Source organism: Stenotrophomonas sp. 93052_Sma (assembly GCF_056481145.1).
Genome location: NZ_CM151134.1, coordinates 2,343,743 through 2,401,413, shown reverse-complemented (window position 1 = coordinate 2,401,413; position 57,671 = coordinate 2,343,743). Strand labels below are relative to the sequence as shown.

Below are 57,671 nucleotides of genomic sequence, written 5' to 3'. Positions count from 1 at the left end.
TGTACACGGGACACCCGCCACCGGCACCCCAAGGCCGCTGGCGGGTTCCCTTGGGGGCTTGGGGCAGGGGAAGAGGGATGATCGATCCGTTCATTGCTTTCGTGCTGCTGGCGGCCATCGTGGCCGTTTCGATTGGCAGCGCCAAACTCGTTTCGTGGTGCCTCGACCGGCGCGGGGAGTCTGCCCGTCGTAGTGCACGCGAAGCGGCCTTGGTAGCCCGGGCACGCGCCGAACTGGCCGTCACAGGCTGGAGCGATGAAGACGAAGCCGCGTTCCAAGCCATCCGCGCACAGCAGGGCGTTTCCCTGAAGTACATGCGGGAGTCGATCCATGGCCGCTGAGTGCTTCGTCATCACCAAGGCGGATTGGGATCAGCTGATGCAGCTGTTCGCCGGAATGTTCCTGCTGCTCGCCTTCTGCGCCGTGTTCTCGCCGTTTGATCTGCATTTGTGGGAGTGCCGCGTGCGCCGCTATCTGCGTCGCCGTCGCATTGCTCGTATTCGGGAGGCTGCTCATGGCCGTTGATCGCGCTCGCTTCAGGATGGCCGTAGAGGGCGGGGCAGGGGGCTTTTCCCCGCTTTCGCCCGGTGAAAAGGGGCAGCGGGCGGCGGCGGAGATTGGCCCGGGGAGTAACACGGGCCAAAAGGGTCAGCAAGATGCAATCATCGACTACCTGACCATTGTGGTCCCGCTCTCCGCCCTTGAAGAAGTGAACTGCAAGAAGCTGGACCTCTTGCTGTTCCGCATCTTCGGCTTCCGTGGCGAAGTCGTTGCCGGTGCGATCCGCGAGAAGAACTGGAACTTCTACGAGCAGTCGGCGGTGCTGATCGACCGGGAAAATGAGGTTGTTGGCCGTGTCGGTATCGGGGGCAAGAAAAGCACCGTGTGCCTGAGCCTGACCGGCATGGGCTGCAAGTGGATTCGTGACTGGGCGCGCGTCTTCAAGCAGTGCGCCATGCTCGACGCCAAGATCACTCGCATTGACTGCGCGCACGACGACTACGAAGGCGAACGCCTGGACGTGCATGCGCTCCGCGAGGTTGCCGCGCAGGGTGGATTTACCGAGGGCGGATGCCCTCCGCGTCACCGCTTCATTTCCGATGAAGGCCATAACACCGGCTGCACGCTGTACGTCGGTGGCAAAGGCCACAAGGAACTGTGCGTGTATGAAAAGGGCAAGGCCGAAGGCCTCCCGTCCTCGCGCTGGGTGCGCGCGGAAGTGCGCCTGTACGGCAAGCACATGGAAATCCCGCTTGATGTGCTGTTGAACCCCGGCGCATACCTGCGCGGTTCGTACAGCGCTTTGCAGGACCTCATCAAGGGCGTGTGCACTCGACTGCGCACGATCCGCAAGCACGTCGAAGTTTCTGCCGAGGCAATGGTGCTCTGGATGGAGCGCCAAGTAGGCCCGGCCCTCAGTGTTCTGCATGGAGCGTTCGGTGATTCGTTCACCGACTTCCTGCTGGCTCGCGTCGTCCGTGACGGTCACCCCGGACGTTTTCGCGGCATTTCCAAGGGTGAACCACTCCATCGCTATGTGAGAGAAGAACTATGCCTATCTGCCGCGTAAAGTCCGCTGCCGTCGAAGAACGGCACAACAGCAAGACCAACACCATCAACCGCTCGCAGACCGTTGGCCTCGACCTGGGCAACGGCTTCGAACTGCCGTTCCGTGTCGGCCTCGGCTCGCGCCCGCCGTACACCCCGGGCGAGTACGACATCGACCCGCAGTCCTTCGCACTGAGCCAGTACGGCGATCTGGTGCTGAAGCGTTACGTGGACCTCGTTCCGCTGCAGGCGAAGGCCGCAGCCGCACCGGCGAAGCCGTAAGCCATGGCCGTGCTGATCCCCGCTTGCCGCGAAGCCGACCTGGACACGGCTACGGGGACTTGCACGGCTGTGATCTGGATTCCTCAGCCGGCACTGCTGCCGGAACTGCCGATTGAGGATGCACAGGCCATCGGCGCGAAGATCGCGCTTCTGTGGGCTGTTGCGTACGTGTTCCGGCTCATTCGCAAAAAAATCGAACAGTCCTAGGAGGACACATGCAGAAGATGTTGAAGGCCCTGAAGGGCAAGGGTTCCGCGCTGGCTGCTGTCGGTACCGCTGCGGTTGCATCCGCCCCGGCGTTTGCCTCGGGTGGTACCGGCGTGGACGTGGGCGCGGTGGTTTCGGCCATCAACGCGGCGCTTGGCCCCATCGGTCAGATCGGCGCTGCTGTGCTGTTGGTGCTGGTCGGCATCAAGGTCTACAAGTGGGTGCGCCGCGCGATGTAACGGCAACCGGGGGGCAGGGCCGACTCCCTCCCCCCGGTCTTCTAACGCCCTGGACAGGGCAGGGGGCTTGGGATGGAAGGGTGGATCTGGCTGTGCGCATGGCTGGTGGCCTGCGCAATCATCTTTGTGGACTTCAACTGATGTTTCGCGCTATTGCGATGCTCAGCTTGCTGCTCGTTGCAGGTGCTGCGAGCGCCGTCGATCAGGGGCAGGCAACACAGATCGCGGTTAATCAGGTGCATGAGTCATGCAAGGCGTCAGCGCCAGCGTATGGCCCGCATATTCGAGGCGAAATCAAGTTGATTGTGGGACCCGGAAGTGTTAACGCATCCGGTCAGTGCTACTTTAGTGACGGCCGCTATCAGGGGTATCACTCAAAGACCGTTGCTTACGATACCGCTTGTAAAGATCGCAAGGAGTACAACGGCCCATTCCCCGGTGGACAATACAAGCCTAAAAGCGGCTCGCTTTCCTGCGATCTCGGCTGTGAGGTCATTTGGACGCATAATGCCGATGGCACCGTTAACGGCAGTACCGCGCTCAATCGCTCGTGCACAGGCGATGACATGGACGACGATGACAAGTGCAAGGCTAAGCTCGCTTCGCCAAATGCCTTCTACAACAGACAGGTCGGCGTATGCGAACTCATTGAGCCTGAGTGCCAAGGCGGCAAGGCTCCAAATTCACTTGGGCAATGTGCCCCAGAGCCGTGCCCTAATGGTATGGCGCAGCAGCCAGATGGCACTTGCAAGAAGAAGGATAACGAGTGTCCTGCAGGCCAGGTGCGCTCCCCCGATGGCAAGTGTCTTCCCGGTGATGGGCAGTGCGCCAAGGGTGAGGTGCGAGGTCCAGATGGCACTTGCAAGAAGGATGCAGATGAGGATGGAAACCCCGATCCCGTCAATGAGGATTCGTTCAGTGGCGGCGATGATTGCAGCGCTCCGCCTTCGTGTAGCGGCTCGCCGATCATGTGCGGTCAGGCACGCATTCAATGGCGAATCGACTGCAACACGCGCAGGAATCGGAATATCGCCGGTGGGGCGTGCAGCGCGATGCCGGTGTGCACAGGTGAAAAGTGCGATGCGATGGAATATGCCGGTCTGCTGATGCAGTGGCGGTCTACCTGTGCACTTGAAAAGATGGCGCAAGGTAACGGTAATGGCGGCGGTGAGAACGGGGACGTTAAAGCAATTCGTGACGCCCTGACCGGTACCGGTGGTGCAGTCACAACGGCGCCTGATCGGCCTAGCTCCGACGTATGGGCACCGCGCAGCGGCACGCCGGTCAAGCCTGATACCGGCGGATACGGCTGGGGGCGCACCTGCCCGCAGCCGCCGAGCTTTGAAGTCTTCGGAAATGTCATCCAGATCAACACAGCGCCGCTCTGCAACTGGCTGATTCTCGGTAGCTACTTCGTGATGGGGCTCGCCGCCCTAGCTTCGCTTCGCATCATCGCATCTAGGGACGCTTGATCATGCCAATGCTGATTAGCACGCTGCTGACGGCGCTTGCCGCGCTTTTTCGGTCCAAGTGGGGGCCGTGGGTTGCCGAGGCCATGGTGTGGCTGGGGCTCTCCTGGGCGACCAACGAGTTCTTGGTTCAGCCTTGGATTGATCAGATGGAACAGGCGATGCGCGCAGGTGCGCCCGGCGGTGAGTTCGGCGCGCTGGTCGTTGCTTACGCGGGACTCATGAAGTTCGACGTGGCCTGCACCATGATCGCCTCGGCGGCGACCGCAAAGTTCGCCGTAGGTGCCGCAAAAACGTTCTTGACGAAACGGGCCTAAGATGCCTATCGAACTGTTCACCGGTCAGCCCGGCAACGGCAAAACGGCATTGATGATGGAGCGCCTTGTCGCCGAAGCAAAGGCGGCGAGCCGGCCGATATTCGCTGCTGGCATCGACGGACTTGATCCCGGCCTTGCTATGGTGCTGGATGATCCGCGCCACTGGAATAACAAGGACGCCGAGGGGAACTACATCGTCCCAGATGGGTCGCTGATCTTTGTCGATGAGGCGTGGAAGTGGTTTGGGCACCTTCATGACGCGACCCGGCAGCAGACGCCTCGCCACGTACTTGAACTGGCTGAGCATCGCCATCGTGGTCTGGACTTCGTATGGACTACGCAGCAGCCGAACCAGCTCTATCCGTTCGTGCGTGGCCTGATCGGTTCGCATGCACATGTGGTTCGTCGCTTCGGCACAAAGATGCTCGACGTCTATCGCTGGGGTGAGTTGAACGAAGAAATCAAGTCGCTGGCGAAACGCGACATGGCGCAGCGCACGACCCGGTTGCTGCCCTCGCAGGTCTTCGGTCAGTACAAGTCCGCTGAGGTACACACGATCAAGGCCCGCATTCCCTTCAAGGTGATGCTGCTGCCGGTGCTGGCGGTTGCAGCCATCGTTTTCGCCTATCTGGCATACACGTCGCTTCGTCCCTCCAGCTTCGCCGGTGGCGAGGGGAAAGAGGGGACGCAATCGGCGTCAGCCGATGCGGCCCCTTCGCCCTTCCGTCCAGCGGGAGCCAAGGAAGATGCGCCGCGTTGGCCGACTGCCGCTGCATATGCCAAGGATCACCTGCCGCGCATCAGTACTATGCCCTGGACAGCGCCGGTCTTTGATGAGCGGCAGGCGCGTTCGGATCCGCAGTTGGTTTGCATGTCGTCGTTGGAGGGGCTGGACGCTCAGGGGGTTCGTCAGGAGGCTAGTTGTCGGTGCTTGACGGAGCAGGGGACTGCATACGAACTCAGCCAGCCAGAATGCCGCACGCTGGCTCGAAACGGGCCGGTCTATAACCCCTATCGAGAGCGTTCAGAAGAGCGCAGCACCCAGCGTGTTGAGGATCTCGATCGATCTCGGCCGGGTGCAGCAACGGGACGTGTCGGGGGTGTTGCCCAGCACGTTGAACGTTCTATGGGTACGTTTCCAGAGTCGCCATCCTATCGATCTGATTCCTACATGACCACGGCGCCGGGGCCGAACAAGCTGTGACCAGTAGCGCGTGAACTGTTGAAGTGGCTGGCCGTGATCCTTATGACTGGGGATCACGTTGCCAAGGTGATCTATGGCGGGTACGTGCCTGGACTCAGCGAAGCGGGGCGGGTGGCCTTCCCGCTGTTCGCACTGGTGATGGCGTACAACCTCGCCCAGCCCGGCGCAGGCGTGGGCAAGTCCGTTCGCAGGTTGGCGATGTGGGGTGTCATCGCGCAGCCCGTGCACGCGCTGACGTTCGGCTACTGGTTGCCGCTGAACATCCTGCTGACCTTCGCGCTGTCTGCCTTGGTGATCTATGCGGTTGAACGGCGGGAAAGCTCGGTGGTTGTGATGGCCGCGGGGGTGCTGCCGTTGGTCGTGGACTACCAGTGGGCCGGGGTAGGGTTCGTCCTTCTGGCATGGCTGGGATTCCGCACAAGGCGGCTGCTGTTGACCTTGGTGGCATTCGCGCCCCTATGCGCATTCAATGGCAACCTGTGGGCGCTGGTGGCTATTCCCGTGGCCGTGGGTCTGTCTCATGCGACGTTGGCGGTGCCGCGTGGCCGATGGGCCTTCTACGGCTACTACGTCGCGCACCTTGCATGCATAGGGCTGCTGGCGCCTATACTGCGGCCATGAGCCTGCGCCGATTCCTCGACATTCACTACTGGATTGCCCGATGGATGGACCGGGCGTTCGACCGTCAGCACAAGCGCGAGCGGTCCTAACTCTGCGTCAGCATGGGTCGTTGGGACGATCTCGCCATCCACCCTCAATGCGCTGGAATCTGCGCCCTTGAATGCAGCGTTCCCCAGGTCTAAGCGGCTGCGGAGCGGGATCTTCGACGGGCAGGGTGATCACGCGTGGTTGCGGCGCTGCTTGCTGCATGGCCGCCCTGAACTCTTGATCAAACTTCTGCATGTCCGCCTTGAATTGCGCCTCTTCTTTGGCAGTCATCGGACGCGTTAGTTCGCGCGTCATAGCGGCGGCCTGTCGGCGGGCATTCCATTCGATAAGGCCCATCGCGATTGCGATCAGCAGGGCAGCGCCAACGCCCATGTAAATCCACGGTGATGTCGGCTCGGTTTGCCGGATCGTCCGTGAGCGGTCATGGCGAAAATGCACGTCGTGCAGGTCAGGTTTTCCGAAGGTCGGTTCGTGTCGTTCGCGTTCCATACGGCCCCCAAGGCGTCCTGTGCGCATTGTAGCCGGGGTGTAGGGGCGGCGCCCCTACGGAAACGCCTCATACGCGCTGGCGAGGCCTCGGCCCCGATAGCGGCAGGATTGCTGCTGGCGGCTCGGCGTCAGGGCCAGCCATCGCCACCGCCGAACGCTGTTTGCGCTGGCTTACAACGTCCCGCAGATTGACGACAGTGGCAGGACGATCCCGCGCTACTGCAGGAAGATTGCCACCACGCTTGGAACTGTCGATCGACGGTGCCGAGCGGGCAGCTTCCATCATCCGGCGCCATTCCTGCGCTTGGCAGGCGGTGAGCGACAGCCAGGCTAGATCCTCGGGCAGCAGCTCGCGGCCTTCGGGCGTAATCAGGCGGTCGCCCAGGAAAGAAAAACCGGCCCAAGGGCCGGTCAAGTCAATACGGTGGTGCGGGTCGAACTCAATCATGCCGCGATCTCATCCTTGGCCGGGGTGCCAGGTCGCAGGCAAGAGCCGAGCCAGAGGCCCAGCCATTGCCACGCGGAGCCGACGAAGCCAACGGCCGACCGATACAGCATTTCGCATAATGTATATTATGTTCACCCTCCTGCAGCGGTGGCTGGCACGGGTCTTGCCCAGCCCCCGGCTCTGTTGAGCGCTGCGAATTTGGGGCAGCTTGCGCGGCAACTTGTAGCAATTGATGCGCTGAGCTACGTGCAGTCCCAATGACTCGCTGTGATCTTGGTGCATCACCAATGGTGCGTCGCGAATCTGTTGCATCTCCAATGATGTTGCCAAGGCGTTGCAGCCACGCGCTTTCGAGAGCATCTAATTTGGGAGACGGCTATGACCGTCGGCTTCATTTCTGAGCTAGCTCAGCGGCTTGGACCCTCCAATTTTGAAGAGTCCAAGCGAACAATTCACTTGCTGGCTCCGGTGTCGCGGTCCCCGAGCCCCAACCACGTCAGAACCCCTTGGACTTCGGCGGTGTCAGTCAAGGCGCTGACTGATCCATTCCCATGTCGCCTTGCTGAGGTAGCCTTGGTACTCGCCACGGACAAGCTGGGATACAAAAATCCCGTCATTCTTATCGAGCTTCTGTTGAAGATCGGCAGATAGATCGTGAGCGCTCATATCCCCGGACACCCAGCGGACCGACTCCAGATCAGGATCTGCTACGTTCTGGTAGCGCTCCAGGTGCTTGAGGAACGCAGTCCTCTTTGCGTCGTAGTTGGCTTCTCGGTTCAAATTCCAGGTGACAACATAGACGGCCATTTCGATCCTTCGAGACTGACACCGAACGTGTCTCCGTGATCTTAGTAAGTGCGACATATACGGTTCCGATAAGATATATTTATCGGAACTCAGGCTATTTTTAATCCCTACTTTCAACCACTTATGAGCGACCTTCTTCCAGCTCTGACCACCGCGGCTCCTGCCAATCCGACTGTGGCGCAGCTCTCGCAGTCCTCGGCGGACGCGGTGCGCGAAGTCTTCGCCGAAGCGGCCTCGGCCAACACCACGCGCAGTTACGCCACCGCCTTGCGCTACTGGGCGGCCTGGTACCAAGGCCGCTACGGAGCGGTCATCGCCATGCCGGTCGACGCGTCTTGCGTGATCCAGTTCATCATCGATCATCTGGCCCGGCGCTCAGGCGATGCCCTGACCTGGGAGCTGCCGCCGACACTGGATGCGCTTTTGGTGGAAGGCAAATTCAAGCAGCGCCAAGGACCGCTCAAGCTGTCGACCATCGTCCACCGCGTTGCGGTGCTCTCCAGCGCCCATCAATTGCTCAAGCTGGCCAATCCCTGCGAAAGCAGCGAGGTTCGGCAGCTGCTGGCCAAGGGCCGTCGCGCCGCACATAAGCGCGGCGAGCGGCCGAGCAAGAAGACGGCGATCACTGCGACCGAATTGATGGCGATGATTGCGACCTGTGAGGACGATCTTGTTGGGAAACGTGATCGTGCCCTGCTCTACTTCGCCTTCGCCAGTGGTGGGCGCCGTCGGAGCGAGACGGCCCATGCCGTCTTGAGCAAGCTTGCGCCGATCGACGGCGGCTACCTCTACCACCTGGACGTCGGCAAAACGCTTCAGGAGGGCGTCAAAGCAGGCGGCTCGCCGGACAAGCCCTTGTTAGGTCCACCGGCCGAAGCGCTTCGCACCTGGATCGAAGCGGCTGGACTGCAGGAGGGTGCCCTCTTCCGCCAATTGACACGCGGGAAAGTTGGGGCCGGCTTGTCACCCAAGTCGGTGGCCACCATCATCCAGAATCGCGCCCGCGCTGCCGGATTGGTGGGGAGCTTTGGCGGTCACAGCCTACGATCGGGTTTCGTAACGGAAGGTGCTAGGCAAGGAATTGCCCTGCCAGCCATTATGGCAATGACCGATCACCGATCGGTGGTCAGTGTCATCGGCTACTATCAGGCCGGTGCGGCCGAAACGAATCCGGCGGCTCGAATGCTGGAAGCTGCCGCAAGGTCAAGTGCCGAGCGCCCCATAGGGCGGTATGGAGACACGACGAGCGCTGAGTCCTAGGCAATCGTGCGGTCAAACTAGTAGAAGTATCCTTTGATCGTCGCGGCTTCGCTGCGATCTATCACTGTCGGTCTCTGATGATCTCCCGTCGCAGTCGGCCCTCACGTCACGGAGATCGGGTGATCTGTGCCCGATGCTTGAGTCGGCCGTCTCCAGTAAATCGCGCGGCTACACCAAAGATCCTGCGATGCTTGGCGGTGCGAAAGGCAATGGCCACTCGACCCTGCCGTCCGATTTGCCGCTCTCGCATGGCAAGAAGAATCCCGTTTATGCGGTCATGGTCGAAGGTCCGGACGGCACCAGATTGCAAGCAGAAGCGGAGCTTCGTCTCGACCACTTTCGACCTGGCGGCTACAAACTGATTGCCTATCTCCCTAGACTCGATAAAGCTGATGTGCCCGTGATTAGCAAAGTCTGGAAGGTGTAAGTCGAGCCTCCGTTTCGGGCCGACAGCTGCCATGCTTCACCCCCGATAATTCCCCCTGCCCCCCCCTTTGTTCCGTTGATGTCCGCCTGCGGCCACATGCGTCCGATCAGCTCCTACGGACAAATGTCAGCCATGGGCTGAACAGCCGTTCTCGCGTCCGTGCGAGTGACCGATGTGATCGACGACGGATATACTTCGATTCACAATGCCGCTCGATGCGGCGACGGCATACCCGCTGGTGCTCGACGCCCCCGGGTTATGCTGGAGCGGCTCCCTTTTCTCAGGTTCGCACCCACTACCCAATCCATATTTATGGCCTCGAAAGCGCCCAAAAATTCGCAGCCATCCGCTGCTACAGCTCCCGCAACGGCACCGGCGGAGGGCGAACGCCGAGCGCTTCGTGGATACGTCGGCCAGTACGAGCGCGCGGGCGCTGCCATCTATGCCGCGCTTGAGCGCGACGAGCTGCTTTGGATTGGCGTCGCTGACCGCAACGCGGGCATTGCGGACGACCTGGTACTAGGATTCGATGGATTGGTGGTCGGTCACCAGTTCAAGACGTCCAAGTTCCCAGGCACTTTCACTGTTGAGACGCTGTTTACTGGTGCCAATGGTCTCTTGAAGCCCCTAGTTCAAGCTTGGCAGTGCCTGTCCAAGGACAACCCAGGAAGTCGCGTCGAGATTCACTTGGTCGTCAACGACTTTCCATCGGTTACCGACAAGCCAGGCGACGGCAGGCTACGGCACAGCGCTGCATTTCTCGAGGAGTTCCAACAGCATCCAAATCGGTCGCTGTCGGATTGGTCCGCGCGAGGATGGAGCCGACTGATCGACCACCTGCGCCGCGAAGCCGGCTTAAATGATGACGACTTCGAACAGTTCATGCATGCCCTGCGCGTGGTGTGCGGAGCTGCAGCGAACTTCATCCAGTCGCACAAGCTGAATGCGGAGCAGGCGAGACAGGCATGCGAGATTGCCAGCGTGCTGCCCAAGCTAGTCGCCGATGAACGCGACAAGGACAGGTGGACGCGTGACGAGCTGCTTCATGAGCTTGGATGGCGCGATCCCGCCAAGACTTTGCTCATCCATCGGTTCCCGGTCGGCGCCTATGTCCAGCGCAATCGGGACACTGAGGTCAAGCTACTAGCAGCGCTTCATGCCTCCAATCACGGCTACGTCTCACTCATAGGACCACCTGGCTCCGGAAAATCCACTCTCCTGCAGGTTGCGCTGGCCACTGAAGCAAGTGTCCGGCTCGTTCGTTACTTAGCGTACGTGCCGGGCGCGGCTCAAGGCGTGGGTCGTGGGGAGGCCGACAACTTCCTGACCGACGTAGGTACGCAGCTGCGGAACAGCGGTTTAGTTGGGCTTCGTCTTCGCGATGACTCGCTATCTGAGCGCCGCGAACAGTTCGGCGTCCTGCTACGGCAGGCTGGTGAGCGCTTCACTCGCGAAGGGATCCGTACAATCATCGTTGTCGACGGGCTAGACCATGTGCCACGCGAAGAACGGCCGACCAATTCGTTTCTGGGAGAGCTGCCTCTTCCCGCGGCAATCCCAAATGGGGTCGTGTTCGTGCTCGGCACGCAACGGTTGGATCTCGCTAATCTGAAGCCCGCCGTAAGAGCGCAAGCGGAGAAGAGCGAGCGACAGGTTCTCATGGGGCCTCTCGGTCGCGAGGAACTCACCTGGATGGCGGATGCGCTAGGCTTGCCTGCCGAGATTCCAAGATTGGATCTCAGCAATCTCACGCATGGCCACCCGCTGGCAACGCGCTACTTGATTCAGGCACTGCTGCACGCTGACGAAGCTGGTCGCAAGCACCTTCTTAGCGGCGGGATGCCGTTCGACGGCGATATTGAGACTGTATATTCAGCTGCTTGGCGCGAGATCGCAAACGATGTCGATGCCATGGATGTGCTGGGCTTCATCGCTCGGGCTGAGGCACCCATGGACCTGCGACTGCTGGCCACGATGGTCAAGGAGTCCTCGATTGAACGCGCCCTGGTCATTGCGCAGCACCTGCTCCGCAGTTCATCCCGGGGATGGAGCGTCTTCCACAACAGCTTTAGGCTGTTCGTCATCGCTCAACCGCGAACCCGCCTCGGGAGCGTCGACGCTGAATACTCGCAGCGCGTATACCGCAACCTTGCCCAGTTGGCGAAGAGCGCGCCACCTGAATCGGCACAGTACTGGCTTGAGCTGCGCTACCGCGCGCGTGCCGGCGACGGTGCCGATGTACTGGCATTGGCGATGCCCGCTCGCTTCAGGCAGCAGCTGGCTGACGGGCGTTCTATCGCCGAGATTCACGCCGACATCCGCCTCGCCCTGCTGGCAGTGCGTGAAACGCACGACGCGACCGCCTTTACACGACTGCTGCTGTGTCGTGACGAAGTGGATCGGCGCAAATCAGCCCTTGAGTACGCCAACCAACTCCCGCTGGCTATGCTGGCGGTGGGGAACATTGAAGCAGCTGTCTCCCTCGTGCAGGACTTCCCCAGCCAGGGCTACGAGGTCGTCGACGCCCTACTAGCGCGAGGCGACTTCGACCGCGCGAAGGAGCTGTTTGAAAGCCTCGAACCACTATCGCAGCTCCATACGCCCAAGTTCAGAAACTACGGGCACCAGCACAACATCAAGGAATTCGAAAGATGGGCAATGCGCGCCGTCCACTTCCGAGACACCGAGCAGATCCAGATAGCGATTGATCATCTCGCCGCAGAGGGTCTAAGGGAGCCGGAAACGGTGGATCCGCAATCTGCCGTAGCGCTGCGGCTGCATCTTAGGAGGGAAGCCGCAAAGGCGATGCTAGGTCAGAAGGTTGGCTCCGATCCTCAAGAACTATGTAGCAAGCTCGGAGTAGCCAACGAAGATAAGCCGTCGGTGATGGTTCACGCAGGGCTTGCGGCCAGTCGACGTGGCGACGTTGGGCAAGCGCTTGCGCTGTTTGATAGTGCCGTCGCTCTTCCCCGGTTCGGGGAGGTACCAAACGGCTACCGTCAACGGATGGCGCTGATCGCATTCGAAGCTGGCCGTCGTGACCTAGCCGAGGCCCTGTTCGACAAGCTGGTCGCACCGATGATCTCCATGTGCGACGACAAGACGGACCTGGCTGGGCTGGGCAATCTGGTCGGCGCAGTGATGCATCACGCGAGGCTTTGCACGCTGCTCAAGAGGCCACTGCCAAGCGTGACACCGTCGAAGCACACCTTCCTTCATCCACTCCAACAGCACGCTTCGACGATAGGTGTGCTTCTAGCTCGCGCTGCCGGCGTCAACGGGTCCTTATCGGCAGGCGGCATCCAAGGCATAGCCCGCACGTCCCTTGGGTATGTCCTACGTCTCGCATCAGAAGGCGGCAGCGAGTCATACCGTATCCAGCAGTCTTTGAAAGCGATCCCCACGCTCGTGCAAGCGCTGCTGAGGCTCGGCGCCGAGCGCGGTGAGACTGAGTATCGCGCGGTACTTCGGGAGGTTGACTCAGCCATCGCTTCATCGGCGTCGAAGGGAACTGCTTACCTGCGACGCAGATTGGCTGTCGATGCATATCGCGTTGACGGTGATCGTGCGGCGGCGGCGGATCGGCTTAATGCCCTCGTGGCGGAGCTTAAAGAAAGTACACCAAGCGAGCAGATCGACGGGCTAGCGAATCTAGCCATCGGGTTGGCTGCGGTCGGGGAGTTAGAGCGGGCGAATCAGTTGCTGGCGACGGTTCCTGAGCAATGCCTTGGCTATGCCTTGGCTCCCAAGAAAGACCCGCAGTACGCGATCTGGCGAAACACTCTAGCTCTCGCGAACGCGGCTGACCCGGAAAACCGTGTCAAGCGGGTCTCAGACCTGATGCGTCAGGTCGGTGGCATGACCAAAACGGAAGGGTCGTCGGCCGCGCGTCGCCTTACCATGGCACTGATTAAGGAAGCGATGCAGGTTGGACCTCGCTTCGGCTTCGAGGTGTCAAAGACACTGGCGGATTGGCATCTAATCGGCTGGCCGAATCGTGTCGACCTGCTCATGACGGGGATGGTCAGGCGAAACCCTGAACTCGTCTTGGCATGCGCGACCGTCTGGTGCGGTCTCTGCCTGCCATTCTATATGGAACCGCACTACCGGGATCCGTCCCATGTTGGTGACTTCATCGACGCCTCCGCGGACGCAGCCGGCCCTGACCAGATTGAACCGCTCGCTCTGATGCTGCTTGGGGCGGTCGAGGTAGCCAGCAGAGCGCACGAGAGAATCACGCTGCTCCAGCGCATTCACAAGGCTTCCGGAAAGCATGGATTCTCGTCGCCTGAGCTCGAAGCCGCCATCGCCCGGTGGACGCCAGAAGCGCCGGAGCCTCGACACTCGTATACGTCTAACAAGTACGCCTCGGAAGCTACTCTCGCGGATCTTGAACTCGCGTTTGAAGCAGATAGCGACGAGCTGAACCACAACGCCCCGGACCGTTTCGAAGAGCTGGCAGACACAGCTCCGATTCATCTGGCGCGAAGGGTCTTTGAGCGCTGGCAGGTATTGCAGGACAACGCACGCTGCCGTTTCCTGATGGTGAAGCGGTTTGCTGCAGCCGATGAGGTCGATTACGCCAAGAAGCTTATGCAAGGCTACGAGACAAGCAACGACCCCTGGAGTTCCTGGAGCCAAGGGATGGGTGGCGGCAAGTTCTTCTACTTTAAGGCGAAGAAGCTTCTGCACGGATCATCCACATGCCCTGCGGCCTTCGAGAACATAGTCGATTCAGTGACAACGGGCCAGGAGAATACCCAGGCACTGCTCACAGAGCTGGATTCGATACTGCCGGTCATCAGCTTGACGCCAGATTGGCCGGCTATCTGGTCGCTGATTGAGGAGCAGATGACCTGCACTCGCGAGTTCCAGTTGGGGCGACCCTTCCAGTCGAGCGAGCTACCACTCAGCGACACGGACCTTTTGGAGGAGTTGCTGCACTTTGCCTATCGACTTCCCATTGCAGAGGTTCAGCGGCACGCGCGCAATTGCGCCCTGAGCTTGGCAAGGCAAGTCGGACAGGGTCAATCTTTGTTCACATCCCTTATCCGGCGACTTATGGACGGTGACTTGGACGCCCCCTTGCAGGCACTCGGAACGCTGCTCGCTGCCGACAGCGCGAACCTCGAGCCCGTATTGGGCCGCGCCGTAGCTGCAATGGTCAGTCACCGTGACATTGCAGTAGCCGAGTCAGCCACGCTCTTGTCGCATCGGTGGGGGCTGGCTGTCTCTTTTGACGCGACGCCACTGCCGCTCTTCTATCTCCTCGAATTCAGTGACCTGCCAGAGAGCGACCAGGCATTCACGGACGAGAGAACTGGTGCAATGCGCGTCGAATCGCCGCTTGGCTGGACTCGTATGTTGCGCTCGACGGCACGTCACATTGCAAAGGCGGCAGACATCGAGGAGATGACAGTTCGCCGTCGCGCGGCGATGTTCATCCAGGATTGGGGTGGACTTGAGGCCTTCGGGCCCTCTGGTGTCAAAGAGCTTGAGGCTCAGCTTCGTGTCCTTGATATGCAGATCACTTACATGAAGCCACACGCCTACATCGCCATTGCTGCCCTTCGCCACGTCGCAGGGGAGCTGCGCCTGGCCGGCAAGTTGGAGAGCCGGGACAGTCCGATGCTGTTGGAGAGATTGGGCTACCCGCTTCCGCCTCGGCCATTGATGCTCCCGCGAGTTCGTCCCGAGTGGATTCGAAGGCCGCTGATTGACCGAAGTGCCGGTTGGTCCGAGCGAGAGCAGAAGTGGATTGACGAGGTTGACGGCGATGTTGCCCCTTTCCTGGCGCACTGCGACGGCCAAGTCGTGGCCGAGGTGTCTCGCTTCCATATCCACAAGGCACGACTGTCAGAGCACCGCTTCTACCGCTTTAGAGCACCTTGGGCAGAGACTGATAGTGAAGAGTTCGACGATTGTTACGCCAAGCTGCCCATCGCTGTTTGGCTAGGCCAGTACGTCCCACTCGACAATGATCTGGCACCAACGCTGGTAAGGCGAGTTGTCTGCTCCGTGGACATGGGCTTTGACACAGCGGCCAATCCGTTTGCATTATGCCCAAACTGGGTTGAGGGGCTTCGCTGGCGCGCTCATGACGAGACACCGAGCGTATTCTTCGATGCGAGCGGAACGGTGGTCGCAGAGCTTCACTGGTGGCGTGACGCTGGCCCGGTTGGAATCGATGCGGATTCTCTGTGGGGCGAGGGTTGCTACCTCGTTGTGACGCCGGCTGGCCTGGAACAACTCACCGCCGCTTATGGGAAAGAGTCCTTAGCCGTTAATGTGTTCGCAAGCAGGCATATAGAGCAGCCGAGTAATTGCGGGCAAACTCTCCTAAGAACGGCGAAGGGCGGATACTCGGTCTAAGGCCATCCATACTCCGCTTCGATCCTAGACGCTAAACTACAGGCTGTTATCGCTGACGCAGCCCTTCTGGCGTAAGAACTGGAACGACCGCTATGCGTCGGAAGCAGCCATTGCCCTACCACGATAGACACCCCGAATCCATGTTTGGCCTTGAGCCTGCTTCGGTCCATCGCTGTTGGAGCCAAGGCTGAACCTAAAGCCCATCCTTCCTGGGCGCATCGGATAAATCGGGAGAGACTTCAATATCTTCTAGCCGGTCACTCCCAGGATTCGCGCGGAGCCTGGAAAAGAGGCAGAGTCGAATCTTGGCGCTAGTCGAAGTGACACCATTGGTCCAGATCTCTCCTAGATCTTTGAGCGCAGCCTGCACCCACGCTGCCCCGCTGCCCGTTGAGGTAGCCGGCCTGCATACGCCCACGGCCCAGCAGATCCGACTGGGCCATGTTAGGCGTCACAACCTGGAGCGGCTCACCTGGCGATGCCAGCTGGCCCCATATCGGCTGGACCACGCAAAGCGCCGTCTGTCACCACAGGGATACGCCGAAGAACAGCGTTCATCCGGCGGTTCTTCGGCGACCTGCTACCAAGGACTTACTGGGTCCCAAGCTGCTTGAGTGACAGTCCCGCCTGAGTTGCCGCCCTGTTGCTGTTCGGCCACAGCTGATTGTGCCCGCGTAGAACCAATCAGTGTGCACAGGGTCCTTTCATCTATGTACATCGAATTCACAATGAGCCAACAGGACCGAGTATCTATGCGGGGCGCAACACCAAGATGACTAGCCGGCTCCATCTCACCCATACGCATCATTCAAAGCGCTGTTCCCGTCGACTGTGATCTTCCGCCTCCCTCTGTCGCTCTCTTCGCACTGTGAGCTCGATCCGTTCAAGCCTCTCCGCCACAAGATTCCTAACTTCGGCCAATGGATGCTCCAGCAGCTCAGCAAAAGCTTTGGCCCGAATTTCTATGATGTCAGCCAACGAGCTAGACCAACTCATGGGCTGGATTCCGGCAAACATCACATCGACGATGCATTGCTTGTCCACTGCGGCTTCCAGCAAGCCTTTGATGGACGCACTGAGGACAACGCGTTTGGGATGTTCTAGTGGTATATCGGTTGCCTCTACAGTTGAGTAGGCGCAGGTCGCTGCGGCAACACCCACGATCCGATCTTGATCACCTCGACACCAGGTAATCAACCGATCCACCGGCATACTATTGAGTGACGGCGAAGCACCTCCGAAACGACACTTGAAAACGCGATCAATCAAACGACGCTCCCTATCGTCGCCCGTGAAGATCTCTCCAAGGACAATCTCCGGGAAGTTGCGGAATAGCGTTGTCATGAGGACTTCGAAATCAGAGCTGCGAATTCTAAGATCATCCAACCCTTCGCAAAGCAACCTCACGATCTCCTCGACTTCCTGTTCTGGAGCAGACTCAGATAGGCACTGCTGGGCGATCCGCTTGGTCCCTCGGATGCGATTCAATTCAGTCTGTCCGCGCTTCCCCCCGAGTAGAGCGCGAATGGCGTCGCGCCCTGTCGAAAGGAGATCTTCACTCGGCACGTAGTTTCCGCCCCTCCCCGCGAAGAATCGCATTTCTAGCACACTAAGCGTGGTGTAGAAGCCATCATGGCGCTGGTTCAATATGGTGAACAGTTCCGCGAGCTCGCTGTCGGTAAGGGACTCGTGCATGCGGCCATAGGCAAGCTGTCCAAACCGCCACGCTTCGAACTCTTCCCCTCGAGCCAACTCAATCAGCATATTGAACCCCCATGGGCCAATCTTGATGGCGCTGAGCAGGTAGATGAAGAAGGTCCGCAACAAGGGATGATCTAGCACCCGCTCCAACATCACCATGGCCAAGCGGGGGTCGATATCGTTTGCAGCGCTGATATAGCCTTGAAGCACCTGTGGATTGAGCTTCGCAGGCGCCTGCAGTTGCACCAGGCTCAAAAGACGCTCATAAGTGGCAATTAGGTCGACGCTGCCTTGCGCCAGCCCAATGCCGAAAGGATGCAGTGCATCGAACTCGCCCGACCAAAGCCCTGGACCCAATCGCTCTAAGCAACCTAGCTCTGCTGCGGCCATCTCACCAAGAGAGATGACCTTCTCTTTGATCATCTCGTCACTGAAGGCTACTTGCCCCCCCCTACTCTCGATGTGATCCCAAGTATTGGACAGCACATAGGCCTCGATCTCAGAATAGAGGTCGGATGGTGCCGCAACGCGCGAAAGTGACTCCAGCCGAGCCAGTAGATCAGGATGAGCTGAGTCGCCATCGAAGCCAAGCGTCTTCTTTACCGAGACCCACATCTGCGGCCATTCCCCTTTCGAAGCATGACTTCTGACTATCTCCTCGAGATCATCAAAACAGCCCGCAAACGTCCATAGTTCCCGGAAATGACCTGCCAGAAGTGAGCGCGCCCAGTCGCGAAGAGTCAAGTCATCACATGTCAGCACCGGTCGCAGCAAGTTCAAGAAGCCGATATACCACTCGAGCTCTTCGGCACGCGTTCGCGGCTGCCAGCCAGCATCACGTCTACGTGCACCGAAGTCGAACGCAGAGAAAGACGTCCAGTGCGTCGCTTCGAACGCAGCATGGAACAGCTCGGCTGCGATCTCGCGATGCCTCTCGGTGCCCGACTCGAGTAGCTTGCTGACAAACGCACACCGCCGTTCTGGTCGCGCCAGCGTACCTGACAGGTGCAACGAGAACAGATGCCGCATCTGTCCAACTATGCTGTCCCTGTTCTCACCTGACTTCTCGCCCTCGGAGAACTTCAGCATGACCGTCGCAGCACGATCAAACTTATCGTCGTCGTAAGCTAGCTGGTGCAGCAGGCGCACGAACAACCTGAAGTTTCGGTTCTCGCGCGAGGCAAAGCCTGGCTTGGTTGCGGCGTTCTCGATCAGCTGCAGCACGGTCTCCGGGAATACCGGCGCTATGTATAGCAATGCAGACAGCGTGCCTTCGTTACACGATCCAATATCATGCAGCGGTCCGCCGGGGCTCACCCAACTATTTGCCATCCGAACCGCAGGCTCGAAATCGTGCAGGTATCCCAGTCGATGCGCACATGAGACGAAAAGTCGGAGGTTCTCTGGCTTTAGCAGCTCGGCATTGATTGCATCGACAGGGATGTTCTCCAGCGCACGCTTCGCCAAACGATTGGCAAGTGCATGAGGAAGAACTGCTCTCCACTCACCACGACTCTGCGCGAGCTGACGACGCATCAACTCAGCCTGAGCCCGATGCAGACCACGACGATCGAGGCCAACGATGGCACTTAGGACGCCAAGCTCATCATTGAACTCGGACGAGGAGACATTGAAGGAATAGACGAGCGATAGCGCTTCAGCGCATTCCAGAAGTTCATTGGACGCTCCTTTTCGTTGACTGAACAACCTATGGAAAAGGTCCTCGTCGGAGAAGTTTGTCAACGTCTCATCTGCATCTACCCGGCTGGCCAGCGCGATCGCGATGCGCGAATTGCCGCCGGAAAATTCGGCGATTTTGCCCGCGTTCAACTTCCCGATGTCTGGGTGCCGCCGCTGGATCAGCATCGAGACCGTCTCCTCGCTGCACGGCTCGAGGTGGATCACTTCGGTTTCCTCAGGACGATCGTCCGAGATGTCGTACTCGATTGTCAGAAGGCTGAGCATCGCGCTACTTGCGGAGACCTGCTTCTGCAACTGCCGATGCACGTCTGGCGGGCAGTTGTCCAGCACCAATTGAACCGCATGATCGTTAGCAACGATGTATGAAACTAGCTCGGATGCCGTCGGTGTCAAGTTCTCACCCAGGTCGGCGTAGATTGCGCTAGCTGGTGACAAGGCCTCCTCACCAACGTTCGCCTCAAACAGGGCCTGCGCGAATCGCGTCTTCCCCACTCCGGAGAGGCCGGTGATGCGCACCGCACTACCGCGGCGGCGCAACCGTTCTCGAGCTAGATGTATACCCTCAGAAACAGGCATAGGAGTCTTTGCGCTCGAGTTCGCGTCAATCACGCAGGGGTGGTCATCAACAAGGAATGCGTCGTTCTGGGCTGGGGGAGTAGCTGCCCACCTCCCGAAAGGCCTCCAGCCGGACAAGGGGCGGCCGAGGCGCGCACGAACCCACAGCGCAACGCTTGGATGCCGCCGTAGCCAAGTCGCCAATCGATCTCGACCATAAAAGTCAACGCGCAGAGACGCTTTTCCAGGAAGGGTCTCCGCGACCGCCTCCATCGCCCGCACTCGACTCGCCAACATGCTGTCTGAACAATCGTCCTTGCCACTAACGATAATGTAGGCACCATTTCGATCGGCAAGATCTGCAAGTACGAGCTTTGGGGTGCCACCCTCCAACATCTCGTCCCTGCATGCCGCCGCACCCATAGCATGCTTCTTGACCTGGAAACCGCAGATCCCACGAGGAACAAAGCCGTCGTTGGACGGCAAGTCCATAGCCTCAATACGGACATCCAAACCGCCATCAGGTGCCTCCTGCGCACCTCCCCACATAACGCTCTTCGGCCGACGCCCCTGCTGGATTACCTCCGCTTCGCAAAGACGGGCAACCAATTCACGCAGATCGCCAGCACTGAGCGCTGTGATATCTACAGCATCAAGTTCAAAAAATCTCATGATTCCCTTCCCGCAATGATCGGGGCACGCGCATCAAGGCATTAAAGACGGCGCAAAGCAATTTGTCGCCTAGGTCAGACTGCCCAGAATTCTAGGAGCCTGGAAACTGTGGAAGGAGAACCTCCTGCTCCAGCGTCCCCGGATGCGTTTCCACATGAATGGCCAAGTCATTCCACCCGATGGATCGACAAGTTCGAGATATTGCGCTAGACACCGATTCAGCCGTTGGCTTGAGAGCGTAACCGAGACCAATGAGCTCCCTGGGATCCATCAACCACGGCTTCAGGGTGAACCCCGCCTCGGCGGCAGATCCTGCGATGACGGCGCCAATTCTCATCCCCCCTCATCCAAGTCGCCGAAATGAAACGCCTGAGTTGTCTGGCAAGGAAGTGATTTCAAGATCAGCATGTAGACCTGTCTCCAGGATGGGGACGGCATACCACCGGTATAGAGCAGCACGAGGCCGACTTGATCAGATGCAGCTTCAGCAAACTCATGGAATGTCTGTCGATTCTCTATGGTGAGAACACGCCAACTCAACACGGCTGGATTCGGCACGAATCCAGTGATGTGGGCAGGAGCGAAGCCGAGATATGGATGAACCACTCCCACCACCGTAGTCGACGTAACAACCGTAAGCGGACCTGAGATCAGTACGGGCAATGGTTCCTTGTGCAGGCCTATGGCCGAGAAGACCTCGCTACTATCAAGTCCAGATGGTGCAATAGAGTTGAACCAAAGCAAATCGATCCATTTCACGATGCCCTCCACTCGCTTGCTGTCACCAAACATCATGGCCGAAACCCGGCGCAACAGTTCGTCCCTGACGACACCTCGCCTTGCTGAAATGAGTCTGATTGCATCCAGTATTTGCGCTACAGAAGCATCGGTAGCCTCTTGCCCGCGAACCTTATGGCCCAGCGACCAGCGCTCAATGACCTCGGTCAGTACGGGGAAAAGGCCGGTGTGAGTGTCCAGCATGGAACGGGCCTCTGATACGGAATCACGACGAAGTCGTGCGCCCAAGAAGTTCGCCAGCTTTGCGAGGTTCAGTACGGCAACGCCCGCAACATCTAGAGGCGGCTGCACCATCACCTTGGCCTTGATTTCGATGGCTCCAGAGCGCTCAGCCAGTTCAAGTTCGGAACGAAACGCTCTTGCATCCTCGATGCTGCGCAGGCTGAAGAACTCTGGGCATGATGACTCCGTCAGCCTGAGAGCTATTCGCTCATCCTTGCCACGACTCACTGCATTCTGGGAGCGATTGAAAATTGACGTAAGGAAGGCCCGGGCTATAGTCATGCAACGACCCCTTCCCCATGGGGCATTCGACTTGCTTCAACACGCTTGAGCTCCTCCTCGAAAAGCTCGGGATGCTTGCGCCAGTTATCGGAATCCAGAATTACATGACCATCGTCATCAATGCGTACGTGTTTGATGGAGATAAGATCGTCGTCACGGTACATCTCGATGTAGGTATCCACCGATTCGTTGATCTTACCCAAGGCATCGTCCGGTGCCGCGACGATGGGCTGAAGGCCCAATGCCTTCAGGTACTCAAAGACGGCACGGGTATTCACTGAGTCAATCTTGTCACCCAACTCATCGAAAATTATCAGCGACATGCCGCCTTGATCACCGCGCAACTTTCCCAATGCGCGCGCCATCGACGCTGCAGCAACGATGAAAAGAGGCGCGCGGTGCTCGCCCCCGGAACCCTTGTCCATGCGCTTTGAGAAGTCGGTCACCGTCACACCATTGCTGCGAACGTCAATCTCGAAGTTGAAGAAATTGCGATAGTCCTCCAGAAGCCTGTTGGCCTCTGCATCCTTTCCCTCAAGCATCGCCCTGAACTCAGGAGGAGCATCCACCTGTCCAGAGAAGATATCCCCCTCCGGTCCCGCACCAGCCACCTTCAGTATGAATTTGTACAGCGACTCATGATCTTTATTGAGATTGGTGACGAAGTGATACTTCTCGTTGTTCGAGAATGGCGGCAAGCGCTCCATCGTACTGTTCAGCTCATTGAGCGTGCTGCGCATGCTGGCGAAGTGGTCGCTCAGGCGGGCGGCGATCTGCACCTTGAACGTTTGCTCTGCCGCTTCTGCAGCTTCCGCGGAAAGCACTTGGTAGTGATGGAGCTCGGATTCCTCTAGCCGTTGCTTCTCCTGAGCCATCGTCTCGCACATGGCACCCAAGTCGCCCACCGCGATATCCATCTGCGGATCGAATTGGTTTGCGTATGTAGACATGTCACTTGCCAAGGCCTGCACCTGGGAAGACAGCTGATTGCCACTTCTAACCGTAGCGTCACTAATCTTCGCCACAATCGTATGCAGCGATAGGCCGGAACCATCAAACTCATCGCGTTTTGTTTCGAACCACTCATCACCCACGTATTCATTGCGGCGACTGAGAGCCGCCTTTGAGCAGATTCCGTTGGTTCTATCCGCAAGCTCGTCTAGCCGTCTCTGTGCTTGCCGGAAAGCCTCACCATGAGTTCCGACGTCTCTGCTGCTTTCTTCCAGCTTCGACTGTGCTGCCAGGGCAGCTCGCCTTGCCTCTGTGATGAGCAGCTGACGAGCAAGGAGATCAGGTGCGCTTGCGATCTCTTGCATCGCCGCCTTTGCATCAAGCGCGGATTGCTCCTGAATGTGCGAGTTCAGCCATCTTTCAATGTCCTGGATACGTCCTTCAAGTCCCACCAACTTCTCAAGGGCTTCAACCAACTGGCGCGACCGGTTCGCCTCCTGCTCGCATTCGGCTGCGTTCTGCCCCAAAGTGCTGCGCTGCTGCCGAAGCACCGCCAGGCGATGGCTCGCATCTTGGCGTCCCAACACCAGTTCCGTTGCAGACAAGGGGCGTCGACGGCCGAAATCAGCACGTCCAGCCTGCTCGCCAGTACGGGTGAAGCCCTCTGGGCTATCCGTGGTGACGCGCTCCAATCGCTCCAGCCGGCCGAGTCGAAGACGGATATAGTCCACCGCCACTTGATTGTCACCCGCGATCAGGTGCGCGAGACCCATTGGCGGAACCACACCCATATCCGCCTTCGACTTCACCGGGTTCACCAACAGTACTGAATCCGGCTTTGTATCCCACGGAATCTTGTTGAAAACGGACAAGGCATCCTCAAACTTGCCGCTACGGACAACCAGGGCAGTGCGCGAACGACCAAGGAATCCCTCGATTACGGGTGCCCAGTCGGCATCTGTGACTGTAACCAAATCGCAGACGGGCGTGCACAGAAGTCCTTTGTCTCCAAGTATGTTCACAACTGCTTGGACGGCCGGCGGGAGTTCCGCTTTGCCTTCCTGGATGCGTTTGATCTGCTCGTTAGCGATCCTAAGTTCATTTCCAAGCTTGGACAGCCTCTGCTCGTCATGGTCTAGCTGACGCCGTGCCGACTGGATGATCGGAGCAACCCGCATGCTGGACTCGCGCAATGCTGCCGAGGCCTGCGAAACGTCAAGCACAAGCGCATCGGATACGGATGTACTGGAAACCGCATCAAGAAGCTCAACCCACGGCATCGCCAGATGCTGCCAGCCTCCGAGATCGGGTTTCACGCGGTTGGCCTTCTCGAAGCCCGCCACCACCTCGCGAATGGCCTGGGCCACGTTGGTTTTGATAGGTCTAAGTGATCTCTCTCGTTCGCTGGCCAGGTCACGGGCGGCACTGATCGCCGGATCTGCTGCTGATTGAAGCTCTAGTTCGATGTACACGCCGTTGAGTCGATCATGCTCCGCCTTGGCGCTGTCGACTGCATTCTGCGCTGCCTGATGCCTGTCCCGCGCTTCATGCAGCGTAGTTTGTGCCGCATCAACAGCATCCATGTGTTGTTCACGCTCATAGTCATCCAACAGCGCCCTATAGGTCGCTGCGTGCATCCGAGTCTGAGTAGCCTTATGACCGGCTGCGATCAAGCTTTTGACGTTCTCAAGCCTGTCCAGTGTTTCCAGAACCTTGGCTTGAAGCGAGCGCAGATTGTCGAGCTGGGAGCGGAAGTTCTTGAGCTCGATAGGATAGGCATCGACAATGTAATTTCGAACAAAGCTGCTGGTGTCAGGAACTTTCTGCAGATTAAGCGCATTCTTCATCGCTCGCCGAAAAGCTCTCGGGTCGATGCTGCCCCCTCCTTTGGGGCGCAAGGCGAACAACATTGCTTCAACCTGCTTCTCCGCCGACGGAGGCACTGCGAGCCTACCATTCACGCGACTGACTGCGTCCTCCATCAGCTTATTGAACGTTCCCCAGGCCAACGGCAAAAGTTCCGCCTCGGCGTTCGCTTCAAGATGATCATCTAACGCGAGCGCAACCCCTTGGACCACATAGCGCCCGTAGACGTGCAGCTTTGGGTCGCCCACTGACGCGCCCAGGGCCAGGCCAACCGAAACCGGCGGCAATTCGCCCTCAGTGTCGCGAAACACCATGGTCAAATAGGACGTCGCATTCTCACGAATATGCTCGTCACCGCGATAGTAGCCGAGGCAGTATTCGCGCACTGAACGCCCTCGAGTGCCTGATACCCCCCCTGACTGCGCATTGAGATCGATTTGATTCTGATCCCCTCCGTACAAGACGATCTGCATCGCATCCAGAATCGCAGATTTTCCAGATCCGTTAGGCGCCACAATGCCTGTTGCAGGGCTAAAGCTCAGGGTTTCGGCACGGAATAGGAAAAACTGTACCAAGTGAAATTTCTCAAGCAGATACATCGCCATCCTCCGTGACTTCATTCATTGCGTCGAAAGTAGCCGCATCCCCCTCACCTGCCACTTCCTTACGGAAGGATTCCAGATGGCTCAAGTATTCCTTCCGCAGCAGATCTCCGATCGCGGGATGGATGCGAACCTTCGCGAGCTGATTCCGTACATCGTCCTTGTCCTCAAAGGCAGCAATCCCCCAGCGCTTGAACTTGGTCATCAAAGAGCGGAAGTCCCCAGGCGAGGGAAAGTCCCTGCCCGTTTCCTTCTCGTAGTGCTCTTGCAAGTCAGGCAAATCGACGAAAGTTTCGCCATTTGGCTCTTCGCGCCCCTCGAAACGGACGCGATGATGAACGCCGGCGAGCACCAACAGCAGCAGGGTTTCGTCCTTGCTGGCTCGCTGTTGGGTCAGTACGTGCACGGGCCGCGCCACGATGTACTGGTAGTTGGTGTCGTGCAACAGCTCGATGCCAAGGGGACGAACTGCCTGCTCAAAGTCATTGATATTTCGGCTGACAATGCCGTAATCCTTCCGGGTCGCCCGGTCAGAGGCGGACAAGACCTGATGGGTTACTAGCCGATAGGCCGCCTGCTCGTAGTCCTGCTCTTCGTACATAGTGTCGCGGCTAAGCGCCTTTTCCCAGTGGCGTGCCATGTCATTTCACCTTGGTGATGTAGAAGTCCGGCATGTCCAAATACGGCCCGGCAATTCGTTCATCACCGGCGCTTTGGAAGCGATATCCAGGTAGTCGCTTTGAAATTCCTTCATGGTGCTTCTTTCCGAGGCCTGTCATTGCTTCCTGTGCGTAGGTGGACAGCGTCTGCACCATTCGAAATTGCTTGATACCGGTGATGGGAAGCTGAGACGCCCGGATCTGCCTACCTCCTCCCATGACACCCTGCAAGTACACCCTCACCTCTGTTGGCATGGCGGTACGCGCATCACGCGCACGCCTGTGCAGGTTCATCCGCGCCTCCTGCTCGGCTGTCATCTGCCGCGGAGAATCCGCGGTCCTGGGAATGGGCGGACGGGCGATGCGTGGTTGAAACAGGAGTTCACCGGAAAGCAATGCTCCGGGCCCAACGGGCATGGAGGCGTCGAAGTTCTCCGCAGCATTGACTCCGGCGATAGCCTTTTTGATCCGTCTCTCGAGCTGGCCCGGCGCGCGAAGCTGGTACTCGATCATGGCCAGCATGCGACGCTCGATATGGCGCTGATCCTGGCCCAAGCGATCGAAGTAGTCTTGCAGACGATAGACATTGCTCAATCGCCTGATCGCCTTCTCATAGACAGCCTCAGCCGTGCCTTTATCACCTTTGTAGCGTCGCTCGGCCAACCACACGATGATCCGTTCCCGATGATCCCCGTAATGGATTTCCTGAGTTAGGCTCAACACCTGCGCCTTTCGTGCGAGGGGGTGATCGGCGCCAGCCAAGTCCGCATAGTCAGCCATGACGTGCTTGGAAATGTAGTCTTCAAACAACCGACGGATAGCCGCCCCGGGGGTCGCGGACTTGAATATCTCGCGCTGCAGGGTACGCACGTTCAGACTCATGGCGGCAATCCCGGACAGAAGCGCATGGGCGCTGTCGCCGGCGTTTACGAAGTCGTCACCGTAGACATTGCTTGCAGGATCAAGCACCCGACGTAATGTGTCTTCAATGGAACGCATCTTCGCGCCCACCATCGCCGGCGTGTCTTCTGTGAAGACCTGCAAGGTGGCAAGGAAACGGCTTACCACAGCAGTCATGGACAGAGTGCGCGTGAGTCCCACCTGCTCTTCTTCGAACCAGCCATTCTCCGTGAGATGGCTCAAGTACATGTTGGCGCGAATGTTGAGCGGAGTGAGCTGGCCTACCCCCTCTTCTGCCTGCCAAGCGTCATCGTGTTCGAGGTAGTTCTCGATGAACTGCGTCAACTGCCGCCGTTCCCAGCCGGTCGCCGGGGGAACCTCAGCCTCTGGCCCGAAGAATTCTTCGTACAGACCCAAGAGCAGCCGCCAGTAGTTCTCCCGATTTGCCGAGGCCAATGGGCGAAAGAGTTGCGATGGCAGTACCTCAAACAGAGAGCTGGACACTGTGCAACTCCACAGAAGTTGGGCTATCTACTTCACATTAGCATAAACGCTAACATATCATAAACGCTAACTTAGCATCAATGCTAAGCTGCGTGTCATCTGACCCCGGCCCAGCCCCATGCCCCGCCCCCGCCCCAATCCAAACAAAAGTCCGGAAACACTTCGAGCCATCGAAACGCTGCTCCTCTGGGAGGGGCAAGTCACCAATGAGCGAGTACGCCAAGTGTTTGATCTGCATATCACCACGGTAAGTCGATTGCTAACCCAATATGCTGAACTCAATGGAGGCGGCCTTGAGTACCGAAGCCATGTGCGCGGATACGTGGCGATGTCTGGCTTCAGACCCCTCCTAACCGAAGGGCTGATCGAAGAGTACCTTGCGTTTGAGCGCCCCCAGGAAGCTACAGGCTTTATCGAGAGCTCCCAGCTTATCCTCGGCGGCGTTGAACGACGCCACTTCGCACTGCTTAATCGTGCCTGCAGAGAGGGCAAGGGGCTCGTTGGCGAGCACCGGTCCATGCGCAACCCAGCACCTCGCACCAAACGACTGTTCCCTCATGCGCTGGTGCAGGCAGGCAGGCGCTGGCATGTTCGCGCATTTGTCATCGCCGAGGACGAGGCGGAAGCCGGACGCTTCCTGGACCTGTCTATAAATCGGCTGAGCGGCTTGAAACAGCTGGCTGATCCTCGGCCAGAGCGGGCCGAGCCTAGCCAGGACGCCGCCTGGCAGACACAGGTAGAGCTGTCGATCGTCCCCCATCCGCATCTGACACCAGATCAGAAGGATATGGTGCGTATCGAGTATTTCGGAGGTAAGGCAGCCTACAGGTTAAGAACCCGTGCCGCACTACTCCAATACCGACTACATGAACTGCGCTGCGCCACCGATGCAGAGAAGGAGCCGCCGAACGAATTTCACCTCTGCGTCGACGATCCAACCGCGATCCAACCGTGGCTATTTGGCGAGCTGAATTAGCGGATGGCATGATCGTAGCCAAACTTGAGGCCCGGCACGGATACCGCGCTACCCCTGCCTGGGTAGCTACCCTACATAGGAACCGTATCAGATGGACGCCATTGGCATTCAAAGCCAATTCTCCGTCTGTACCTCAATGATCAGGTCGATGAGCCGTGCCCTCGTGTCCCTATCGATCGAGCGCCAAATGCAAACTACCGCCCCAGCTGCGGCATGGTCCGGGGCATTCAACTCTAGCCCTTCGCTTACTCGGCATTGAGGTGACCAATCCCTACCTAGGCGATTACTGATTGCCCACTTCATAAACTCATGGCACTCTGGGTTGGCATCATTCTGGTCACAGGGGGCCAGGTATGGGCAGTCTGCATCAAATCCACAGTCGCAACGGCCGTATCGGTGCCGGAACCGATACGAAGCCAGAGGATATCGACGCTATCGTCACGGCGCTTCGTAAGGACGGGCGTGGTCATTTGCTGCTTTACTTTCACGGGGGCCTGGTCGACAAGGCCGCGGGTATCGGTATTGCCCAGCGACTTGAGGGGCGCTTTTCTCAATCGGCCTATCCGGTTTTTTCCGTGTGGGAGTCGGGTTTCGTTGAAACGATCCGCAACAACCTGCGCGAGCTGCCGGATGAGCCGGTATTCAAGAATCTGGTGCGCAAGGCGCTAGAGTACGCGCTCCGCCGCTTGGGAGGTAGCAACGGCGCCCGGACCATCACGCCGGGCAACGTCGATGCAGGGAAGGTCCGCCAGGCAGTTGATACATATTGGAGCGATCCCAGTCGCAATCACGTGCCCTACCGTGATTTCAAACCTGTAGTGGGGCCCTCAGGTGCGCGTGCGGCGAGTGCGCTGATCGACGACGCCGAGATCGAAGCCGACTTGCAAACCGACAGCGAGTTTGTGGTCGCCATGCAAACCCTGCCAACCGCGTTAGACGAAGCACGCGATGCATTCATCGGGGGCGGAGCGAGCGTTCGAGATACCCCGTTCTCGCAGGCGGTATCAACGCAGGTCGCCGGGGTCGAGGGAGGCCGCGGGTTGATCGTCTGGTTCAAAGTTTCCCTTCTGGTGAAGCGCATCCTGCAGGGTGTTCTGCGTCGGTACGCGGATCAACGCGATCACGGCCTGTATGCAACGGTCGTAGAGGAAGTGTTGCGTGGTGTTCATTTTGGTGGCAGTGGACTCAATGAATGGGGCAAGGCACTCCAGTGGAACCGCATGAAGCAGGACTCACTCGATGCGTTCGGCGACGGCTCCGACCTGTATGCCGGAACTGCGCTGCTGGAGCGGCTGCGTGCCGCCCATGCCTCTGAAGGGCTGCTATCGAGGATCACTCTAGTCGGCCACAGCACTGGCGCCGTCTACATCGCCAATTGGCTTGACAAGGCATCAGAGCTTCTGCCGGCCGAGATTGCATTCGACGTCGTGTTCCTGGCGCCCGCCATCACCTACGAGCGCTTTGCCGCCACGATCACCCAACATGGCGATCGCATCCGTCACTTCCGCTTGTTTGGCATGCGCGATGAATTCGAACGGGACGATCAGGTCGTCGGAGACGACTCTAAATTTCCCAATGGGCAGGACTGGAAGCGCTTCATCTATCCCAGCTCCCTCCTCTATCTGGTGTCGGGTGTCCTCGAATCGCGCCCAAATTCCGACGGAACGCTCGTCGACGAACCGGACATGCCGCTGCTGGGCATGGAACGCTTCTTCGCTTGGCACCACATCTACTCAGATAGCAAGTTTCCCGAAATAGGTGCAGTCCGCGCGTGGCTCGGAGCTGCACCGAACCGTACGATCTGGTCCAAGTCCCAAGGACAGACAGCAGGCTTGAACAGCACAAGCATTGATCACGGAGCTTTCGACGACGACGAAGATACGCTGCTCAGCGTTGAGAGCCTCCTCGGCGGATGGTGACATCTTCGAGAGCACGCCAAAGGTGCCCTTGTGTACGCAACAGGGAGAGATGTGGACATGCCGCGAGATGATCACTACGCGATCGTGCTGACAATTAACCGTTATCCCGGCCTGAGTGACCTCCATGGACCTGAGAACGATGGCGAAGAGTTCCGGCAATGGCTCCTCGATCCGGAGTACGGCGACCTGGACACCCGACGTATCCAAGTCATACGGTCGCAGGATTATGGCGTGGCAGCGACCCCGGACGACGCAAACCCGACCGAGAAGGAGCTCAAGAAGGCGCTTAATCTATGGCTGCGCACCCCGAACGGATGGCATGACCGCATTGGACAGCGCTTGTATCTGTTCTTCGCCGGACACGGGTTCACAGCCGGTTCGGCGATTCACGACCCGGCACTATTCTCGGCCGTCGCGCAAAACGGCGACACGGCGCATATCGCCGTCCTGCGTTATGCGTCGAAAATCGCCAACGCGGGTTTCTTTGATGAAATCATCCTGGTAACGGACTGCTGCCAGGACGTACTCAAGGCGAGCCAGGTGCTCGAGCCGACTTGGACCCCGCCGGACCGGCAACGAACGGCACACGTCCGATTGTTCCAGGCGTATGGAGCGCCGCGGGGACGTCAGTCCTTTGAGCGCAACATTGGCCCGGCCGGGCAGTCTCGCGGCCTGTTCACTAGCGTCCTACTGGACGCGCTGCGCAGCGCACCGCCTGACGCCGACGGATGGGTGACGGATCGCGCCGTCGCGGACTACTTCCAGGTGCTATGGGCCGATCGCTACGAACAGGAAACCGGATACACGCCACCACTGACTCCCGCAACGAAGCGGATTCGAATATATCAGCGCCCGGCGTCGGCGCCAGCTTCCGCGCTCCCACGCCGGGTTGCCGTCGACCTGAGCCGCATCATTGCTAAATTCGCGGCCATCGACCGGCAACCGGATCCTGACATCTCACCTTACCCACCCGCGCCGCCCACCGACATGACGCCAAATGGGCAGCTACGCAGTAGCCAGCTTCGCCAGCTCGAGCATCCCATCGTGGAGCTGACCCCGGGTCTGCATCTCGTCGTTACACCAGGGAATCTACCCGACGTCGCCTTCGAGGTTCCCTACCCGGTGCTGCCAGCTGCAGGCAACACCCCTCCCGTTGCTGCACCTATCGACATGCCCGCTTTGCGAACCGACGAGGTTGCAGCGCAGCCGGTGGTGTTGAGGACGGACAATCCCAACGCGCAGATCACGGTGCTCGATGCTAGCTACGCTCGTGTCAGCATCGGTACGGGAGTGGTCTCGCTGTCCTTAGCTCCGGGACTCTACAAAGCCCTGGTGCACGTCGGGGCCGAATCGGCGCAATCGCTGTTCGTTGTTGCGGATGCGCCCCTCGACCAGCGGTTGCCCGGGCCCGAATTTTCCGCGGCTGCGCCCGTCATCGGCACGTCAACCACGCACCAAAATCAGTCCCTTCATGCCGCTGAATACTCGATGATTCCGACGGAGCCAAGCCGCGATCTCAGCGAAATCGGTGAGGTCTTTGTCTTCGCGCGCGACTCCAGTTTCAGTCCCGACGGCTCTCTAAACCCCGCGCCACCGTGGCGGCAGTGGCACCTCAGTTCCCTTGTAGGGGCAACCTTGGAGGAGCGCCTCATCCACAGTGGTACGGACGACAGGCTCGGCTACGCCTACCTCAAATTAGCAGCAACAGCTGGCAGCCTCGCACTGCGAACGGCCAGCCCTTGGGACGAGTCGAATGAAGACGGACTGGTCGTCCCGGTGATTAAGGGGTGGCGTACCGAGATCTACCTTGACTGTACCTCAGCTCCGCCAACCCCTCCGATGGTGGACACTCAGGGCGCACGAATGCTCGACTTGGCGACTGCCTCCATCCATCTGGTCCGGATGGGAAGTGCGTCACTGCTGTTCGATCCGATCGGGCTTGCGACGGAGGCGGCGCGAGCGCAGCTTACAGTCGGCCGGGAGGTGGCGGTGCCATCAACCGAGCAAGCAATGGCCAGCCCGATGTGGGCCTTGTACGCGGCCCTCGCTGCCTTCCAGCGGGGCGGGCAGCACATCGATACCGTTGGACAATGCGTTGCAGCCGTTCCTAAGGAAATCAGGGAGGGTCTATCCGATTTTGCGGTGCTCGCGCAATGGCTAGGCCTATCGAACGTGGCCCATCCGCTCCGTAACCCACCCGCGCTGGCGGCCTCATGGAGCCTTGCCTCAAAGCTGGAGGCGCGAGGCGGACTGGCCTCCGAACTGTTCGAGGAGATCGGCCAATGGCGGTCCGGTGGGAGTCTATGGACTCTCTGGCAGCGTTCAGTTGATGACCGCTGGTTGTTGCGAAATCGGCTTTCTGACCAGGCTATGGGCACTCTGAAGGGTAATGCACAGGGGATTGACGACGCGGCAACCCCGCAAGTGCTCGCCCCCGCCTGGTCACTGGACACCTGGGTTCCGGTCGAAGACGGCCTGAGGTGTCCTAATCCCACCCATAGCCCCTTCCAGCAAGCACTCCGTCGGCGTCTTCTGGATGCGCTGGCTGAGCGCCACACCGATGCCGACAGCGGCGCCTTCACCACTGTGTCGCTGCCACCCGAGTCCGATGTCTTCGCCTTGGCAGCGGAGCTCATGCTGTCGCCGATATACGCCATGGCCGCCTATAGCAAGCTGTATGCGGAAGCCCGCCGCCAATCCGACCTGGGCCCTCTCATCGAGTGGGTAACGGTGAACGGAGATGAACCCGACCCAGACTCGACAGCCACCAAGTCGAAGCGCAGCACTCACCTGCAATCAATGGACGACTACTGAGAGGCGAATCGTAAGCGCGGCCTTCACGCGAACCCCATCCAAGTATTCTTAGCGGTGTCTAGGCAAAGTTGTCCCAAGTCACTGCCGACCTGCGTTGCCAGCCCGAAGCGGTTATAGGTCAAGAATCTAGATGAGGTGCGACGCCCGGCCTACAGGATGACATCCTCCCGCGTGTTAGGCGGCTCTCAAGTAGCGCCATTTCTTGGTGGTCCTTGTGCCTTCGCTGTGGCAGTTTGCGATTCGGACCTCACACTACTCACATAGAATGCTGAAATGCCGGTAAGCGCCAATCTCGCCTACGACCTTCTCAAGACCGTGAGCAAACTGGAATTCCAGCTCCGACGGCACGGGGACTTCTTCCGGAAAGACCGGACGGGGCAACCGACGTCCGACGTGGCTTGGCGCAAGGTGCAAGAGCGCGTCCGAAAGTTGGGCGACGATTTCGCGTCAGAGGTTCCTGAGTCGGCGCGTGCGCGCCTTCTCTGTCAACGCGATGAGCGCCCCATGAAGCAGATGATTATTGAAGAGAACGGGAACTTGGTGGCCCGCTTTTGCCCCTGCCCATTGGATGCCGAATCGGATGCGGTCGCGCTGGTGGAAGCCATGCGGCAAGTCCGCAACAACCTCTTCCATGGTGGCAAAGAAGATTCGGAAGTGGATCCGTACGAAGAAGACAACGATTGGGTCTACGCCGCGACGCAGGTTGCGATTGCTCTCCAGCATGCGTTGTCTAACGGACGGCTCGACAATCGCGAATGAAACCACCTCACGAAACTCTCGGGACGGCCCTAGGCCGTTGACGAGCGTGCAGCAAGGGGCGACGCGGCGATTGGCATAGCGCTAGCTAAGGCGAGGGGTGCCGACTAAACGCAGCATTGGCCGGGGGCATTCATGGTAGGTCGGTCACATCAGATCCGTAATTCTGAGATCATCTGGGTCCGATCTTCTGAACCAGGCACGCTTGCGCGCCAAAGGCCGATGCTCGAATGATCGCGCACCTCGTCGAACTATCTCTCGCCCAAGGAGCTCAATAGCTGACTGCTTCCATGATCCTCTGGATGTAGTGACTAGTACGACCTTTTTCCCAGGGAACATGTTGCTCCTAACAAACTCCCAAGCCGGCGGCGCTGGGCAACCACGCCAGATGGGTGTTCCCAAATAGATAGCGTCATAGGGAGCTAGATCCATCCACGCGGGATTTATCCACGCGTCATCAAGACCCCCATCAGCCATAGCATTCACCCACCCGGCCAAGCCCAATGAGTAGTCAAATGCTTCGACAGCACGCAGATCGGCGTGTAACTGGTTCGCCAGATAACTAGAGGCTAAGGCGGTGTGCCCAGAGCGAGAGTAGTAGACCACCAGGGCATCGGGTAAAGGAGATCTCGATGGGGCCGGCGCCTTTAGCTTCTGAAGTTTCTCCAGCCTTCGTCGCGCTGCCCACACGACACAGCAATCAATCACCTTGATCCCAGCGGCAAGCGCGACGATGACTACGACGAGCTTGGTGATTAGCATCATTCAGTACTCTCCATCATGCACTCCCGCGTTACTTCTGTAGTCGCTCTGCGAGGTACTGCACTCAAGGACATTGCATGGTCGAACACCCGCGATCGTCGCCACCTACTATAGCGAGCGGCTAATAGTGAAGCTTCCGAACACCGGCGACTGGCGCTGGCCATAGAACTCCCGGGTGCTGTGGTAACGCGCCATTGCGAATCTCCAGCGCCCGCGCATCACCGCGATGCCGTAGCCGCCTTGGGCGACCACGTGGCGCTTGTCCACGCTGTGGCTGTTGCGGAAGGTATTGCCGTCCAGAGTGATGTCGCGGATTACCCATGCCGCGTCGGTGGTCGCAAACAAGTGCCAGGACCAGCCGCTGAGGCGGCCACCACGGGTCGGCGCGGTGTTCTCGCCGGCCGGGCGCAGCGGCGTGCTGCCGAAGTCGTCGGGCAGCTTCCAGCCGAAGCGCACTTCGCCACCGGCGTTGGCCTTGGTTTCCAGGTTGCCGATCGCACCGCCATAGTGACTGATCGCATCCCAGCCCCAGCCGCCGGCATTGACACTGGCATCGGCCGGCCAGCGGCGCATGCGCTCGTGGGTCAGCATGAACACCGGCTCGTTGTGCAGCTGGTTGTCCCAACCCTTGAACTTCTCGTCCCCTAGCGCGTCGTGCACGGCGTTCTGCACCTGCCTGCCCTGGGCCCAGGGCCCGACCACGCCCACGGCCAGCTGGGTGGTCTGCAGGCGGTCGCCGCTGCGTGCGTTGAAGCCGAAGCTGGCCAGCAGCACGCCGGCATACGGCCGGTCATCCTCGATCAGGTCGCGGCGGGTCGGGTCGGTGGGGGTGAAGATGGCCTGGCCGATGCTGAAGATCATGTTCTGCTGCTCGAACCTGCCGGGGTGCAGGCCTTCCAGGTACTGGTTCACCCAGCGCGCCATGCGCGGCAGGCACGGGTCGGCGGTGTAGTCGACCAGGTTCGGCGAGACCAGGGTCAGCTGCGCGCCGTTGGTATAGCCCTGGTCTTGGTGGCGGCCACCGAACAGGTCGTTGTCGACGCGGAAGCTGATCTGCGGCGGGTGATCGCGCATCGCGTCCGGGCCACATTGTTCGGCCGCCTGGGCCACCGGGGCTCGGGCAGCGGCCAGGAACACGAGTGCCGCCATCACAGACAACCGACTAAGCGCCAGTCTTTTCATGGGCTTGCTGCCATTTGACTCAATGTGAGGTTCAATTGAAGATCTAATGCGCTGTCGCAGTAGACCCGGAGGAAGGGGTTTGAGCCATACACCAGGCCATCAGCCGGCCGCACGCCAATTGCTTTCAAAGGCGGCGCATCCCTGCAGCAGTATCTAGCGCTCTTGGGCTCGCCAAGACGTTCGCCTGAGCAAGAGATCGTCCAGGCCCTCCCCTAGTGCCGCAACAGCCGGCGCCCCAGGTACTGACCTAGACTGAAGGGCACGTCACCTCGCTGCGAAGCAACGTCAGCCGCTCAAGATGGACGTTTCAGAATCACAGTCAGTTTGTTGATCTCTGACTGAGAGAATGGCCACCCCGCCAGCAACTCCGCATCATGTGAGGTGGGGCATATGCGCTCAGCGGGCTCGCCAGATGCGTCCAGGAATGACTCCGGTCGCAGCGAGTTTTGTGGAAGGCTCCCAATCGCAGGGCTAGCCTCCGTGCTGAGCACGGAGGCACCACCGCACTAGCTACTTACGCCGACCTATCCACGCCGAAATGGAGCTACGAAGCAATCTAATGGCCCAGACTGCGACAACCGACGCTCCGATGAGGCCTGTGACTGAGTCCAGCCACGTCACGTCCCAGATCATCCCCACGACAAGTGCAGTAATTGCGAGTGCCGTTACAGCGGTGTCCGTAGCGACGTGAAGATAGGCCGCACGAAGATTGGGACTCCTGCGCGCATCGGCCCCCTTCTCGTCAGCATGGCGCTCATGCGGAACGTGGCAGTGATCAACCGCAGCACCTTCGCGATGGTAGGCAGAATGTAGCCACCGCGCTGAGAATATATTTGTAATCAAACCCGCAACGGCGATGGCAAGCGCTTCTGAGTACTGAACAGCCTCTGGCGCATGGAGACGCTCCGTCGATTCATAGGCCATCGAAGCGGCAATCCAAAGCATGATCATCGCGCTTACGCTCGCCGCGATGAGCTCAACCGCTAGCACCCGAGCCGCGCGCTCTGGGCGGCTCTGATTCCGCTCAGCGTACCAAGCGATAGAAAGTGCGAACAGGAGTACCAGCACGTGAGAGCTCATGTGCCAGCCATCTGCGAGAAGAGCCATCGAGTTGAAGGCCCATCCTCCAGCAATTTCGACGGACATCATGACCGCAGTGAGAGTCGCGGCCTTCGTAATTGCCCGTGCGTTGCCGGTGCTCTGTACGCCCTGCAGAGTCCGCTCGTGCATTGCGTTGGGGGGAAGCAAGGACATGGTCGAAGACTCCAGGCTCTGAGCGAAAATGTATACGCCGGTGGCGTACTGTCAGGAAGTACCGCCCCTTGCATGCAAGGGGCGGCATTTACACTGCTTAGGAGAGAACGCCGCTGAGTCGTGCAGCATGCGCGGACAGCGCATCCATGAGCGGCGGGTTCAACACGTCGTACGGCTCCAGGGACAGAGCCTTCAGGCGGCTACGGACGCCGTCCATCTGTTCCGGCCTTGCGCCGCCGCCTTCGATGATCGAAGACACGAATGCGGCGAAGCGCGGTTCTTCCCAGCCCTTCTGTTCGGACAGTTCAACGTGAATGAAGTCCAGGCCGTAGAAGGCATGGGACTTGTTCTCGATGCGGCCAAACATGTGGACACCGCAGTCCTTGCACGCGTGGCGCTGGATGGTCGCAGCCGGATCGACAATCGCCAGCTTGTCGGCATTCGCCGTGATCGAAACGGTATCGCGGGGAACGACACCGACCACGGAGAAGATGGCGCCTTCCGGCTTCCAGCACTTGGTGCAACCACAGGCATGGTTGTGGGCCACATTGCTTGCGACGGAGATCTCAACCGGCTTGTCAGAGCACAGGCACTTCAGCGTGCCGCCCTTGAAGCCGGCGGTTCCGGCAACGACGCCGGAATCGACCGAGGGATGGATAGTTTGGTGTTGCATGGACTTAAACTCCTATTGTTGGAAGTGCAGCACCGGTTGCCCGGTGCTGCGGTGCATCAGTAGTTGATGACAGTACGAATGGACTTGCCTTCGTGCATGAGTTCGAAGGCTTCGTTGATTGCTTCCAGGCCCATCGTATGGGTCACGAACGGAGCCAGATCGATCTCACCCCGCATGGCGTCTTCGACCATGCCAGGCAGCTGGCTACGGCCCTTCACACCACCGAAGGCGCTGCCAATCCAGCGACGACCGGTCACGAGCTGGAACGGACGGGTGGAGATCTCCTGACCAGCACCGGCCACACCGATGACAACGCTCTGGCCCCAGCCGCGGTGTGCACACTCCAGCGCCGAACGCATCACATTGACGTTGCCGATGCACTCGAAGCTGTGATCGACGCCCCAGCCGGTCATCTCAACGATGACTTCTTGAACCGGACGGTCGTAATCCTTCGGGTTCACGAATTCGGTTGCGCCGAACTGCTTGGCCAACTCGAACTTGGACGGGTTGGTGTCCACTGCGATGATGCGACCAGCCTTCGCCTGACGAGCACCCTGGATCACCGCCAGGCCGATGCCACCGAGGCCGAACACGGCCACGCTGTCACCTTCCTGCACCTTGGCCGTGTTGTGCACCGCACCAATGCCAGTGGTGACACCGCAACCGAGCAGGCAGACGTGCTCCGGATTCGCTTCCGGATTGATCTTGGCCAGAGAGACTTCGGCCACGACGGTGTACTCGCTGAAGGTCGAGCAGCCCATGTAGTGATACAGCGGCTGGCCGTTGTAGCTGAAGCGGCTGGTGCCATCAGGCATCACACCCTTACCCTGGGTGGCGCGTACGGCAACGCACAGGTTGGTCTTGCCGCTCTTGCAGAACAGACACTCACCGCATTCTGCGGTGTACAGCGGGATGACGTGATCGCCGGGCTTCACACTGGTCACGCCCTCGCCCACTTCGACAACGATGCCGGCGCCTTCATGGCCCAGCACCACCGGGAACAGGCCTTCAGGGTCATTGCCCGACAGGGTGAATGCGTCGGTATGGCAGACACCAGTGCTGGTGATCTTCACCAGTACTTCGCCCTTCTTCGGCGGAGCAACATCGATTTCGACGATCTCGAGCGGTTGACCGGGACCGAATGCAACGGCTGCACGGGATTTCATGTGAGTTCTCCTTGGGTGTAACGAGATAAGTGCGACAACGGTCTTTGGGGCGAGCTTGATCAGTGGTACATCGGGCGCGCCGCCCCTGGCGCCGGCTCTAGAACGCGTTTCAATCAGGTCGAATGCGCCTACAGCATTCTTCTTGGCGAGCTGTTGGGACCAAGTATTGGACTTCGATGGATTGCTGTATATGGAACAGATTGGATTTCATAATTCCTTGCGTTGGAATTGTTGACTCGCAGCTCCGCCCCTCAGCTCGCCCGCATCAATGCAACTTGAGGCGAGGCTCCGTACTCCGTCCCAATGCGTCTGCCAGCATGCGCGCAACCACCCGGCGTGTACCGAACAGGCTCCTCTGGTGCATGCGATACAGTGAGATGTAGAACATCCTGGCCAGCCAGCCCTCGACCTTGAATGACCCCATGAGGTTACCCATCAGCGTGCCAACGGCGCCCTCCCTCGACAGGGACACCAGCGATCCATAGTCTCGATAGGTGAAGCTGGGCAGCGGGCGTCCCTCGATACGGCGGGTAATCGCCTGCGCAAGGAAGTGAGCCTGCTGATGAGCGGCCTGTGCCCTGGGGGGAACGTTTGTACCGCTGTGTCCATTCGGGCAGGCTGCACAATCCCCGAATGCGAAGATGTTCGGATCCTGCGTTGTCTGCAGCGTTTCAGATACCTCGAGCTGGTTGATGCGATTGGTCTTTAGGTTCCCGAGGGATGCAAGGAAGACGGGAGCACGGATGCCCGCCGCCCATACCTTCAGCCTCGCAGCAACCTTGATGCCATTGGCGAGTTGCAGGCCCTCTTCATCCACTAGGGTCACAGCCGAGCCACACATGACACGAACGCCTTCATGTACAAGTCGCTCGGCGACCGGCAGGCTCACGCGCTCTGGCAGAGCTGGCAGCACTCGCGGACCAGCCTCGATAAGCGTGATTTTCAGATTCTCGGGAGAGATCTTGTCCAGCCCATAAGCGCTAAATTGCCTTGCAGCATCACGCAGCTCGGCCGCCAGCTCGACACCGGTGGCGCCGGCGCCGACGATCGCAACCTCCAGTGTTTCTGACTTGCCGCGCGCTTGCGCGCCCATGTACTCGCTCAGCAGCCGCTTCTGGAAAGCAATGGCGGCATCGGGATCGTCCAGGAACAGGCAATGATCCGCTGCACCGGGAGTTCCAAAGTCGTTCGTTCCGCTACCCACGCTGATCACCAGGGTGTCGTAGGAGATCGAGCGACGGGGCGCAATAACGTTGCCCTCCTCATCGTACAGTGGGGCAAGCTCGATCTTTCTGGACTTCTGATCCAAACCCGTCATCCGCCCCAACTGAAACTGGAAGTGATTCCAGCTAGCCTGGGCGAGATAGTTGAGCTCACTTTCTGCGGCATCCAACGCGCCTGAGGCAACCTCGTGAAGAAGTGGCTTCCACAGATGCGTCATCCGAGCATCGACAAGAGTGACTTTTGCTCGCCCTGAGCGCCCGAGCTTCCGGCCCAGCTGCGTAGCCAGCTCCAGCCCTCCGGCCCCACCACCAACAATGACAATACGATGCATTTTGATTCCCCAGGTATTTGAGTTGCCAGCGACGCCCACGAGCACTTCATGGCCCAGGCATCTAGACGTTGGTTAGTTCAGGACCTCAACGGAATGGAAGCGGAGCTGACCATCCCAATCCTTGTCGACGGCTACCTGCGCTCGTGCACGGCTTGCTTCGAGCGCTGCGAAGTCAATGTCAGCAATCGCCCACTCCTGATCGTCGGAGGTCGCTGCGAGCACGCCGTCACTGGGGAAGCCATGGTCCATCGGTGAGAGGATCATTGCCTCACCGGTGTTGACATCAAGCGCTTCACTCCAGTCGGCGACGCCAGCGGTGACCGCCTTTGCCACGAACATCCGATTCTCAAGCGCTCGCGCTCGGCACCCAACATCGACACGGGTGGCACCGGCGTCGGTGTCGGTGCAACTTGGCACCAACAGCAAGCGCACCCCTGCCTCCTGCTGGAGGCGAACAGGAAGCGGAAATTCGCTGTCATAGCAAACCGCAATCCCGACACGCTTTCCGTCCTGCTCAAACGCCGCGATGCGATCGCCAGGCTCGATGACAACTGCCTGCTTCTCGAAGCCAGTAAGCTGAAGCTTGTCCTGCCATCCGCTGCGACCATCAGCTGTGAACCACCAGGCACGGTTGCGATACATCCCATGGGATGTTGCGGTGAGGAACGTTCCTGCCTGGATGGTCATTCCCAGTTCGACAGCCAAGGTGCTATAGAGCTCACACCATGCGCTCTGATAGATCTGGAGCGACTCCAGGGTGGACCTCAGGCTAAGCTGAAGAGCTTCTGGAAGAGTCGAACCCAGTTCCAGCGACAGGTATTCCGGAAGTACTGCAAGCTCAACTCCTTGTTCCCGTGCGTCATTCAGAATTCGGCGCTGGCGCGCAGCGAACTCGGCAAAGGTCTTCGGACGACCGATCACGTACTTAGCTGCTGCAATCTTCATGTAACGTCCTCCAAGGAACGGAGCCAAAGTGAAAGTGTCTGCTCGGTTTCGTGCGTGGCCCCATGCTGCCGCCAAGGAAGAGCGACCTTCATCGCGCTCTGTTGTGCATACCCACGGCGAGTCCAGAAGCCTTCATTGCTTCGATATCCAGGTGGCCTAAGCGGATCAGTCTCCGACCGAACCACCGACGCGAAAGAAGACCACTTGAAGCCCTTTCGTCGGGCTTGCTCCTCTCTTCGATCAAAGAAGACGTGGCCCAAGCCAGCTCCTCTGTACTCCGGCCTCAGTACGGACTCCCCGCAGTAGAAGACTTCTTCTGGCCGGGGACCGTGCTCCTGGAAGGGACGAATGAAAGCGGCATCGGCGCTCAACAAAGGAAGGCCAGTCGATGCACCTACAACGTCCCTTCCATCCCTGGCCAGGACAACGATGCCCCCGTCAGACGTCGCATAATTGCGGAGGTAGTGACGCTCATAGTCCATGTCTCCTTCGTACAGGTAGGGATAGCTACTGAATATCTCGATCCGCAACTGAGCGACGCGATCGAGCCAGTCCTCGATTTCGGTGCCGACCAGTACCTCTACTCGCACGTTGGTAGCCATTTCAGGGCGCCTTGTGGACCTGGGAAATCCAGTCCTCCAGGTTGTAGTAGTTGGTGACGCGCGCAATCTTTCCATCACGGATGTCAAAGAACGCGCCACCGGGAAGAACATAGATCTGCCCTGCCGCTGCAGGGAGACCTTCGTCCGTGTGGTGGTAGAGTCCGTGCACCACGTACTCCGCGCCGGCACGCGCACCATCGCTGCTGTACATCACCACGATGTCGTGAAGCTGCTCGCTGTAGCAGGAATCCATGCGGCTCAGGAACGCGCGGAATGCGTCGATCCCTACTTCGCGACTCCCCTGATTTAGATCGTGCACAACGTCATCAGTGAGCATCGAGAGCATCGCGTCGCGATCACCGCGGTTGAATGCCTGGTAGTACTCTTCGATGTAGTTGAACTTGCTCATCAGGTTCTCCGGTCAGGTGAGGGTGTGGAGGAATTCTGGAGACCTGAAGAATTGTTGTATATGGAATTGATAGGATTTCATAATTCCCTGAAATGGAATAATATGAGCCCAACGACCATGGGGGCCTTGAGATGAACAGCGAGCTGGATCTTCTAAAGACGTTTAGGGCCGCGGCTGAGGCGCCGAGCTTTCGTGAGGCCGCTGTTCGACTGGGAAGCTCTCCTCAGGCCATCACCCGAGCGATACAGGCCCTTGAAAGTCATTACGGGGAGCTGTTGTTCCACCGAAGCACACGCCAGGTTCGCATCACGGCCTTTGGGGAGGATCTCTTACATCAGCTGCGGCCGGCGCTTGAGGGCTTAGACAAGCTGTGGCGCCCGCGAACCAAGGCGACGGCCTCACAGATTGTGGGCACAGTCCGAATTAGTGCCCCTCACAGCATGGGCTCCAGGGCAGTTCTTGCCGCCTTGGATACAGTGACCCAAAGTCACCCGGGAATTGTCTTGGACGTTCGCTTAAGCGATCGGGTTGCAGACGCTGTCGATGAAGGGATCGATGTCGGAATCCGCGTCGGCTTCATGCGTGATAGCAGATTCATTGCGAAGAAGGCAGGAGAGATGCGACTGCACATCGTTGGCTCCCCCGCACTTGTAGAGAGAATCGGAGCACCAGCGGAGACTAGCGAGCTCTCGCGGTTTCCACTGGTTGCATCGGTGGACATCAATACAGGCAGGCCCTGGCCCTGGTACCTGGCTGGAGGCGTACAGGTGGCGCCGACAGCACCGGTCTTCATTGCAGACAATGCCGACATGGAGATGGCAGGGGTCATTGCGGGCTTGGGGTTTGCCCAACTTGCTGATTACATGGCTGCCCCACTCATTCAGTCAGGTGTTCTGCAGCGTGTGATGGAAGAATTCGATCCTGCGCCGTGGGGCTTGTACGTCTATCGGCCTCAACGCGGCCCAGTCTCACCTCGCGTCAGAGTAGTTTTCGATGCACTCCATTCCGCCGTCGGAGCACTACCAAGCCTTACGCAGATGGCGCCCTCCCCCACCTCGGCCCTAACGCCATCCAAAGCAGGGAAGCGCTAATGCCGAGTCGCTTGGCCGCTCTCTGATACGGGATCTGGCCGCCATGAGCGCCAGGGACGCTCATGGTGGCCAAAAGAGCGTCGGGTCAACCCGCGCGGGCGAGTTCCTCAGCCAAGAAGGGGGCGGTACGGCTTCTCTTCACGCGAGCGACCTGTTTTGGAGTTCCTGCCGCCACGATCTGCCCGCCCGCATCACCGGCACCTGGACCCACGTCGATTACCCAATCCGCCTGAGCAACGGCACGCATGTCGTGCTCAATCATGACCACCGTATTGCCGGCATCAACGAGCCGCTGGAGCTGCACAAGCAGCCTATCCGCGTCCGAGGCATGGAGGCCCGTAGTGGGTTCATCCAGGACATACAGTGTCCGCCCGCGCTGGCTTCGTTGAAGCTCTGTGGCCAGCTTGATGCGCTGCGCTTCACCACCCGATAGCTCGGTAGCCGGCTGGCCCAGTCGAAGGTATCCAAGGCCAATCTCCTTCAGCAACTGAAGTGGGCGAGCGATCGCGTCCTCATCGCCAAAGAATTCACGTGCATCCTCGACAGTCATCCGCAGAACGTCTGCAATGTTCTTACCGTTCCAAAGCACCTTCAGCGTAGCTTCGTTGTATCGCGCACCGTGGCACGTTGGGCACGGTGCATAGACGCTAGGCATAAACAGCAGCTCGACGCTCACGAACCCCTCCCCTTCGCACGTCTCACAACGTCCCTTGGCCACGTTGAAGGAGAATCGACCTGCGTCGTAACGTCGACGCCGCGCATCTGGTGTTGCGGCAAACAGCTTTCGAACATGATCGAAAAGGCCGGTGTAAGTCGCGAGATTCGATCGCGGCGTCCGTCCGATTGGCTTCTGATCAACCTGGACGAGACGCTGAATAGCATCGACATCTCCGCCGAGGTGTCCCCCTGTCGTCTCGATGACGGTTGGCCCGTCTGCTGCCCCCGTTTCCACCGCGTCGTCTTCAGGCTCGTGTCCAAGTTGAAGCATCATCAGCTCCGGCAACGCTTGGGCGACGAGGCTGGACTTGCCCGATCCCGAAATCCCGGTCACCGCGGTGAGGATGCCCAGAGGTATCTTCGCATCAATGCGCTTCAGGTTGTGACGCTGGATGCCCTGAAGTTCCAGCCAACCACTCGCTTGACGCTCTTGGCCACTAGGGGGCGGGACCTTGTCAAAGAGGTACAACGCGGTACGTGACTCGTCGATGTCACGAAGACCATCCGGCTCTCCGCTGTAGAGCACTTTGCCGCCCCGCTCTCCCGCCTCAGGCCCAACATCCACCAACCACTGGGCACGGCGCATCAGCTCCAGATCGTGCTCCACAACAAATACGGAATTACCACCGTCGCGGAGGCGGTCCAAGGCGTCATAGAGAGCCTGGCTGTCGGAGGGATGAAGACCTGCCGACGGCTCGTCCAACACGTACACCACGCCAAAGAGCAGCGAGCTCAACTGCGTGGCGAGTCTCAATCGCTGCAGCTCGCCAGCGGACAATGTCGGCGTAGCGCGATCCAAAGTTAGATAGCCAAGCCCAAGGCCACGCAACTGACTGATTCGGCTCATCACTCCACTAGCGAGGCGCTGCGCGGCCAGGCGCTTCTCCTCCGACAGCGCTGAGGTGCGGCGGACGTCAGGAGACACCGCGTGGACCGCCCGCCCACTGGCCGCCCTATCGGCGCGATCACGACGGGTGGCTTCCTTGTTCGCCTTGCCCCCGCCAGCATGAGCACTGAAGTCTCCTTGAGAAATGGGCTCGAGCAGGGAAGCCAGTTGGTCAAGAGGCATCTGCATGAATTGACCAATGTCCACACCCGCAAATGTCACTGACAGCGACTCTGCCTTAAGGCGCTTGCCATGGCAGGTGGGACAAAGCTTACCCTCCATGTATCGCGATACGCGGCGCCTCATCAGGGCACTTTGCGTGTTAGCAAACGTGTGCAGGACATACCTACGGGCGCCAGTGAAGGTTCCCATGTAGCTCGGCTCAGTTTTACGCTTCAGGGCCGCACGCGTCTCCGCCGGCGTGAACCCAGCATAGACCGGCACAGTGGGCGACTCCTCGGTAAACAGAATCCAATCGCGGTCTTTCTTGGGAAGGTCCTTCCAAGGCCTATCAATGTCGTAGCCCAGCGTCACCAGAATGTCGCGAAGGTTCTGCCCGTGCCATGCAGGTGGCCACGAAGCAATGGCACGCTCACGGATGCTCAGCTTTGGATCCGGCACCATGAGGGCCTCTGTCACCTCGTACACATGGCCAAGGCCATGGCAGGTCGCGCATGCGCCCTGGGGAGTATTGGGTGAGAAGTCCTCGGCATAAAGCATAGGCTGATCAGCCGGATATGCTCCCGCGCGGGAATACATCATACGAATGAGGCTGGATAGCGTGGTGACGCTACCCACCGAAGATCGCGCATTGCTGGCACCACGCTGCTGCTGCAGCGCTACTGCCGGCGGGAGTCCATCGATGGAGTCAACATCAGGGACGCCTGCCTGATCGATTAGGCGTCGAGCATAGGGAGCAACGGACTCAAAGTACCTCCTTTGAGCTTCCGCATAGATTGTCCCGAATGCAAGAGATGACTTCCCGGAACCGGATACACCGGAAAAGACGACCAGTGCGTTGCGAGGAATTGAGACATCAACGTCTCTAAGGTTGTTCTCACGCGCACCGCGCACCTCTACAAGGCCGCTTGCTGCGACACTGCAGGAAGCTTCACCGAATGTGGCGTTTGGCATGTGCATGTCTCTGTAGGTTGTAGACGTTAAGTTCAGCTGGATCACTGGCCCGAAGAGGGATCGGCTTCGGTTTGCGATGCCTCTTCATCCAAGGCTCGCTGCCATGCCTGTCTCTCAGCCAAGGCGCGCTCAGCTCCCCGATCAGTGGGCCGATACCAGTTCGGCCTCTCCACACCCTCCGGCAGGTACGTCTGTCCAGCTGCGTAGCCGTCTGGCTCATGATGCGCGTAGCGATATGCTTGTCGATACCCCATCTGCCTCATAAGCTTCGCTGGAGCATTCCGAAGATGCATGGGAACTGGTAATGATCCGTGCTCCTTGACGAAGGCCCTTGCTAGATCCCAAGCCGCATAGGACGCATTCGACTTGGGGGAGAGCGCCAGATAGGTCGCAGCCTGGGCCAAGACAATTTCACCTTCAGGAGAGCCAAGTCGCTCATACGCCTGCGCAGCGTGGATGGCCAAGTGCAGAGCGCCCGGATCAGCATTTCCGATATCTTCGCTTGCCATAACAATCATTCGACGTGTGACCTGGCTCACGTCCCCGCCCCCATCCAGAATGCGCGCTAGCCAGTAGAGGGAGGCGTCGGGATCAGAGCCACGCAGTGATTTGTGAAACGCGGAGAGCTGCCAATAGAACTCGTCCCCGCCCTTATCGAATCGACGCAGTGACGGGCTGGTGGAGCGCTTGGCAAACTCAAGATCCACCTCTTCCACCCGCTTCTCAGAGGCCGCAGTTGAGACCTGCTCGAGAAGATTCAGGAATCTGCGGCCATCACCATCAGCGAAGCCCTTCAGCAGCTGCAATGCGGGATCGGAGAGGTCAACGCCTCGCAAGTGAGGTCTGGCGCGTTCGTAGAGCTTCTCAAGATCTGCGTCAGACAGAGGCTCAAGTGTGTACACCTGCGCGCGAAAGCAGCGCCGAGTTAACGGCCAGTCCTGGATGCTCTGTGGTGCCGCCCACCAGCGTGAGTAGCCCTGATTCAACGTGAGGTAGCAGCGCATCCTGCTGGGCCTTGTTGAACCGGTGAATTTCGTCGACGAAAAGTACCGTGGAGCGACCGCGGACGTCGAGTTCGGCCCGCGCATCATCAATGGCCTGCCTGATGTCCTTTACCCCGGCGAGTACGGCGGAGATCGCAATGAAGTGACTGTCAGTCACCATCGCTGCGAGGCGCCCCAGGGTGGTCTTACCGACGCCCGGGGGCCCCCACATGATGAAGGAGTGCAGACTTCTTGCTTCAAAGGCAAGACGCAAAGGCTTCCCCGGCCCCAGCAGGTGTTGCTGCCCAACGAACTCGTCGAGAGACTTCGGTCGTAGCAGTTCGGCCAGTGGTGCCCTTGGTTTCGCTGTGAATAGATCTGCCAAGGTGTTCTCCTTCGGGAAGTCAGTTGCGAGTGTGCATTCAGAGCGTCTTGGCCCCTATTTCAGCTTCCCATCCAATGAGCCGCTTGTGGCATTGCTTGCTTTTTCACGGAGGATGATGCGAGCCCCTCTGTATCCAACGCTGTGATTCCATACCCAGCTCATTGCGACGCTCAGGCGATTTCGCACTCCGATAAGGAAGTAGATGTGAGCGAGCTTCCAGATCCACCATGCGATTCCTCCGCTCAGCTTTAGCTTCCCCATATCGATTACTGCAAGGCTGCGTCCAATCGTGGCGAGGTTGCCCTGGTGCCGGTACTTGAATGCAGCGGTCCTCCGCGCCCCTGTTATCAGCCCTTCAATCTGGCCCGCGACGTACTTGCCTTGCTGCTTGGCCGCCGGCGCGATTCCAGGAACGGTCTTTCCGTCCGCAGTGGCTGATGAAGCAGTGTCCCCGATCACGAAAATGTTGGGGGAACCAGGCACCGTTAGATCAGGGCCGACGATTGCGCGCCCCGCCCGATCTGATTCGGTGTCGAGCCAACGTGCGGCTGGAGACGCCTGAACTCCCGCTGCCCAGACGATTGTGGATGCCGCCAGCTTCTTGCCATTGAGCATCACCCCATCAGAGGCGCACTCGGTGACAGGGGCCCCCAACAAAACGGATACCCCAAGCTTCTCGAGGGCGCGCCTCGTGTACTCGGAGAGCTTTTCAGGAAAGACGGGGAGCAGCCGCGGACCCGCCTCAATGAGAAATACCCGGGTTTTGCTGGGATCAACTGACCGAAAGTCATCCTGCAGCGTGCCACGCGCCAGCTCCGCGATGGTTCCGGCAAGCTCGACACCTGTAGGCCCACCACCAATGATCACAAAGGTTTGAAGGGCCTCTCGAACCTCGGGATCATTGCAGAGCTCCGCTTGCTCGAACGCGCTCAAGATCCTGCCTCGAATGGTTGTTGCATCCTCCAGGCTCTTCAGGCCTGGAGCGTACTTCGACCATTCGTCATGCCCAAAGTAGGCATGTGTTGCTCCCGTAGCGAGCACAAGGGTGTCGTAAGGGTATCGAGTGCCGTCCTGAAGGATCACTTGGCGGGCAGCTTTATCCACACCCTCGACCTCCGCCATGAGGGTTCTGACCTCCGGGCGGTCACGGAACAGATAGCGGATCGGCCATGCGATCTCCGACGGTGACAGTGACGCACCAGCCACCTGGTAGAGCAGCGGCTGGAACAAGTGATAGTTCCGCCGGTCAATGATTGTTACATCGACATCCACTCCTTCAAGGTGCGTGGCGGCCTCCAGTCCGCCGAAGCCCGCCCCAACGATCACAACTTGATGACGATTTCTGGAGGTCTTGATCACGGCAGCACTCCTTGGTTAGGTGTTCAGCGCCGATGCGTGGTGCTTGAGATGATCGGCAATGAAGCTGGAGATGAAGTAGTAGCTATGGTCGTAACCATCGCGAAGGTTCAGCGAAAGCGGATGATTCACCTTGGCGCATGCATCTTGAAGCAGTTCGGGGCGGAGCTGATTCTGCAAGAAATCATCGCTGAGCCCTTGATCCACGAGCAGGGGCAGGCGCTCCTTTGCATCTGCAATCAGCTCCACGGCGTCATACTGCCGCCACTGCTCCTGATCTCCCCCCAAGTAGGCCGAAAACGCCTTCTGGCCCCAAGGAGCCTGGGTGGGTGCCACGATCGGAGAGAAGGCGGATACGCTGCGATAGCGACCTGGATTTCGCAAAGCGATGACCAAGGCACCGTGGCCGCCCATTGAGTGGCCGCTAATTGAGCGAGCCTGGCTAACAGGGAAGTTCTTCTCAACGAGAGCAGGCAGCTCACTTACAACGTAGTCATACATGCGGTAGTGGTCGGACCACGGTGCCTCGGTGGCATTGACGTAGAACCCCGCACCTTGGCCGAGATCGTAAGCTGGATCATCCGCGACGGACTCTCCGCGCGGACTTGTATCCGGAGCAACGATGGCAATGCCATGCTCAGCAGCGAGCTGCTGCACTGCAGACTTGGTGATGAAGTTCTGCTCTGTGCACGTCAGGCCAGAGAGCCAGTAGAGAACAGGTACCGGGCCGCTGGACGCCTGCGGAGGGAGATAGACTCCAAACTTCATGGTGCAACCAAGGCTGGATGATTCATGCTGGTAGACGTCCTGCCATCCACCGAAGCTTGCGTGACGCTCAATGCGTTCCATTGTTCTTTCCTCTGAGTTGAATTTGATAGGCCATCTATCGCGAATCGAATGTGGCCTTAAGCGAGGCTTTAGGCCTTGTCCTCGACTGCCGAGTCACCGTGTGCATGCCTGATCCTTCGGACAATCCACCAAATCAGCAGCAATACAGCGGGAACCAAGATCGCAGTGACGGTTGCTGCGATGTCATGCGTCCCAGGCAAACCCTTGAGCAGGTATGCGAGAAGACTCACGACGTAGTACGAGATGGCGGCCACCGACAAACCTTCCACCGTCTGCTGCAGGCGCAGCTGAACCTTCGCCCGTTCATTCATGGACGCCAGTAGGTCGCGGTTCTGCCGCTCGAGCTCAACATCAATCCACGACCGGAGGAGCGAGATCGAGCGCGTCAACTTGTCTGAGAGCTTCCCCTGTCGCTCCTTCACTGACTGGCAAGTTCGCATGGCCGGTGCAATCCTTCGATACAAGAAGTCCGCCCAGGTGCTATAGCCGGCAACTTGATCCTCCGCCAACGCATCCAGTCGCTCTTCAACAATTTCGTAGTAAGCCCGACTTGCACCAAACCTATAGAGATTTGCCGCGGCGTCCGCCTCCAACTCTGCAGCCAGGCTGGTCAAATCCGAGAGGAGCACGTCACTGTCACGACGTCCGCCGGAGGCCCTGCGCATCTCTTCAGTAATTGCAGCCAGACGCGCCTCCATGCGACGAAGATTCGACGTCATGGAACGAGTCAGCGGTAGCGCTAGGAGGGCAAGCGTTCGGTATGTCTCGACCTCGAGCAGTCGTTGCGCCAGCGCTCCTGCCCGCGCCGGAGTCAGGTCGCGATCAAGGATGAGCATGTGGGTTAGCCCTTCCTCGTCTTGACGGAAGTCGGTCACAATGGCCGCGGCACCGTTCTCAACCAGCGAGTAGCAGCGGCTGACGGGATCAAAGCAATCTATTTCCTTCTCCGCCTCCGCGGTCCAAGGCAAAAGCCTGACGCTAACAGCCGAGATCACGGGTCCTGGCGGCTTGAATCCCTGTCTAAACGGGTTGTCCCCACAAGGCTCACCTGTTTCTGAGCTCAGTGGTGCGCTCCAGAGGTAGGAAGAGAACTCAGTGTGCTTCTCGCAGTGCAGATCACCCTCATTCCACGTAAGCGCGTGATGAGGTGTGGTGTGATCCTCGACTGCAGCCCCCATACGACCTGAAAGATCGTCGATCGCGGCACGATCTCGACTCATGTCCCCTTCTGTCATGAAGGAGAGCTGGAGAAGGCTTCGCGGAGACTGGGTGAGAAGGTGCGGTCGCGCATGGACTTCCTCAACGGCGGCGCGGCGGTCCGCGTGCGCCGGCATCCCATATACGTAGCCTTCTGCTGGCGTGCCTGCAGCTTGGCTCAGGCCGGATGGGTCATTCATACATAGCCTCAAGAATGGATGATCTTCTAAACACCGCTCACGGGAGGTCTATCACTTGCTTGTGCGATAGCTCAGCGAAAGGTCGTGTGGTGGAGCCGGCTCTGGTGTAGGGCGGTAGTGGGAACCACAACAAGCTGGGAGGACAGCACCGCATAGATCGCAGGCCCTTGCTCTCCCACCTTCCAGCCAGGCGCGGACCGCATGGGAGTCGCAACGAGGCTGGAAGCTCACTTCAAAGGGCCTCCCATGACTCAGTCAGATGCCGAAGGCAACGATGCCGACAGAGATTGCCCGCTCCAAGAAATACAGACAGGCGCAACTCGACTGACATCATCCAGCATGCCTTGGAGCCTCCTGGAAAGGCCTCAACGTCCTAGTCGTGACGCCCTAACCCACGAAGGGGTTAGGAATGGCGGGTTCTACTTGGAAATGAAGTAGTTCGGACACCCATAGATTGCCTCCTCTACTTAGTACTAGCGCCATCAAGCAATGTCGCGAACTGACTAACGGAGATAGGAGCGGACAATAGAGATGGTCTCGTCAATCGACTTCCTTTGAGAGTCGGTGTGGGTGTCGCTATGCGGGAACTCTTCACGCAGATAGCTCTCCAGAACCGTCGCCATCAAACCATTGACCGCCCCGCGCACAGCAGCAAGCTGCTGAAGTACTGCAGCACATTCCGCCCCGCTCTCCAGAGCCTGCTCCAATGCAGCCACCTGTCCGCTGATCCGACGTACGCGGGTAAGGGCCTGCTTTTTCTCCCGAGGGCTGTGAGGCATTGCGCACCTGTCCGTATCACATGAGGGAACGATACTATACTCCCCGATAGTATGCAAGCTAGCAATCTGCGAGGGTCTTTAACTCCGTCAACTGAGTCTGCGCCTGATTTCGAGCCGCCGCCAGAGGCCAGTGACAGACCCCTCCCGCCCCACCCCCACACCACAAAAGGCGGGCTCCTGTAGGAGCCACGCCCCACCACTCGAAAGAGTGGTTACATGTAGATGAATTGGCGGTATAGCTTGTCTAGCTCCAGCCTGACGAACTCGATCTCCTCCTCGTCCCCGGCATCAGAGAGCTCCAGAAGCTGTCGCTCCTTTGATGTAATTCGATCACAGAGGTCTTTTAGGTTGGCGCAGAACTCCGCTGAATGGGCTTGCGACCGGTCAGGTCGAGCCTCTGTTGATCCCAACATTCCGCGAGACGTTGACGGGGTGATGCCGAACTCCTCATTGAACGCGATCTGATGCTGTCGCCTGTCATCAGTCTCAGAAATGGCCTGCCGCATCGCACTAGTGATCGTATCGGCATACATGATCGCCTTACCGCGCGAGTTTCTTGCGGCTCGTCCAATCATCTGAATGAGGGCCTGGCTCGACCGAAGGAAGCCCGCCTGGTCCGCATCAACGATAGCGACCAGAGAGGCCTCAGGAATATCGAGCCCCTCTCTCAGCAGGCTGATACCCACTAGCACATCGAACTCGCCGGCCCTCAGCCCATTGATGATCTCAACTCGATCCTCTGCCTTGATATCCGAGTGCATGTACTTCGCACGCACCCCTTGATCCTCGAGGAACTCGCACAGCTCCTCAGCAGACACCTTTGTCAGCGTGGTCACCAAGACCCTGTCGCCCTCTCGTACACAACGGGCGATCTCTGACAGAAGATCGTGCCTGTAGCCCTCCCTCGGCCTCACCTCTACCAGCGGATCGAGCAAGCCAGTGGGCCTGATGAGCTGGTCAATCAATCTTCCCTTGGATCTCCCAATCTCATAGGCGCCAGGCGTAGCCGAAACGAAGATCGTCTGGGGCTTGATGGCTTCAAACTCAGAGAAGCTAAGCGGTCTGTTGTTCATCGCCGAAGGTAGACGGAACCCGTACTCGATTAGAGTATCCTTCCTGCTCTGATCGCTCCTGAACATCGCCTCGATCTGAGGAACCATGACGTGCGACTCATCAACAAATAGCAGGCCATCCTTCGGGAGGTAGTCCATGAGTGTCGTCGGCCTAGCTCCTGAAGGCTTCGAGTTCAGGTAACTGGAGTAGTTCTCCATGCCAGAGCAATATCCCAGCTCCCTCATCATCTCCACGTCGTTCGTGATCTTCTCGTAAAGCCTATTTGCCTCAACGATTCGACCAGATGCGTTGAGCTCCGTCACCCTGGCCTCCAAATCCTTGAGGATGGCCTTCGTAGCCTCATTGATTTCTGTTTTGGGGCTTGCGAAGAGTGTCTTTGGAGAAACGAGGTAGCGCGTCTCATCGCCAAGCTTCTTCCCTGTAACCGCATCAATCCAGGTGAGCGACTGCACTCTCCCCTCGTCCGTGAGCTCTACTCTAATTGCCTTGTACTCAGAGTCGGCGGGAAAAATATCGACCACATCGCCAGACACACGGAACGTGCCACGCTTCAGGGTCCGCTCAGTCCTGTCGTACTGAAGCGATGCAAGCCGACGCAGGAAGTCCCTCTGATCCAGTTCGATTCCAAGCGCAAGCTCAACCTGCAGATCCCGGTAGCTCTGTGGGTCTCCCAGTCCATAGATTGAGGACACCGAAGCGACAACAATCACGTCTCTACGCTCAATCAGAGACTTCGTAGTCGATAGTCGAAGCCTCTCAAGGTGATCATTGATGGCTGAGTCTTTCTGGATGTAACGATCGCTACCTGGGATATAGACCTCTGGCTGGAAGAAGTCGTAGTAGGAAACGAAATACTCCACGGCGTTCTCGGGGAACAGCGCCTTCATCTCCCCGTAGAGCTGAGCAGTCAACGTCTTGTTTGGCGCAAGAATGAGCGTGGGTCGCTTCAGCCGATGGATCACATTGGCCATCGTGAAGGTCTTCCCTGACCCTGTAATTCCCTTCAAGGTCTGATGTGTTGCTCCCTCCTCGATGCCAGCAATTAGCCTGGCAATCGCTTCGGGTTGATCCCCGGCCGGCGTATGATCCGAATGCATTACGAACATATCTGTTGACATCACTTACGCTCCTACTGGCTCATTCTTGATCGTTAGAGGAACTATTCCCGTCTCACAGACTCCATCCCATATGTGCGAGCGGAACCAAGGGGGCTGTACGAATGCTATCTTTGGGCGAGTTCCTTTCAGGTGAGCCTGGCAACCCATGCCTGACTAGCGCTAGGGCGTGAGCTGGCATGTCGTTACATGCCGGAGCGGCCTCAGAAGTGCACCCGCCGCCCTCCGCTCACGCCTCACTCCTCCCTACCTGGCTGCTGTACCGACTCCTGATCGACCGCAGTCAGAGCCAGCGTTGACATTAGCTCTGTCTCGATCGTCCTCTGCATTGAGTAGATCGGGAGCGCGTTCGGCGCGGAACTGAATGGCTCCTCCAGCTGACGGCCCAGCGCATCGAGACCAAAAAACGTGTACGCCACAATGAGCACCGGTAAAAAGGTCCACCACCCCAATGTTCCTGCCAGCGCAAAAGGAAGTGTTGTGCAGAATACGATCGCAGTCCGGTGAAGCAGCAGCGAATACGAGAATGGAATCGGAGTATTGAGTATCCTCTCGCACCCCCCCCTGGATACGAGCCAAGTTGGCAAGCTGCTTATCCATCACCGAGTACTGAATCGAGTCGATCCTTCCCTCATGAGCCAGATGGGCAAGCTTCAAGCCAATGCCCTGGAGCACAGCGTCCGTCGGATTCGGGCCTTGTGATGCCTTGCCAATATCCCACCAAGGTGCGATCGCATGGGCTTCGTCGGCCCGGCGCAGTCGAGAATAGAGGCCAGCACTGAAGCCACACAGGCCTCGCAGGATCTGTGCTCGGCTGTTTGGATCCAGCAGGGACGTCTGCCTGGCTATTGAGCGACACGCTATGACCAGGTCACCCCAAAGGTGCCTCGCCTCCCACCATCTGGAGTAGCAAGCGTTGTTTCGAAAGCTCATGAATACGGAAAGTGCGATACCAATGAGCGTGAACGGAACGGCACTGAAGCGAGCAAAGATTCCTGGATGCTCCGTTGATGCGAGCACCGCTCCTGCGGTCACAATGCTAATCAGTAGTAGATGCAATGCGATCCTGGGCAGGATGGTACCCCTGACGGCAAACGCAACGTCCCACAACGTCGGCTGCCTTCGCATTCTCGTTTCAACATCTGGGAGACGGTGTGTCATGCCAACCTCTGATTCATTGATCGACTGCTGGCGTCGATACGCCTAGGCAACAAATTCCTTCCACTTGAGTTCGAAATGCGAATGACATCACGCCGTTCGCATGACACTGCTACAGCAGGTCTAAAGCAGTTCATCGTCGGCAGCCTCGGGCATCCATAGTTCAATGACCGTCCCTGTCAGGCCGGTTCTCACTACCGACAGGCTGCCACCGTGGCGGTTGGCAAGCATCTGACTGATGGAAAGACCCAGCCCAGTACCTTGACGATGTTTGGTCGTAAAGAATGGCTCAAAAATTCGGACCAGAATGTCCTGAGGAATGCCGCTTCCAGTATCTGAGACTCGCAAAGCGACGCCAGGGTGACCATGAACGTCGTCAACGTCCAACGTCGCCAATCCCAGCGTTCCGCCCTTCTGCATGACATAGATTGCATTGATCAGGAGGTTCACAAGAATTTGCTGCAGCTCGCCCCGATTGCCCGTTACGAGCCGTGTGGACAGGAAGTTCTTCTCTATCTTCACGGGATGGCGCTTGATGAGGTGTTGAATCAGGGGCAGCGTCTCCAACATCAGCGTGGCAGGCTCTAACAGCTCACTATGACCGGAGTACTCACTGGGCTTGGAGAACTGCAGCAACTTGGAAACAATGGTGCTGATACGCCCAATTTGATCCTCAATGAGGTCAATCTCTTCTCCAAACCCTTGACCCTCGGGCTCCCTGATCGAGTCACGCAGAAGCTCGAGGTTCCCCTGCATGACGGCAAGCGGATTGTTGATCTCGTGCGCTATTCCTGCTGCGATCTCGCCAATTGTTGCCAGCTTCTCAGTGACAATCAGGTGCTGGGTCGTCTCTTCCAACCGTCTATTGGCTAGTGCGAGACCAGCAGTTCGCTCCTCTACCCTGGAATTGAGCTCCTCGTTCCAGGCGACCAGCTGCCGTTCCTTCTCTTCCAGCTGACAGAGCAGCTGGTCCAAGTGCGAAGCGACACGTCCGATTTCATCATTGGATGCCCCTGCTCCGGAGCGAGCACTGCGGTCGCCCGCCTTGACCCGTCCAATTGCCTGATCCATCCGCTCAAGTGGCTTGAACACGCCGCGAGCGATGTACAGAAAAAGGGGTACGGTGATGACTGCAACAAGGAGGCAACCGAACACGATCGCTCCGATGGAATTTCGACGGGCGGTGGTGAATGGCTCCTCCAGAAAGCCCACGAAGAGCATACCAATAGGTACGCCCCGGCCATTGAGAATGGGCATATAGCCGGCAATGTACCAATCATTGACTACGTAGGCTCTCGCCTGCCAGGTCTTTCCCTGGCCCAGCACGGCCTCGGCCACTTCAGAAGACACCCGTGTCCCCGACGCTGGGTTCCCTCCCGCCAACAACGCGTTGGTGCTGATGCGGGTATCACCAAGGAAGATGGAGGCTATCCCTGTTGCGCCAGTACGCAGGGCCTTATCTCGGTAGACAAGATCAGTGATCTGCTTGATGAACTCGGTGTTGTGGTTCAGCAGAGTACCCGCAATCAAGACGCCAACCTGATTGTTTGGAAGTGCAACCGGCGTTGCAGCTTGAATCATTAGGCCCCGCTTCTCACTCTGGGCCGAATCGACAGGATTCCTTGCGTTATGCGGACGAATGACCTCGGCCCGTGCGGCGAGCTTTGGGGAGATCTCCATCAGATCGTCCCGGCTTACCACCCCCACCTCCACGCTGGACGCTCCCTTCAGGGCCTTTTCGATGACTGACCAGTCCAAGTCAAGCTCAGCTGGCGAGGCCGGCTCACTACTAGCCAACAAGCGACCGTTTGAATCCAACAGTGCGATGAAGTCTAGTGAACCACCTTGGGCTTTCGACGCTAGTAGGCTGCCAAGCTCTGCATTCTTGTTGACCCCCTGGCTAATGACGCCATGGAAGCTCTGCGAATCAGCAATCGCAGCCAGCGTCGCGCGGTCGTTGACGAGCAGCTGGTTCATGTACTGTCCCGCAACTTTCAGGTCCCCGCCAACCTTCGAGGCGAGCAGTCGGTCGAAGCGCAAATCCCATTGGTAGATGAGTCCGCCGACGATAGCCGGCAGGATCACAAACATTGGAAGGATCGCGATTAGAAGCAGGCGGAAGCGAACTGAGCGCGCTCGGTTCATTGCAGATTCCTAGGCTGATACATTCCAACTGGAGCACTTACGATCAATCGTCTTTCGCGATATGCCCAAGATCGTGGCCGCTCTTTCGCGATCTCCGCCAGTCTCACGAAGCACTGCAAGGATGTGCCTGCGCTCGACCTCCGAGAGCAGCCGGCTTCGTGGGTCAGAGAGTGACTCCAACCGCTCAAGCTGAGTCGGAAAGTGTCCGAGTATCAGGCTACGCTCAACGTAGTTGTGAAGCTCGCGGACGTTCCCGGGCCACGAGTAGCTCTGAAGATATGCCCGGATCCTTTCGTCGATCGGAATCGGTTGAAGGCCAAGCTGCAGCCCCAGCTCACGCATGAAGCCCGCCGCCAGCTCCAACACATCAGCGCCGCGGTCATGAAGGCGAGGAAGCGACACCTCGAGAACGTTGATGCGATAGTAGAGATCCGACCG

46 protein-coding genes and 1 pseudogene (1 of these 47 cut by a window edge) are annotated in these 57,671 nt (G+C 58.8%); 18 read left to right on the top strand and 29 right to left on the bottom strand.

What is annotated here, in order from left to right:
- Nucleotides 1–77 precede the first annotated feature (77 nt).
- The 10 genes from ACZK2V_RS11235 (at nucleotide 78) to ACZK2V_RS11190 (ending at nucleotide 5,887) form a co-directional block, all read left to right on the top strand.
- Nucleotides 78–341, top strand: a complete 264-nt coding sequence (locus ACZK2V_RS11235; protein ID WP_486323282.1) for a hypothetical protein — start codon at nucleotides 78–80, stop codon at nucleotides 339–341.
- Nucleotides 331–525 (top strand): hypothetical protein, encoded by a 195-nt coding sequence (locus ACZK2V_RS11230; RefSeq protein ID WP_486323281.1) that lies wholly within the window; start codon nucleotides 331–333, stop codon nucleotides 523–525. The genes ACZK2V_RS11235 and ACZK2V_RS11230 overlap by 11 nt, the downstream gene beginning before the upstream one ends.
- Nucleotides 515–1,570, top strand: coding sequence for a replication initiation factor domain-containing protein (locus tag ACZK2V_RS11225; protein WP_486323280.1), 1,056 nt, complete (start codon nucleotides 515–517; stop codon nucleotides 1,568–1,570). The genes ACZK2V_RS11230 and ACZK2V_RS11225 overlap by 11 nt, the downstream gene beginning before the upstream one ends.
- Nucleotides 1,552–1,830, top strand: a complete 279-nt coding sequence (locus ACZK2V_RS11220; RefSeq protein ID WP_164198242.1) for a single-stranded DNA-binding protein — start codon at nucleotides 1,552–1,554, stop codon at nucleotides 1,828–1,830. Before ACZK2V_RS11225 ends, ACZK2V_RS11220 begins: the two co-directional genes overlap by 19 nt.
- A gap of 3 nt (nucleotides 1,831–1,833) precedes the next feature.
- Nucleotides 1,834–2,037: a hypothetical protein gene (locus tag ACZK2V_RS11215; protein WP_065184837.1), complete on the top strand. Its 204-nt coding sequence runs from the start codon at nucleotides 1,834–1,836 to the stop codon at nucleotides 2,035–2,037.
- A gap of 8 nt (nucleotides 2,038–2,045) precedes the next feature.
- Complete coding sequence (locus tag ACZK2V_RS11210; protein WP_486323279.1) at nucleotides 2,046–2,276, top strand: major capsid protein; 231 nt, start codon at nucleotides 2,046–2,048, stop codon at nucleotides 2,274–2,276.
- Between the two features lie 80 nt (nucleotides 2,277–2,356).
- On the top strand, nucleotides 2,357–3,748 hold the full coding sequence (locus ACZK2V_RS11205) for a virulence factor TspB C-terminal domain-related protein (protein ID WP_486323278.1): 1,392 nt from the start codon (nucleotides 2,357–2,359) through the stop codon (nucleotides 3,746–3,748).
- 2 nt (nucleotides 3,749–3,750) lie between these two features.
- The gene (locus tag ACZK2V_RS11200) at nucleotides 3,751–4,062 is read left to right on the top strand and encodes a DUF2523 domain-containing protein (RefSeq protein ID WP_486323277.1); all 312 of its coding nucleotides are present in this window, start codon (nucleotides 3,751–3,753) and stop codon (nucleotides 4,060–4,062) included.
- Between the two features lies 1 nt (nucleotide 4,063).
- Nucleotides 4,064–5,266 (top strand): zonular occludens toxin domain-containing protein, encoded by a 1,203-nt coding sequence (locus ACZK2V_RS11195; protein ID WP_486323276.1) that lies wholly within the window; start codon nucleotides 4,064–4,066, stop codon nucleotides 5,264–5,266.
- Between the two features lie 42 nt (nucleotides 5,267–5,308).
- Complete coding sequence (locus tag ACZK2V_RS11190) at nucleotides 5,309–5,887, top strand: TraX family protein (RefSeq protein ID WP_486323321.1); 579 nt, start codon at nucleotides 5,309–5,311, stop codon at nucleotides 5,885–5,887.
- Between the two features lie 96 nt (nucleotides 5,888–5,983).
- Here ACZK2V_RS11190 and ACZK2V_RS11185 read toward each other — a convergent pair whose 3' ends face one another.
- From ACZK2V_RS11185 to ACZK2V_RS11175, 3 genes are all read right to left on the bottom strand, one after another.
- Nucleotides 5,984–6,424 (bottom strand): hypothetical protein, encoded by a 441-nt coding sequence (locus ACZK2V_RS11185; RefSeq protein ID WP_486323275.1) that lies wholly within the window; start codon nucleotides 6,422–6,424, stop codon nucleotides 5,984–5,986.
- Between the two features lie 67 nt (nucleotides 6,425–6,491).
- Entirely contained in the window at nucleotides 6,492–6,872 is a 381-nt protein-coding gene (locus ACZK2V_RS11180) for a DUF3653 domain-containing protein (protein ID WP_486323274.1), read from the bottom strand.
- A 522-nt stretch (nucleotides 6,873–7,394) separates the two neighbouring features.
- On the bottom strand, nucleotides 7,395–7,679 hold the full coding sequence (locus ACZK2V_RS11175) for a hypothetical protein (RefSeq protein WP_017354460.1): 285 nt from the start codon (nucleotides 7,677–7,679) through the stop codon (nucleotides 7,395–7,397).
- 123 nt (nucleotides 7,680–7,802) lie between these two features.
- Here ACZK2V_RS11175 and ACZK2V_RS11170 point away from each other — a divergent pair, with 123 nt between their 5' ends.
- The 3 genes from ACZK2V_RS11170 to ACZK2V_RS11160 all read left to right on the top strand — a co-directional run bounded on the left by ACZK2V_RS11170 (nucleotide 7,803) and on the right by ACZK2V_RS11160 (nucleotide 15,738).
- Nucleotides 7,803–8,939: a site-specific integrase gene (locus tag ACZK2V_RS11170; RefSeq protein WP_017354461.1), complete on the top strand. Its 1,137-nt coding sequence runs from the start codon at nucleotides 7,803–7,805 to the stop codon at nucleotides 8,937–8,939.
- Between the two features lie 133 nt (nucleotides 8,940–9,072).
- Complete coding sequence (locus tag ACZK2V_RS11165) at nucleotides 9,073–9,366, top strand: hypothetical protein (protein ID WP_486323273.1); 294 nt, start codon at nucleotides 9,073–9,075, stop codon at nucleotides 9,364–9,366.
- 165 nt (nucleotides 9,367–9,531) lie between these two features.
- Nucleotides 9,532–15,738, top strand: coding sequence for a DEAD/DEAH box helicase family protein (locus tag ACZK2V_RS11160; RefSeq protein WP_197656301.1), 6,207 nt, complete (start codon nucleotides 9,532–9,534; stop codon nucleotides 15,736–15,738).
- An 804-nt stretch (nucleotides 15,739–16,542) separates the two neighbouring features.
- Here the strand turns inward: ACZK2V_RS11160 and ACZK2V_RS11155 are convergent.
- From ACZK2V_RS11155 to ACZK2V_RS11135, 5 genes are all read right to left on the bottom strand, one after another.
- Nucleotides 16,543–20,367: a hypothetical protein gene (locus ACZK2V_RS11155; protein WP_051008550.1), complete on the bottom strand. Its 3,825-nt coding sequence runs from the start codon at nucleotides 20,365–20,367 to the stop codon at nucleotides 16,543–16,545.
- A gap of 333 nt (nucleotides 20,368–20,700) precedes the next feature.
- A complete protein-coding gene (locus ACZK2V_RS11150) occupies nucleotides 20,701–21,669 on the bottom strand; it encodes a hypothetical protein (RefSeq protein WP_478433961.1) in 969 nt (322 codons plus the stop codon).
- The gene (locus ACZK2V_RS11145) at nucleotides 21,666–25,085 is read right to left on the bottom strand and encodes an SbcC/MukB-like Walker B domain-containing protein (protein WP_158704768.1); all 3,420 of its coding nucleotides are present in this window, start codon (nucleotides 25,083–25,085) and stop codon (nucleotides 21,666–21,668) included. Before ACZK2V_RS11145 ends, ACZK2V_RS11150 begins: the two co-directional genes overlap by 4 nt.
- Nucleotides 25,072–25,728 carry a DUF4194 domain-containing protein gene (locus ACZK2V_RS11140; protein WP_017354467.1) on the bottom strand — a complete coding sequence of 219 codons (657 nt, stop codon included), beginning with the start codon at nucleotides 25,726–25,728 and terminating at the stop codon, nucleotides 25,072–25,074. The genes ACZK2V_RS11145 and ACZK2V_RS11140 overlap by 14 nt, the downstream gene beginning before the upstream one ends.
- 1 nt (nucleotide 25,729) lies before the next feature.
- Nucleotides 25,730–27,151, bottom strand: a complete 1,422-nt coding sequence (locus tag ACZK2V_RS11135; protein ID WP_049400904.1) for a Wadjet anti-phage system protein JetA family protein — start codon at nucleotides 27,149–27,151, stop codon at nucleotides 25,730–25,732.
- A gap of 118 nt (nucleotides 27,152–27,269) precedes the next feature.
- On the opposite strand from ACZK2V_RS11135, the gene ACZK2V_RS11130 reads away from it, so the two are divergent.
- The 4 genes from ACZK2V_RS11130 to ACZK2V_RS11115 all read left to right on the top strand — a co-directional run bounded on the left by ACZK2V_RS11130 (nucleotide 27,270) and on the right by ACZK2V_RS11115 (nucleotide 33,619).
- Nucleotides 27,270–28,127, top strand: coding sequence for a BrxR family helix-turn-helix transcriptional regulator (locus ACZK2V_RS11130; RefSeq protein WP_146027645.1), 858 nt, complete (start codon nucleotides 27,270–27,272; stop codon nucleotides 28,125–28,127).
- A 353-nt stretch (nucleotides 28,128–28,480) separates the two neighbouring features.
- Nucleotides 28,481–30,046, top strand: a complete 1,566-nt coding sequence (locus tag ACZK2V_RS11125) for a hypothetical protein (protein ID WP_017354470.1) — start codon at nucleotides 28,481–28,483, stop codon at nucleotides 30,044–30,046.
- Nucleotides 30,047–30,103: 57 nt separating this feature from the next.
- A complete protein-coding gene (locus ACZK2V_RS11120; RefSeq protein ID WP_017354471.1) occupies nucleotides 30,104–32,860 on the top strand; it encodes a caspase family protein in 2,757 nt (918 codons plus the stop codon).
- Nucleotides 32,861–33,133: 273 nt separating this feature from the next.
- Nucleotides 33,134–33,619: a hypothetical protein gene (locus ACZK2V_RS11115; protein WP_017354472.1), complete on the top strand. Its 486-nt coding sequence runs from the start codon at nucleotides 33,134–33,136 to the stop codon at nucleotides 33,617–33,619.
- Between the two features lie 144 nt (nucleotides 33,620–33,763).
- On the opposite strand, the gene ACZK2V_RS11110 is transcribed toward ACZK2V_RS11115, so the two are convergent.
- The 9 genes from ACZK2V_RS11110 to ACZK2V_RS11070 all read right to left on the bottom strand — a co-directional run bounded on the left by ACZK2V_RS11110 (nucleotide 33,764) and on the right by ACZK2V_RS11070 (nucleotide 42,164).
- Nucleotides 33,764–34,378, bottom strand: a complete 615-nt coding sequence (locus ACZK2V_RS11110) for a flavodoxin family protein (protein ID WP_157804745.1) — start codon at nucleotides 34,376–34,378, stop codon at nucleotides 33,764–33,766.
- 108 nt (nucleotides 34,379–34,486) lie between these two features.
- Nucleotides 34,487–35,527, bottom strand: coding sequence for a lipid A deacylase LpxR family protein (locus ACZK2V_RS11105; protein ID WP_017354473.1), 1,041 nt, complete (start codon nucleotides 35,525–35,527; stop codon nucleotides 34,487–34,489).
- A gap of 543 nt (nucleotides 35,528–36,070) precedes the next feature.
- On the bottom strand, nucleotides 36,071–36,814 hold the full coding sequence (locus ACZK2V_RS11100) for a cation diffusion facilitator family transporter (protein ID WP_049400906.1): 744 nt from the start codon (nucleotides 36,812–36,814) through the stop codon (nucleotides 36,071–36,073).
- 97 nt (nucleotides 36,815–36,911) lie between these two features.
- Nucleotides 36,912–37,487 carry an S-(hydroxymethyl)glutathione synthase gene (gene gfa, locus ACZK2V_RS11095; RefSeq protein ID WP_005413334.1) on the bottom strand — a complete coding sequence of 192 codons (576 nt, stop codon included), beginning with the start codon at nucleotides 37,485–37,487 and terminating at the stop codon, nucleotides 36,912–36,914.
- 56 nt (nucleotides 37,488–37,543) lie between these two features.
- The gene (locus ACZK2V_RS11090; RefSeq protein WP_005413335.1) at nucleotides 37,544–38,653 is read right to left on the bottom strand and encodes an S-(hydroxymethyl)glutathione dehydrogenase/class III alcohol dehydrogenase; all 1,110 of its coding nucleotides are present in this window, start codon (nucleotides 38,651–38,653) and stop codon (nucleotides 37,544–37,546) included.
- 265 nt (nucleotides 38,654–38,918) lie between these two features.
- The gene (locus ACZK2V_RS11085; protein ID WP_037590709.1) at nucleotides 38,919–40,208 is read right to left on the bottom strand and encodes an NAD(P)/FAD-dependent oxidoreductase; all 1,290 of its coding nucleotides are present in this window, start codon (nucleotides 40,206–40,208) and stop codon (nucleotides 38,919–38,921) included.
- 72 nt (nucleotides 40,209–40,280) lie between these two features.
- Nucleotides 40,281–41,153 carry a carbon-nitrogen hydrolase family protein gene (locus ACZK2V_RS11080; protein ID WP_017354476.1) on the bottom strand — a complete coding sequence of 291 codons (873 nt, stop codon included), beginning with the start codon at nucleotides 41,151–41,153 and terminating at the stop codon, nucleotides 40,281–40,283.
- Nucleotides 41,150–41,755: a GNAT family N-acetyltransferase gene (locus tag ACZK2V_RS11075; RefSeq protein WP_017354477.1), complete on the bottom strand. Its 606-nt coding sequence runs from the start codon at nucleotides 41,753–41,755 to the stop codon at nucleotides 41,150–41,152. The genes ACZK2V_RS11080 and ACZK2V_RS11075 overlap by 4 nt, the downstream gene beginning before the upstream one ends.
- 1 nt (nucleotide 41,756) lies before the next feature.
- Nucleotides 41,757–42,164 carry a ketosteroid isomerase-related protein gene (locus tag ACZK2V_RS11070; RefSeq protein ID WP_017354478.1) on the bottom strand — a complete coding sequence of 136 codons (408 nt, stop codon included), beginning with the start codon at nucleotides 42,162–42,164 and terminating at the stop codon, nucleotides 41,757–41,759.
- 131 nt (nucleotides 42,165–42,295) lie between these two features.
- Here ACZK2V_RS11070 and ACZK2V_RS11065 point away from each other — a divergent pair, with 131 nt between their 5' ends.
- Nucleotides 42,296–43,255 (top strand): LysR family transcriptional regulator, encoded by a 960-nt coding sequence (locus tag ACZK2V_RS11065; RefSeq protein ID WP_017354479.1) that lies wholly within the window; start codon nucleotides 42,296–42,298, stop codon nucleotides 43,253–43,255.
- Between the two features lie 85 nt (nucleotides 43,256–43,340).
- Here ACZK2V_RS11065 and ACZK2V_RS11060 read toward each other — a convergent pair whose 3' ends face one another.
- From ACZK2V_RS11060 to ACZK2V_RS11005, 12 genes and pseudogenes are all read right to left on the bottom strand, one after another.
- Nucleotides 43,341–45,992 (bottom strand): excinuclease ABC subunit UvrA, encoded by a 2,652-nt coding sequence (locus ACZK2V_RS11060; protein WP_026070507.1) that lies wholly within the window; start codon nucleotides 45,990–45,992, stop codon nucleotides 43,341–43,343.
- A 41-nt stretch (nucleotides 45,993–46,033) separates the two neighbouring features.
- Complete coding sequence (locus ACZK2V_RS11055; protein WP_486323272.1) at nucleotides 46,034–46,798, bottom strand: AAA family ATPase; 765 nt, start codon at nucleotides 46,796–46,798, stop codon at nucleotides 46,034–46,036.
- A gap of 82 nt (nucleotides 46,799–46,880) precedes the next feature.
- Complete coding sequence (locus tag ACZK2V_RS11050) at nucleotides 46,881–47,360, bottom strand: AAA family ATPase (RefSeq protein WP_486323271.1); 480 nt, start codon at nucleotides 47,358–47,360, stop codon at nucleotides 46,881–46,883.
- Between the two features lie 54 nt (nucleotides 47,361–47,414).
- Nucleotides 47,415–48,719, bottom strand: a complete 1,305-nt coding sequence (locus ACZK2V_RS11045; protein ID WP_026070508.1) for an NAD(P)/FAD-dependent oxidoreductase — start codon at nucleotides 48,717–48,719, stop codon at nucleotides 47,415–47,417.
- Nucleotides 48,720–48,734: 15 nt separating this feature from the next.
- The gene (gene fghA / locus ACZK2V_RS11040; RefSeq protein WP_017354482.1) at nucleotides 48,735–49,565 is read right to left on the bottom strand and encodes an S-formylglutathione hydrolase; all 831 of its coding nucleotides are present in this window, start codon (nucleotides 49,563–49,565) and stop codon (nucleotides 48,735–48,737) included.
- Nucleotides 49,566–49,633: 68 nt separating this feature from the next.
- On the bottom strand, nucleotides 49,634–50,962 hold the full coding sequence (locus tag ACZK2V_RS11035) for a DUF3422 family protein (protein ID WP_026070509.1): 1,329 nt from the start codon (nucleotides 50,960–50,962) through the stop codon (nucleotides 49,634–49,636).
- A gap of 503 nt (nucleotides 50,963–51,465) precedes the next feature.
- Nucleotides 51,466–51,741 (bottom strand): formaldehyde-responsive transcriptional repressor FrmR, encoded by a 276-nt coding sequence (gene frmR, locus ACZK2V_RS11030; protein WP_017354484.1) that lies wholly within the window; start codon nucleotides 51,739–51,741, stop codon nucleotides 51,466–51,468.
- Nucleotides 51,742–51,953: 212 nt separating this feature from the next.
- Nucleotides 51,954–53,933 (bottom strand): excinuclease ABC subunit UvrB, encoded by a 1,980-nt coding sequence (uvrB, locus tag ACZK2V_RS11025; RefSeq protein ID WP_017354485.1) that lies wholly within the window; start codon nucleotides 53,931–53,933, stop codon nucleotides 51,954–51,956.
- Nucleotides 53,934–54,166: 233 nt separating this feature from the next.
- The gene (locus ACZK2V_RS11020; RefSeq protein ID WP_478476945.1) at nucleotides 54,167–54,517 is read right to left on the bottom strand and encodes a hypothetical protein; all 351 of its coding nucleotides are present in this window, start codon (nucleotides 54,515–54,517) and stop codon (nucleotides 54,167–54,169) included.
- Between the two features lie 40 nt (nucleotides 54,518–54,557).
- A pseudogene (locus tag ACZK2V_RS11015) lies at nucleotides 54,558–55,058 on the bottom strand (bestrophin family protein); the annotation flags it as partial.
- Between the two features lie 153 nt (nucleotides 55,059–55,211).
- Nucleotides 55,212–57,233 carry a cache domain-containing protein gene (locus tag ACZK2V_RS11010; protein ID WP_017354487.1) on the bottom strand — a complete coding sequence of 674 codons (2,022 nt, stop codon included), beginning with the start codon at nucleotides 57,231–57,233 and terminating at the stop codon, nucleotides 55,212–55,214.
- Between the two features lie 9 nt (nucleotides 57,234–57,242).
- On the bottom strand, nucleotides 57,243–57,671 hold the 3' end of the coding sequence (locus ACZK2V_RS11005; RefSeq protein ID WP_026070510.1) for a sigma-54-dependent transcriptional regulator. The gene runs 969 nt beyond the window's last position; 429 of the gene's 1,398 nt are visible here — the last part of the coding sequence; its start codon lies beyond the right edge, outside the window; its stop codon occupies nucleotides 57,243–57,245.

Excerpts from the sequence above, each read along its gene's own strand:
- ACZK2V_RS11150 (WP_478433961.1), bottom strand. The coding sequence starts at position 21,669 with ATGACTATAGCCCGGGCCTTCCTTACGTCAATTTTCAATCGCTCCCAG.
- ACZK2V_RS11035 (WP_026070509.1), bottom strand. The coding sequence starts at position 50,962 with ATGAATGACCCATCCGGCCTGAGCCAAGCTGCAGGCACGCCAGCAGAA.
- ACZK2V_RS11120 (WP_017354471.1), top strand. The coding sequence starts at position 30,104 with ATGCCGCGAGATGATCACTACGCGATCGTGCTGACAATTAACCGTTAT.
- ACZK2V_RS11060 (WP_026070507.1), bottom strand. The coding sequence starts at position 45,992 with ATGCCAAACGCCACATTCGGTGAAGCTTCCTGCAGTGTCGCAGCAAGC.
- ACZK2V_RS11210 (WP_486323279.1), top strand. The coding sequence starts at position 2,046 with ATGCAGAAGATGTTGAAGGCCCTGAAGGGCAAGGGTTCCGCGCTGGCT.
- ACZK2V_RS11230 (WP_486323281.1), top strand. The coding sequence starts at position 331 with ATGGCCGCTGAGTGCTTCGTCATCACCAAGGCGGATTGGGATCAGCTG.
- ACZK2V_RS11180 (WP_486323274.1), bottom strand. The coding sequence starts at position 6,872 with ATGATTGAGTTCGACCCGCACCACCGTATTGACTTGACCGGCCCTTGG.
- ACZK2V_RS11100 (WP_049400906.1), bottom strand. The coding sequence starts at position 36,814 with ATGTCCTTGCTTCCCCCCAACGCAATGCACGAGCGGACTCTGCAGGGC.
- ACZK2V_RS11175 (WP_017354460.1), bottom strand. The coding sequence starts at position 7,679 with ATGGCCGTCTATGTTGTCACCTGGAATTTGAACCGAGAAGCCAACTAC.
- ACZK2V_RS11075 (WP_017354477.1), bottom strand. The coding sequence starts at position 41,755 with ATGGCTACCAACGTGCGAGTAGAGGTACTGGTCGGCACCGAAATCGAG.
- ACZK2V_RS11105 (WP_017354473.1), bottom strand. The coding sequence starts at position 35,527 with ATGGCGGCACTCGTGTTCCTGGCCGCTGCCCGAGCCCCGGTGGCCCAG.
- ACZK2V_RS11140 (WP_017354467.1), bottom strand. The coding sequence starts at position 25,728 with ATGGCACGCCACTGGGAAAAGGCGCTTAGCCGCGACACTATGTACGAA.
- gfa (WP_005413334.1), bottom strand. The coding sequence starts at position 37,487 with ATGCAACACCAAACTATCCATCCCTCGGTCGATTCCGGCGTCGTTGCC.
- ACZK2V_RS11165 (WP_486323273.1), top strand. The coding sequence starts at position 9,073 with ATGCTTGAGTCGGCCGTCTCCAGTAAATCGCGCGGCTACACCAAAGAT.
- ACZK2V_RS11130 (WP_146027645.1), top strand. The coding sequence starts at position 27,270 with ATGCCCCGCCCCCGCCCCAATCCAAACAAAAGTCCGGAAACACTTCGA.
- ACZK2V_RS11080 (WP_017354476.1), bottom strand. The coding sequence starts at position 41,153 with ATGAAGATTGCAGCAGCTAAGTACGTGATCGGTCGTCCGAAGACCTTT.
- ACZK2V_RS11155 (WP_051008550.1), bottom strand. The coding sequence starts at position 20,367 with ATGAGATTTTTTGAACTTGATGCTGTAGATATCACAGCGCTCAGTGCT.
- ACZK2V_RS11235 (WP_486323282.1), top strand. The coding sequence starts at position 78 with ATGATCGATCCGTTCATTGCTTTCGTGCTGCTGGCGGCCATCGTGGCC.
- uvrB (WP_017354485.1), bottom strand. The coding sequence starts at position 53,933 with ATGTCAACAGATATGTTCGTAATGCATTCGGATCATACGCCGGCCGGG.
- ACZK2V_RS11170 (WP_017354461.1), top strand. The coding sequence starts at position 7,803 with ATGAGCGACCTTCTTCCAGCTCTGACCACCGCGGCTCCTGCCAATCCG.
- ACZK2V_RS11010 (WP_017354487.1), bottom strand. The coding sequence starts at position 57,233 with ATGAACCGAGCGCGCTCAGTTCGCTTCCGCCTGCTTCTAATCGCGATC.
- ACZK2V_RS11115 (WP_017354472.1), top strand. The coding sequence starts at position 33,134 with ATGCCGGTAAGCGCCAATCTCGCCTACGACCTTCTCAAGACCGTGAGC.
- ACZK2V_RS11125 (WP_017354470.1), top strand. The coding sequence starts at position 28,481 with ATGGGCAGTCTGCATCAAATCCACAGTCGCAACGGCCGTATCGGTGCC.
- ACZK2V_RS11110 (WP_157804745.1), bottom strand. The coding sequence starts at position 34,378 with ATGCTAATCACCAAGCTCGTCGTAGTCATCGTCGCGCTTGCCGCTGGG.
- fghA (WP_017354482.1), bottom strand. The coding sequence starts at position 49,565 with ATGGAACGCATTGAGCGTCACGCAAGCTTCGGTGGATGGCAGGACGTC.
- ACZK2V_RS11090 (WP_005413335.1), bottom strand. The coding sequence starts at position 38,653 with ATGAAATCCCGTGCAGCCGTTGCATTCGGTCCCGGTCAACCGCTCGAG.
- ACZK2V_RS11195 (WP_486323276.1), top strand. The coding sequence starts at position 4,064 with ATGCCTATCGAACTGTTCACCGGTCAGCCCGGCAACGGCAAAACGGCA.
- ACZK2V_RS11070 (WP_017354478.1), bottom strand. The coding sequence starts at position 42,164 with ATGAGCAAGTTCAACTACATCGAAGAGTACTACCAGGCATTCAACCGC.
- frmR (WP_017354484.1), bottom strand. The coding sequence starts at position 51,741 with ATGCCTCACAGCCCTCGGGAGAAAAAGCAGGCCCTTACCCGCGTACGT.
- ACZK2V_RS11220 (WP_164198242.1), top strand. The coding sequence starts at position 1,552 with ATGCCTATCTGCCGCGTAAAGTCCGCTGCCGTCGAAGAACGGCACAAC.
- ACZK2V_RS11200 (WP_486323277.1), top strand. The coding sequence starts at position 3,751 with ATGCCAATGCTGATTAGCACGCTGCTGACGGCGCTTGCCGCGCTTTTT.
- ACZK2V_RS11190 (WP_486323321.1), top strand. The coding sequence starts at position 5,309 with ATGACTGGGGATCACGTTGCCAAGGTGATCTATGGCGGGTACGTGCCT.
- ACZK2V_RS11215 (WP_065184837.1), top strand. The coding sequence starts at position 1,834 with ATGGCCGTGCTGATCCCCGCTTGCCGCGAAGCCGACCTGGACACGGCT.
- ACZK2V_RS11145 (WP_158704768.1), bottom strand. The coding sequence starts at position 25,085 with ATGTATCTGCTTGAGAAATTTCACTTGGTACAGTTTTTCCTATTCCGT.
- ACZK2V_RS11225 (WP_486323280.1), top strand. The coding sequence starts at position 515 with ATGGCCGTTGATCGCGCTCGCTTCAGGATGGCCGTAGAGGGCGGGGCA.
- ACZK2V_RS11085 (WP_037590709.1), bottom strand. The coding sequence starts at position 40,208 with ATGCATCGTATTGTCATTGTTGGTGGTGGGGCCGGAGGGCTGGAGCTG.
- ACZK2V_RS11185 (WP_486323275.1), bottom strand. The coding sequence starts at position 6,424 with ATGGAACGCGAACGACACGAACCGACCTTCGGAAAACCTGACCTGCAC.
- ACZK2V_RS11065 (WP_017354479.1), top strand. The coding sequence starts at position 42,296 with ATGAACAGCGAGCTGGATCTTCTAAAGACGTTTAGGGCCGCGGCTGAG.